Origin of the sequence: Paenibacillus sp. IHBB 3054 (assembly GCF_051594305.1) — a bacterium.
Classification (GTDB): Bacteria; Bacillota; Bacilli; order Paenibacillales; family Paenibacillaceae; genus Paenibacillus_AQ.
Map to the genome: position 1 here is coordinate 1 of NZ_JBOFBG010000016.1, position 57,671 is coordinate 57,671.

The 57,671-nt window shown below is 51.5% G+C and carries 48 protein-coding genes and 2 other annotated features (1 of these 50 running past the window's edge); of the genes, 2 read left to right on the plus strand and 46 right to left on the minus strand.

Features of this window, described 5'->3' with window-relative positions:
* Window positions 1–293: 293 nt before the first annotated feature.
* The 46 genes from ACQ76X_RS17900 to ACQ76X_RS18125 all read right to left on the minus strand — a co-directional run bounded on the left by ACQ76X_RS17900 (window position 294) and on the right by ACQ76X_RS18125 (window position 52,430).
* Window positions 294–1,835 carry a LysM peptidoglycan-binding domain-containing protein gene (locus tag ACQ76X_RS17900; RefSeq protein ID WP_438495289.1) on the minus strand — a complete coding sequence of 514 codons (1,542 nt, stop codon included), beginning with the start codon at window positions 1,833–1,835 and terminating at the stop codon, window positions 294–296.
* 312 nt (window positions 1,836–2,147) lie between these two features.
* Window positions 2,148–3,029 carry a branched-chain-amino-acid transaminase gene (ilvE, locus tag ACQ76X_RS17905; protein WP_038595656.1) on the minus strand — a complete coding sequence of 294 codons (882 nt, stop codon included), beginning with the start codon at window positions 3,027–3,029 and terminating at the stop codon, window positions 2,148–2,150.
* A gap of 4 nt (window positions 3,030–3,033) precedes the next feature.
* Window positions 3,034–3,921 (minus strand): prephenate dehydratase, encoded by an 888-nt coding sequence (pheA, locus tag ACQ76X_RS17910; protein ID WP_438495290.1) that lies wholly within the window; start codon window positions 3,919–3,921, stop codon window positions 3,034–3,036.
* The gene (gene thrB, locus ACQ76X_RS17915) at window positions 3,918–4,898 is read right to left on the minus strand and encodes a homoserine kinase (protein WP_438495291.1); all 981 of its coding nucleotides are present in this window, start codon (window positions 4,896–4,898) and stop codon (window positions 3,918–3,920) included. Before thrB ends, pheA begins: the two co-directional genes overlap by 4 nt.
* A gap of 61 nt (window positions 4,899–4,959) precedes the next feature.
* Entirely contained in the window at window positions 4,960–6,246 is a 1,287-nt protein-coding gene (locus ACQ76X_RS17920; protein ID WP_038595664.1) for a homoserine dehydrogenase, read from the minus strand.
* 75 nt (window positions 6,247–6,321) lie between these two features.
* On the minus strand, window positions 6,322–6,759 hold the full coding sequence (locus tag ACQ76X_RS17925) for an ACT domain-containing protein (protein WP_038595667.1): 438 nt from the start codon (window positions 6,757–6,759) through the stop codon (window positions 6,322–6,324).
* Window positions 6,760–7,089: 330 nt separating this feature from the next.
* Window positions 7,090–8,400 carry a GTPase ObgE gene (obgE, locus tag ACQ76X_RS17930; protein ID WP_076114055.1) on the minus strand — a complete coding sequence of 437 codons (1,311 nt, stop codon included), beginning with the start codon at window positions 8,398–8,400 and terminating at the stop codon, window positions 7,090–7,092.
* Window positions 8,401–8,415: 15 nt separating this feature from the next.
* Entirely contained in the window at window positions 8,416–9,156 is a 741-nt protein-coding gene (locus tag ACQ76X_RS17935; protein WP_438495292.1) for a Spo0B domain-containing protein, read from the minus strand.
* A 210-nt stretch (window positions 9,157–9,366) separates the two neighbouring features.
* Window positions 9,367–9,678 carry a 50S ribosomal protein L27 gene (gene rpmA / locus ACQ76X_RS17940; RefSeq protein WP_019908993.1) on the minus strand — a complete coding sequence of 104 codons (312 nt, stop codon included), beginning with the start codon at window positions 9,676–9,678 and terminating at the stop codon, window positions 9,367–9,369.
* An 18-nt stretch (window positions 9,679–9,696) separates the two neighbouring features.
* Window positions 9,697–10,032 carry a ribosomal-processing cysteine protease Prp gene (locus ACQ76X_RS17945; RefSeq protein WP_038595672.1) on the minus strand — a complete coding sequence of 112 codons (336 nt, stop codon included), beginning with the start codon at window positions 10,030–10,032 and terminating at the stop codon, window positions 9,697–9,699.
* Window positions 10,033–10,044: 12 nt separating this feature from the next.
* Entirely contained in the window at window positions 10,045–10,356 is a 312-nt protein-coding gene (rplU, locus tag ACQ76X_RS17950; RefSeq protein ID WP_036698983.1) for a 50S ribosomal protein L21, read from the minus strand.
* Window positions 10,357–10,370: 14 nt separating this feature from the next.
* Window positions 10,371–10,457 (minus strand) — a sequence feature (ribosomal protein L21 leader region).
* Between the two features lie 110 nt (window positions 10,458–10,567).
* Complete coding sequence (locus ACQ76X_RS17955; protein ID WP_438495293.1) at window positions 10,568–11,809, minus strand: Rne/Rng family ribonuclease; 1,242 nt, start codon at window positions 11,807–11,809, stop codon at window positions 10,568–10,570.
* Between the two features lie 58 nt (window positions 11,810–11,867).
* A complete protein-coding gene (locus ACQ76X_RS17960) occupies window positions 11,868–12,710 on the minus strand; it encodes a M50 family metallopeptidase (protein WP_438495294.1) in 843 nt (280 codons plus the stop codon).
* A complete protein-coding gene (locus tag ACQ76X_RS17965) occupies window positions 12,703–13,560 on the minus strand; it encodes a peptidoglycan DD-metalloendopeptidase family protein (protein ID WP_438495295.1) in 858 nt (285 codons plus the stop codon). The genes ACQ76X_RS17960 and ACQ76X_RS17965 overlap by 8 nt, the downstream gene beginning before the upstream one ends.
* 251 nt (window positions 13,561–13,811) lie before the next feature.
* Window positions 13,812–14,606: a septum site-determining protein MinD gene (gene minD / locus ACQ76X_RS17970; protein WP_076114061.1), complete on the minus strand. Its 795-nt coding sequence runs from the start codon at window positions 14,604–14,606 to the stop codon at window positions 13,812–13,814.
* A 5-nt stretch (window positions 14,607–14,611) separates the two neighbouring features.
* Window positions 14,612–15,271: a septum site-determining protein MinC gene (gene minC / locus ACQ76X_RS17975; protein WP_076114062.1), complete on the minus strand. Its 660-nt coding sequence runs from the start codon at window positions 15,269–15,271 to the stop codon at window positions 14,612–14,614.
* A 79-nt stretch (window positions 15,272–15,350) separates the two neighbouring features.
* Window positions 15,351–15,881, minus strand: a complete 531-nt coding sequence (mreD, locus tag ACQ76X_RS17980) for a rod shape-determining protein MreD (RefSeq protein ID WP_038595689.1) — start codon at window positions 15,879–15,881, stop codon at window positions 15,351–15,353.
* Complete coding sequence (gene mreC, locus ACQ76X_RS17985) at window positions 15,881–16,759, minus strand: rod shape-determining protein MreC (protein ID WP_438495296.1); 879 nt, start codon at window positions 16,757–16,759, stop codon at window positions 15,881–15,883. The genes mreD and mreC overlap by 1 nt, the downstream gene beginning before the upstream one ends.
* A 60-nt stretch (window positions 16,760–16,819) precedes the next feature.
* Window positions 16,820–17,854 carry a rod shape-determining protein gene (locus tag ACQ76X_RS17990; RefSeq protein WP_038595693.1) on the minus strand — a complete coding sequence of 345 codons (1,035 nt, stop codon included), beginning with the start codon at window positions 17,852–17,854 and terminating at the stop codon, window positions 16,820–16,822.
* Between the two features lie 40 nt (window positions 17,855–17,894).
* A complete protein-coding gene (gene radC, locus ACQ76X_RS17995; RefSeq protein ID WP_038595695.1) occupies window positions 17,895–18,584 on the minus strand; it encodes a RadC family protein in 690 nt (229 codons plus the stop codon).
* A 20-nt stretch (window positions 18,585–18,604) separates the two neighbouring features.
* A complete protein-coding gene (locus ACQ76X_RS18000; RefSeq protein ID WP_438495297.1) occupies window positions 18,605–19,213 on the minus strand; it encodes a Maf family protein in 609 nt (202 codons plus the stop codon).
* A gap of 33 nt (window positions 19,214–19,246) precedes the next feature.
* Window positions 19,247–19,492, minus strand: a complete 246-nt coding sequence (locus ACQ76X_RS18005) for a DUF4321 domain-containing protein (protein ID WP_038595700.1) — start codon at window positions 19,490–19,492, stop codon at window positions 19,247–19,249.
* A 237-nt stretch (window positions 19,493–19,729) separates the two neighbouring features.
* The gene (locus tag ACQ76X_RS18010; RefSeq protein ID WP_438495298.1) at window positions 19,730–21,001 is read right to left on the minus strand and encodes an SPOR domain-containing protein; all 1,272 of its coding nucleotides are present in this window, start codon (window positions 20,999–21,001) and stop codon (window positions 19,730–19,732) included.
* Window positions 21,002–21,080: 79 nt separating this feature from the next.
* Complete coding sequence (locus ACQ76X_RS18015) at window positions 21,081–22,262, minus strand: glycosyltransferase (protein ID WP_438495299.1); 1,182 nt, start codon at window positions 22,260–22,262, stop codon at window positions 21,081–21,083.
* Between the two features lie 175 nt (window positions 22,263–22,437).
* Window positions 22,438–23,619 (minus strand): glycosyltransferase family 4 protein, encoded by a 1,182-nt coding sequence (locus ACQ76X_RS18020; protein WP_438495300.1) that lies wholly within the window; start codon window positions 23,617–23,619, stop codon window positions 22,438–22,440.
* A 168-nt stretch (window positions 23,620–23,787) separates the two neighbouring features.
* The gene (locus tag ACQ76X_RS18025; protein ID WP_438495301.1) at window positions 23,788–24,984 is read right to left on the minus strand and encodes a GGDEF domain-containing protein; all 1,197 of its coding nucleotides are present in this window, start codon (window positions 24,982–24,984) and stop codon (window positions 23,788–23,790) included.
* 58 nt (window positions 24,985–25,042) lie between these two features.
* Complete coding sequence (locus ACQ76X_RS18030; protein ID WP_438495302.1) at window positions 25,043–26,200, minus strand: GGDEF domain-containing protein; 1,158 nt, start codon at window positions 26,198–26,200, stop codon at window positions 25,043–25,045.
* Between the two features lie 198 nt (window positions 26,201–26,398).
* A complete protein-coding gene (gene murC, locus ACQ76X_RS18035; RefSeq protein WP_438495303.1) occupies window positions 26,399–27,778 on the minus strand; it encodes a UDP-N-acetylmuramate--L-alanine ligase in 1,380 nt (459 codons plus the stop codon).
* A 7-nt stretch (window positions 27,779–27,785) separates the two neighbouring features.
* Window positions 27,786–29,162: a bifunctional folylpolyglutamate synthase/dihydrofolate synthase gene (locus tag ACQ76X_RS18040; RefSeq protein WP_438495304.1), complete on the minus strand. Its 1,377-nt coding sequence runs from the start codon at window positions 29,160–29,162 to the stop codon at window positions 27,786–27,788.
* A 5-nt stretch (window positions 29,163–29,167) separates the two neighbouring features.
* Entirely contained in the window at window positions 29,168–31,804 is a 2,637-nt protein-coding gene (locus ACQ76X_RS18045) for a valine--tRNA ligase (RefSeq protein WP_438495376.1), read from the minus strand.
* Window positions 31,805–31,977: 173 nt separating this feature from the next.
* Window positions 31,978–32,261, minus strand: a binding site (T-box leader).
* Window positions 32,262–32,481: 220 nt separating this feature from the next.
* Entirely contained in the window at window positions 32,482–33,900 is a 1,419-nt protein-coding gene (locus ACQ76X_RS18050; protein ID WP_438495305.1) for a LysM peptidoglycan-binding domain-containing protein, read from the minus strand.
* Window positions 33,901–34,038: 138 nt separating this feature from the next.
* On the minus strand, window positions 34,039–35,460 hold the full coding sequence (locus tag ACQ76X_RS18055) for a glycosyltransferase family 4 protein (protein ID WP_438495306.1): 1,422 nt from the start codon (window positions 35,458–35,460) through the stop codon (window positions 34,039–34,041).
* Window positions 35,461–35,796: 336 nt separating this feature from the next.
* Window positions 35,797–36,654: a KPN_02809 family neutral zinc metallopeptidase gene (gene ypfJ, locus ACQ76X_RS18060; protein WP_438495307.1), complete on the minus strand. Its 858-nt coding sequence runs from the start codon at window positions 36,652–36,654 to the stop codon at window positions 35,797–35,799.
* A gap of 164 nt (window positions 36,655–36,818) precedes the next feature.
* Window positions 36,819–37,265: a hypothetical protein gene (locus ACQ76X_RS18065; protein ID WP_438495308.1), complete on the minus strand. Its 447-nt coding sequence runs from the start codon at window positions 37,263–37,265 to the stop codon at window positions 36,819–36,821.
* Window positions 37,266–37,791: 526 nt separating this feature from the next.
* Window positions 37,792–38,664, minus strand: coding sequence for an RluA family pseudouridine synthase (locus tag ACQ76X_RS18070; protein ID WP_438495377.1), 873 nt, complete (start codon window positions 38,662–38,664; stop codon window positions 37,792–37,794).
* 71 nt (window positions 38,665–38,735) lie between these two features.
* Window positions 38,736–40,037 carry a glutamate-1-semialdehyde 2,1-aminomutase gene (gene hemL, locus ACQ76X_RS18075; protein WP_038595727.1) on the minus strand — a complete coding sequence of 434 codons (1,302 nt, stop codon included), beginning with the start codon at window positions 40,035–40,037 and terminating at the stop codon, window positions 38,736–38,738.
* Window positions 40,038–40,069: 32 nt separating this feature from the next.
* Window positions 40,070–41,068 carry a porphobilinogen synthase gene (gene hemB, locus ACQ76X_RS18080; RefSeq protein ID WP_438495309.1) on the minus strand — a complete coding sequence of 333 codons (999 nt, stop codon included), beginning with the start codon at window positions 41,066–41,068 and terminating at the stop codon, window positions 40,070–40,072.
* A gap of 587 nt (window positions 41,069–41,655) precedes the next feature.
* The gene (cobA, locus tag ACQ76X_RS18085) at window positions 41,656–43,203 is read right to left on the minus strand and encodes a uroporphyrinogen-III C-methyltransferase (protein WP_438495378.1); all 1,548 of its coding nucleotides are present in this window, start codon (window positions 43,201–43,203) and stop codon (window positions 41,656–41,658) included.
* Window positions 43,204–43,208: 5 nt separating this feature from the next.
* Window positions 43,209–44,195 (minus strand): hydroxymethylbilane synthase, encoded by a 987-nt coding sequence (gene hemC, locus ACQ76X_RS18090; protein WP_438495310.1) that lies wholly within the window; start codon window positions 44,193–44,195, stop codon window positions 43,209–43,211.
* Window positions 44,196–44,508: 313 nt separating this feature from the next.
* Window positions 44,509–45,162, minus strand: coding sequence for a precorrin-2 dehydrogenase/sirohydrochlorin ferrochelatase family protein (locus ACQ76X_RS18095; RefSeq protein ID WP_438495311.1), 654 nt, complete (start codon window positions 45,160–45,162; stop codon window positions 44,509–44,511).
* Window positions 45,162–45,989 (minus strand): cytochrome c biogenesis protein CcsA, encoded by an 828-nt coding sequence (ccsA, locus tag ACQ76X_RS18100; RefSeq protein ID WP_340899736.1) that lies wholly within the window; start codon window positions 45,987–45,989, stop codon window positions 45,162–45,164. The genes ACQ76X_RS18095 and ccsA overlap by 1 nt, the downstream gene beginning before the upstream one ends.
* 5 nt (window positions 45,990–45,994) lie before the next feature.
* Complete coding sequence (gene hemA, locus ACQ76X_RS18105; RefSeq protein WP_038595736.1) at window positions 45,995–47,386, minus strand: glutamyl-tRNA reductase; 1,392 nt, start codon at window positions 47,384–47,386, stop codon at window positions 45,995–45,997.
* 424 nt (window positions 47,387–47,810) lie between these two features.
* Window positions 47,811–48,833, minus strand: coding sequence for a LacI family DNA-binding transcriptional regulator (locus ACQ76X_RS18110; protein WP_438495312.1), 1,023 nt, complete (start codon window positions 48,831–48,833; stop codon window positions 47,811–47,813).
* A 69-nt stretch (window positions 48,834–48,902) separates the two neighbouring features.
* A complete protein-coding gene (locus ACQ76X_RS18115) occupies window positions 48,903–50,483 on the minus strand; it encodes a DUF3502 domain-containing protein (RefSeq protein ID WP_438495313.1) in 1,581 nt (526 codons plus the stop codon).
* A 77-nt stretch (window positions 50,484–50,560) separates the two neighbouring features.
* Window positions 50,561–51,457: a carbohydrate ABC transporter permease gene (locus ACQ76X_RS18120; RefSeq protein WP_038595743.1), complete on the minus strand. Its 897-nt coding sequence runs from the start codon at window positions 51,455–51,457 to the stop codon at window positions 50,561–50,563.
* Between the two features lie 28 nt (window positions 51,458–51,485).
* Window positions 51,486–52,430 carry an ABC transporter permease gene (locus tag ACQ76X_RS18125; protein ID WP_306080849.1) on the minus strand — a complete coding sequence of 315 codons (945 nt, stop codon included), beginning with the start codon at window positions 52,428–52,430 and terminating at the stop codon, window positions 51,486–51,488.
* Between the two features lie 398 nt (window positions 52,431–52,828).
* Between ACQ76X_RS18125 and ACQ76X_RS18130 the strand changes: the two genes are divergently transcribed.
* Both ACQ76X_RS18130 and bglX read left to right on the plus strand, forming a co-directional pair.
* Complete coding sequence (locus tag ACQ76X_RS18130) at window positions 52,829–56,176, plus strand: GH36-type glycosyl hydrolase domain-containing protein (RefSeq protein WP_438495314.1); 3,348 nt, start codon at window positions 52,829–52,831, stop codon at window positions 56,174–56,176.
* Window positions 56,177–56,209: 33 nt separating this feature from the next.
* Window positions 56,210–57,671 carry the 5' portion of a beta-glucosidase BglX gene (bglX, locus tag ACQ76X_RS18135; protein ID WP_438495315.1) on the plus strand. The gene runs 698 nt beyond the window's last position, so the window shows 1,462 of its 2,160 coding nt (coding positions 1–1,462); its start codon is at window positions 56,210–56,212; the stop codon falls past the right edge of the window.

The following is a 57,671-nucleotide window of genomic DNA, read 5'->3' on the forward strand; positions in this document are numbered from 1 at the left end:
TGTTTTCCGATTCAATGCAACACTTATTTTTCATCATGTTAGCAATCTCAATCGTTCAACACGTTCCAATCATCCAAGCGTTCCTTCTGCTTGCGACTCGATTTATAATATAACATGTAACCTCTAACAAAAACAACCCACAGGATTTACCATTTTTATTTTAGTACTATTAGTATCGTTAGCTATACTATGCATGACACTCTTCCTAATGATGACTAAGCAAACACCAGAGGGCCTGCATCTGAAGATGCAGGCCCTCTGGTGCAATACGCAAATCTCAATTCAAGCCTATTTTAATTTGATATCCATGGATTTTTACTTTTCTTCGAAGTCCCCGTGCGGCCTGATTGCTTCGAACGTTGTTTAGGCGCAGTTTTATTTGATTTGTCAGCAGCTAGACCTGAGGTTTTAACTTTTGGTGTACCCGCTTTTCCCGAGCCGGCTTTGTTCTTAACTGCGGTTCCTTCACTGACGGCTTCTGCTGCTCGAGGAACATCCTGCGCAATAACCTCCGGCTCAAGAATTTCTGGCACACGGTTGTGATGAGCATAATTTTCCATCCCCGGATACATCGGATATCCAGGAATCCCATGTATTCCTAACGGTGCAACAGCGGCCTCATTCGGCATTGAGAAGGGTCCAGCTCCGTAAGGAGAAACCGCACCGGGCTGTGGCATATAGGGTGACATATTATTATATGCAGGCTGCTCATAAGTATAGGGCTGAATCGGCATTCCTCCACCACATCCGCAGGTAGGCCAAGGGAGGTTCATGGACTGACCGCCGTACTGCGGAACTGCGTACGCAGAATAATCAACAGGAGGATTATTCTCAGCCATAGCCGCATTTACATACTCGGGAGCTGCATTTGGATACCAAGCATTGGAATAGTCAGTTGCGGGATACATGTTACCCGGATAATCATACGGAGAAGCACAGTCCGGCATATACGCAGTCGGCTGGATAAAACCTGGGGCCGCATTCATACCCACCATTGGCATCGGCTGCTCATAATACGGATATGCCGGCGGGCAATCGAAATAATATGGATTTTCGTTTAATCCAGGATAACCTGCTGTTTTTTCGCATGGTCCGTCCTTATGGTCAGGCCAGGTTGCCGGCTGCACCTCAGATTTCTCCTTTTCTTTGGGCATCTCATAGGTTATGGCTTCCTGCTCAGGCACAGAAATTTGTACAAACAGACTTTGTGTTTCATGCACTACTTCCTGAATAGGAGCTACTTCAGGCGCTTTATTCGGAAGAGGTGCGGCAATCTGGACAGGAGCCGGTGCGGGATTCGGAGCCGGGGTTGAGACAGGGGAAATTGTCTGAACGGGCTCTTCCTTTGGTCCGGTATAGGTTTTTCCGCCAACCTTTGTTTTGTCTACCACCTCAGGCGATACAGCAAGCGGCTGAACCGGAGTAGCATTTGCATTGGCATTGGCATTAACATTGGATTGCATAGGTTGCATGGATTGAGCCTGGATTGGAGTCGGCTCATTCGCCTTTTTGGGAATATTGACAACTTCACCGGTCATGAGCGCATTAGGATTCTTGAGATGCGGATTGGCGTCAATGATCTCTTTCAAGGTAATTCCCCATGCTTTGGATAATTTCCACAACGTATCGCCTTGTTTAACGGTGTGCTTGTAGTAAAGCTCATTGTTTTCCGGAACAAGCATCGGAGCCGCAGGGATTTTAACTTTATCCCCAATAACAAGCACTTCAGGATTACTGATCTGCGGGTTAGCCTCAATAATCTTTTGGAGCGTTACTCCATACTTTTGTGATAATGCATACAGCGTATCGCCTTTTTTAACAATGTGTATTTTCACGCAGCATTTACCTCCTACAAATTTTGTGAGCCTATGCATCCAGATCAGCACGACACAGTCCTGACCTAGACGGCATATGCCAAAGTGTTGTGAAGCGATGCATTCTTTACAGCTATGCTGCAACCCCCGCTCTAGGCAATTCCGATTTCCCGGCTCTGCTCTCAAGCATCGTAAAATGCGGTACAGCCGCCTCCTTCGTTACTACATCTTATGCAGCCCATGGGCGATTGACATCATGTGAACAAAAAAAATCCTTTCATGACTGGCATGAAAGGATTTGCTTATGTTAAAACAATGAATTTAGTTGAATCACTATTCCCAGACTTTGTAGCCGTCTTTATCCACCGCATTACGGAATTCTTCAAGTAATTGCAGTGTAATCGGTCCGGCATGCCCTGCTCCAATAATCCGTCCATCGATTTCACGGGCCGCAATAACCTCGGCTGCCGTTCCGGTGAAAAAGACTTCGTCGGCAATATAGACATCATGCATGGTGAACGGCTCTTCCTTCAGCGGAAGTCCCAGTTTCTCACAGAGTTCGATAATGGCCAGACGAGTAATTCCTTCGAGTGCGCCAAGGTAGCAAGGCGGCGTGTACACCACACCTCTTTTGACGATGAAGATATTATCCCCCGAACCTTCCGTTACGTACCCTTGAGCGTTCATCATAATCGCTTCGTCAGCCTCAGCGAGATTGGACTGAATCTTGACGAGGATGTTATTGAGGTAGTTGAGTGATTTGATCTTCGGATTCAGTGCATCCGGGATATTGCGCCGCTGTGATACGGAAACTGCCCGCAAACCGTTAAGGTAAGCCTGCTCCGGATAAATAGCCAGCTGCTCCACAATGATAATCACGCTCGCCTTAGGGCAACGCCGTGGATCCAGCCCCAGATTTCCGGGACCCCGCGAAACGATCAGACGGATATAGCCGTTACGCATATCGTTCAAGCGAATCGTCTCAGCCATAGCCTCCAGCATTTCATCGTAAGTCAGCGGAATGTCCAGCATAATTGACTTGGCCGAATCATACAGCCTGTCCAGATGCTCTTTGCATTTGAAAATGTTGCCGTTATAAATGCGAATACCTTCGAAAATGCCGTCTCCATATAAGAATCCATGATCAAAAACGGATACCTTTGCATTTTCCTTTGTTACGTGTTGTCCATCCAGATAGATCCATTGCTCAGCCATGAACTTACTGCACCTCCGCTTTCTCTTCCTCATAGGTGTATGTGGGATAGGAGCCCAGAATCCGCACCTGACAGCCCAATGCTTTGATCTCCTCAATCGCCGCCGGGAGCAGGACCGATTCTATCGGTTCCAGCACATCAATGTAAAAATAATAAGTACCCAGTTTCTTCTTTGTAGGCCGTGATTCAATACGCGATAAATTCAGACGCCGCCATGCAAATGCAGACAGCACCTGATGCAAGGCTCCCGGAAAATCCTCCGGCAGGGTTACAAGAATACTTGTCTTGTCTCCAACACTCTTGCGGGGAAGCTTCAGCTTGTGCGGGCCTACAAGGACAAACCTTGTGTAATTATTATGGTGGTCTGTGATTTTCCGGTCAAGGATCTCCAGGCCATGCGTTGCGGCACCGAGTGCCGTGCCGATTGCTGCCCAACCTTTGCCCGGATTGTTCTTTACAATTTCCACTGCTTCGGAAGTGCTTCCGACCGACTCCAGCTCAGCCCAAGGGGCATGCTCGCGGATAAACTGCAGGCATTGCGCCATGGCGACAGAATGGGAAAGGATCTTTACGATCTTAGTATAATCCTTATTTCCACTGTCATCCTTGAACTCCTGCGGGTTGCTGATGAGATTCTGTATCGACGGAAAGATCCACTCCGCCTGCATCGGAAGATTCACTTCATTAATGAGCCAATCGATATGCAGACTGACCGAACCTTCAATCGTGTTCTCAATGGGAATGACGCTGTAATCAGTGGCACCGCCTGCCGTAGAGAGAAAAACGTCGGAAATCAGCTTATGATGTTCAAGCTTTACAGGCTCAGCACCAAACAAGTGCAGCAGCGCTTCGTGGGAGACGGTGCCCTGCGGCAATACCGCTATTGACTTCATGACTGTATTTCTCCTTTTATCATATCCAAAAATGATTGCTTTTGCATCCCGTTTCTTTCAAGCAGCTCAGTGGTAACCCCGGAAGTACATGGAGGCAGCCAGCGAGTGCGGGCCGGGATACCGTGCTGCTGCATCGTTTCTTTTAAAAATTGCTCAAGCTCCTGCTTCCTGCCCTCGCGCCGGTCGACCAGACAAAGAAGTGTAGGGCCCGCGCCACTAAGAGCAATCCCGAGCGCCCCATGTTGCGGGGCTTCGGCGAGCAGCTTCTCCATCCCCGGCACCAGCGGCGCACGGTATGGCTGATGCAGCCGGTCCTGCATGGCCCGGCTGATGAGATCAAGCCTGCCAGAGGCCAGTGCCGCCGTCAGCAGCGAAGTGCGGCTGATGTTAAAGACCGCATCGCCCACCGTGATTTCGGAGGGAATGACCCCACGCGCTTTGACCGTGGCTAGCTCAAATTCGGGGATCACAACAAGCACTTCCAGATCCTGCGGCGGCTCCAGACGGATATAGTCGGCATGCTCGCCATCCCAGACAGCCGTAATGATTCCCCCAAACAGGGACGCTCCAACATTGTCGGGATGCTTCTCCAGTGCAGTGGCCATATCAAACAGTCTGGCATTGTCCAGCGGTGAACCAATCATAGCATTAGCTGCTGCCATTCCGCCAATAATGGCTGAAGCGCTGCTGCCAAGCCCCCGTGTCAGCGGAATCTCGGAATACATGGAAATCGACAACTCAGGGATGGTAACCCCAGCTTCCGCAAAAACCATTTGGGCTACCTGGTAAAGCAAGTTATTCTTGTCCTGGGGCACACCCTTCATCTCATCACCATGTAGGTGAAACACGGTTTCCGCAGCTTCCTCCATCTCAATCCAGGCATACAGCGACAAGGCCATACCAAGTGTATCAAAACCCGGTCCAAGATTGGCGGTACTGGCAGGGACTTTAACTCTAGACCTTCCGTAAATACTCATGGCTGATGAAATCTCCTTCGTTATTTTTACGCGGTTTCTGATATCTGGAACTACTCCGTTGTCAGCCTTCCACACGATAGTGGCTCTTGATCCGGTGGATGACGGCAAGCTGCTCCAAATGCCGCATTACCTTATTCATACTCGCCTTGCTTGCATTGTGCGTCACAATTATGATCTCCGCATCAGGATTATTTGGGTTTGCTTGCTGCACAACGGAATCGAGGCTGACATCGTATTCGGCAAACACCTGGGTGATCTTCGCCAGCACACCCGCTTTATCATCTACATGCAGCAGCAGAAAGTTCTTGAAAAAGATGTCCTCGTCGCTCTTCAGCTTCTTTTGCTTATACGGGACAATCTGCTTGAGACCGTTAACGCCCAGTTTCAGGTTCTTGATAACCGCCACCAGATCGGCAACGATAGAGGTTGCTGTAGGCATCGCACCTGCTCCCGCACCATAAAACATAGTCTCTCCTACCGCTTGCCCGAATACATACACCGCATTATAGACACCATTGACGGAAGCGATCGGATGACTGGCCCGGATCATGGTCGGCTGAACACTAATGCTGAACGCCTCGTCTTCACATTCCGCGATTCCTAGCAGCTTCATTTCATAACCAAGACGTTTGGCAAACGCGATATCCTCTTTGCTCACTCCCGAGATGCCGCTCACACTGACATCGCTGAGTTCAACATTTGTACGGAAGCCAAGCGTACCGAGAATCGCCATCTTGCGTGCAGCATCGAGACCTTCAACGTCGGAGGTGGGGTCAGACTCAGCATATCCCAGTCCTTGCGCTTCCTTAAGAACATCATTGTAGGACGCGCCTTCCTGGCTCATTTTGCTCAGTATGTAATTGGTTGTTCCATTCACTATCCCCATAATCTTAATAATCTTATCTGATGAAAAGCCTTCGATCAGCGTGCGGATAATCGGAATCCCTCCGGCAACGCTTGCCTCATAAAACACATCGCACTGTTTCTCCTGCGCTTTGGCCAGAATTTCCGAGCCGTGCAGCGCCATCAAATCTTTATTGGCGGTTACAATATGTTTGCCGCGTTCCAGCGCTTCAAGGATATATTCCTTCGTTCCGGCAATGCCGCCCATCACTTCGACGATGACATCAATTTCAGGATCACGGATAACCTCCCATGGATCTGAAGTCACTTTTGAGGCATCCACTTCGATTTCACGGGGTTTATCCGTATTCTTCACAGCAATGCGCTCAATGAGAATCGGGGAGCCCACTTGACTGCTCAGATCCTCCTGATTTCCTTCTACGATACGGACCACGCCCGTACCTACTGTTCCCAGCCCCAATAAACCAACTTTAACCGGCTTCATTTGAATCCTCCTAAAAGTTATATGAAGCTATACTTCACAGAATAATGATCGCAATAAAACTGCTTCGTAAACATCTTAACCCTGGCCGATAATAAAAGCGCGCTTCACTCCAGCAATTTCCTTCAGGCCATCAAGCATGTCGCCCATTTCTTCATTCAAATGCGAGATCTCCACGGAGATCACAACATTGGCCCGCCCTTGGAGCGGAATACTCTGGTGGATCGTCAGCACGTTGGCTCCGTGAACCGCTACACAGCCGAGTACCTTGGACAGCATACCGGACTCATGTTCCAGATCAATGGAGATCGTGACAATGCGTTCGCGCTCCAGTTGATGAATCAGATGTATGCCGTCCTTATATTTATAAAAAGCGCTGCGGCTAAGTCCAACCCTCTCTACACCCTCGTGCACCGTCTTGGCATCTCCCGCCTCAAGCAGCTGTTTGACCTGCATCGTCTTCAGCACAGCATCAGGCAATATGTCCTCGCGGACCAAATAATAGCGTTCTTTCACGAACGTCCTCACCCCAAAGACTTTTGTGTTTTCTTAGTGGACATTATATAGGATTCAGCCCGAATAACGCAACATATTTTCACACGGGGGCCATGAATACAATGCAAGAATGAAGCTACCCACATCCTCTAAGCAGCAAACGGACAGATCATTTCTGTTCAAAGATTGCAGCCATACACCGTCTCTCACCACTTTAATGTATGCCAATTAACCTAATCCAAACAGAATATTACATAAAAAAACGCCGCCTCCGTCCTCCTTGTCAGGAAAAACGTAGTCGGCGTTTCTTCTATCTGCTTTGTAGCGTGCAGGCTGCAGCCTGCACCACTATTAATAGTAGCTGCTGTTCTCTACAAACTCGAATTCGAAATCGGCAATGCGGACAATCGTGCCTTCTACAGCCCCACGCTTACGCAGTTCCGCATCTACACCCATGTGGCGCAGGGTACGGGCCAGCTTCAGGATCGCATCATGCGTACTCAACTGCATACGCTTGATCATCCGCTCAATGCGCGGACTGCTGACAACAAACGCATCGTTGTCGCGGGTGATGGTGAAGGAGTTATCCTCTTCCGCCTCCAGCTTATATACCTTGCGTTCAGAGGTTTCTGCCACCTCTTCAACCACCGGAGCAACCGGAATACTGTCAAGGATATCCGTAGCGCGGTAGAGCAGCTCCTGCACCCCTTGGCGGGTAAGTGAGGAGATCGGCATAATCTCCAGATCCGGACGCAGCTCTGCAACCCGTTCACGGAAAGAACTGAGGTTCTCCTCCGATTCAGGCATATCCATTTTGTTCGCCGCGACAATCTGCGGACGGTCAATTAGACTTGCATTGTACTGCTTCAGCTCATCATTAATCATGACCCAATCCTCGAAGGGATCTCGCCCCTCGGAACCGGACATATCCACGACGTGGATAATAATGCGCGTGCGCTCGACATGGCGCAGGAATTCGTGACCCAGGCCGATGCCTTCGCTGGCCCCTTCAATCAGTCCCGGCAAATCCGCCATGACAAAGCTCCGGCCGTCGCCGACATCCACCACACCCAGGTTCGGAGTAATCGTCGTGAAGTGGTAGGCTCCGATCTTCGGTTGAGCTGCGGAGACTACCGACAGCAGCGTCGATTTCCCGACACTTGGGAATCCTACCAAGCCTACATCAGCCATTACCTTCAGTTCCATCACTACATAACGTTCCTGGCCTTCTTCCCCATTCTCAGCCAGTTCAGGCGCTGTATTGGCCGCAGTGGCAAACCGGGTATTCCCCCGTCCGCCGCGTCCGCCGCGCGCTACAACAACCTGCTGTCCGTGACGGGTCATATCGGCGATCACTTCCTGGGTGTCGTCGTCGATCAATACAGTTCCCGGAGGAATCCGTACGATCATATGCTCGGCATTGGCTCCGTGCTGACTCTTGTTGCGACCTTTTACACCACGTTCTGCTTTAAAATGGCGCTGATAACGAAAATCCATCAGCGTACGCAAACCTTCATCCACCCGGAAAATAACGTCGCCGCCGCGGCCGCCGTCACCGCCGGCAGGCCCGCCTTCCGGCACATACTTTTCACGCCGGAACGCTACCAGTCCATCGCCTCCGTCGCCGCCTTTAACATAAATCTTAGCCTTATCTACGAACATTCATGTTCACCTTCCTTACATCTCCAGCGGTAAACGCAGTTTCACATGAGCTCTGTCCTGCTCCAACTGCTCCGCCTTCATAATTTTTCCTTGGACTATATTATAAATTTGCCCCTGCAGCAGCTCGGGATTGCTATGCTCACCCTCGCCTTCGAAAGAGATCAGAATGTCTCCTCCATCCTGTATAAAGCTTAGGCGGAGTCTTTGGGTATCGCCCTGCGGAACAAGCCCGCTGTATTTGTATGCCCTTACTGTCTGCATAATCACCGAAGTAAGCTCGTCGCCTTTCTCCTGACTTAGCTTGTCCTCCAGCTGCAAGCCTTCCTCCACCTGCACTTCCAGCTCCAGATTGCTGCGGAATGTGCGGAAAGACTGCAAATAAAACACCAGCGAAGGGATTCCCAATTTGGCGATACGGCTATCAAGCGCTATACGTTCCTTTATTCTTTCCACACATTGCACGGATTTATCAGGCTTGCCCAGCTGGATATATCCGTAAAGCACCTGCAGATCATTCATCCAATCATGACGATGATGATTCAGTGTCCGGTTCGCCGCCTGCTGCAGAGTCTTCTCCTGTATGCGCAGTTCCTCTTCAAAATGACGCCGGTTGTAAATAAAGCTGAAAGCAAGCACCCCAGCTACCCATATTCCAAGCAGCAGGCATGTGAAAAGGGAGGTACGCCAATACACGAGACCTAAAGGAAGCACTACGGATAACATGACTGCCCAGATGAAACTTTTCCAGGATTTCATTCTTTCTCCCCGTCCCTCAGTTCGCAAAATTCATGTCTAATTCAATAATTCACATTGATGAAGCATATGCCATTTTCCAGTATAACACAGGCTTTCACGGCAATCATTAGCATTCAGAGAGCAAGTGAACTATATATCGCCTTTTTTCCTGCAAAAAAGCCCCCGGCACTCATGCCGGAGGCTTCTACATGTAAATAATGTTCGGAAAGCTTACGCTTCCAGTGCCGCTGCTACCGGAGCGACATCAACCGGGTACACGCTCACTTTTTTGCGATCGCGGCCCCAACGTTCGAACTTCACTACGCCATCCACCAATGCGAAGAGCGTATCATCTTTACCGATGCCTACGTTAGTGCCTGGGTGAATTTTAGTTCCGCGTTGACGAACCAGGATGTTGCCGCCGGTTACTGCTTGACCGTCAGCACGTTTCACGCCAAGACGTTTCGAGTGGGAATCACGTCCGTTTTTTGTGGAACCTACACCTTTTTTCGATGCGAAAAACTGAAGATCCAATTTCAACATGTTGGTCAACCTCCTTCTTTAAATAATAACTTGCTGTATCTTAATATACTTCCCGTATGATTCTGCGATATCACTGAGCATGACAACCATGGATTCCAGCAAAAGCTGGATCTTGGCAGAGTCTTCAGGATCACTCACCGGAACCAGGGTTCCGCTTAAAAATCCGTCATCCATTGAAGTATCCAGAACAACACCAGTCAGCTTCTCAATCGAATTCACCGTTCCAAATGTAACTGTGGAAACACCGGCGCAGACGATATCCCAGCCTTTCCTCGCGTATTCCGCATGCCCTTTAACGGCAAAACCGACAATCGTACCTTGAGCTGAAGCCCGTGTAATCCGCACGTTAATCATTAACGCACCTTCTTACGCTTGAATCTTCTCGATAGTTACTTTAGTGTACGGTTGACGATGGCCTTGTTTCTTGTGGTAGTTCTTCTTAGGTTTGTATTTGTAAACTACAACCTTATGACCCTTACCATGTTTCTCGACTTTAGCTGTTACAGACGCGCCGCTTACTAGCGGAGTTCCTGCAGTCAGACCACCTTCGTTAGAAACAGCCAATACACGGTCAAACGTTACGCTTGCGCCGTCTTCAGCTTCCAGCTTCTCAATGAACAATACATCGCCCTCTTGGACTTTGTACTGCTTACCGCCAGTTTCGATAATTGCATACATTGTACTTGCACCTCCTCATGTCTCAGACTCGCCTAGTCTAGGTGGCAAATCCCCGTAGAAATCTGCGCTTATGTACCCGATCGGAGCGGTTACAGCATGTGCAGGATTAGAACAATCAAACACATACTTGAAGATATTATCATACTTAATCCAGATAGTCAATGGTATAGAGAAGCGGATTAATGAAGCTGTTTGGATTTGCTGATTATTCTTATTCCAGCCAGGCTCCAACTTTTCCCGTCCCGCCACAGCATTGGCAGATCACAGGGGCAAAGCTAGCCGAATCATGCCGTGCCTTCTTACGGGTCATTTCCAACAGACCAAGATGTGTCCAGCCCAGAATATGCGTCTTGGTGCGGTCCCGGCTCGTCACACTCTCCAGCCGTTCCGTTACTAGCCTGCGGTGCTCCTCGCGCTCCATATCAATAAAATCAACAATGATGATGCCTCCGGTATCGCGTAGACGGATAAGCCTGCCAATTTCCTCTGCGGCCAGCAGATTTGTTCGCGTTACGGTCTCCTCAAGCGTGGTACTCCCGGTGTATTGAGCCGTATTGACATCAATGACGGTCAGCGCTTCTGTCTCGTCCCAAATCAGCGTTGCCCCGCCCTCCAGAATAATCTTCCGGTTGAAGCTTTTATGCAGCTGCTCCTGCACACCATATGCCGTAAAGATGGACTCTTGTCCACGGTACAATCCAACAGGCTTGTACCCTTCGGGAGCCATATCATCCAGGAATGCCTCCGCTTCCCTCACCGCATGAGCCGAATCAATCATCAGCTCATCAAGCTGCGGATTGAAGGCATCCCTGATAAATCGCTGAACGATGCTCAGATCGCAGTGCAGCAGGGCCGGAGCTACGGCCCCCTCGGCGCGGCGGACAATCATCTCCCACTGCGCACGCAGAAAGGACAGGTCGCCTTCGACGGCATCCGCCGGCTCATCCTCGGAGACTGTCCGCATGATCAGCCCCTCTTCACTGCGCCGCAGCCGCTCACCGATCGCTTTAAGCCGGCTCCGTTCGGATTCCCGGCTGATTTTTTTGGAAACTCCTACGTATTCTGCAAAAGGCATGTATACCATCCAGCGTCCCGGCAGTGTATAGTGGGTGGTCACACGTGCTCCTTTGCCGCCCCGCGGCTCTTTGCGGACCTGAACGACAAGCTCCTGGCCGGGCTGCAGCAATGTCTCAATGGAGGGCTTCACCGCCGGTTGCTTATCCAAATGGGGATGCAGCACATCGTCTACATATAAAAAAGCATTCTTCTTCTGTCCAATATCGACAAAAGCAGCCTGCATGCCTGGCAAAACATTCATAACCCGGCCCTTGTAATAACTGCCGACCAGACCTTGCTGCTGGTCGCGTTCGGCCGCGTATTCCACCAGCCTCCCGTTCTCCAGAAGAGCCATCCGGGTAACATGCTGTGTGCAGTGAACGATCATTTGTTTCATGGCTTCACCTCTGGGTTTCAATCAATCATTTATCGCCACCGGCCGCACGGAAGCTGTTCTACTTTCCAAAATAAGTAGAGATCAGGCGCTGCTCCGGTACAACCGCTACTATATTTCTATCATCCTTCATCACATAAATAAAATGATATTGATTACGTTTAAATAGACGCAATATATCATCTAAAGGTTTCGCGGAATCCGCAACAATCGGACGAGCTTCACTATTGGAACGCAAATGGCGCGCATACATTGCCTCTCTATTCATCAGAAATGCCATGAAGCGGTAGGGCAAATTCCGATGATCCGTCCTATTGGAATAGAGCAGAAATGCCCCGATCATCAGCAGATTCAGGCGGAGGCCGCCGCCTGTCCCAAGCGGCAGCAGCGCGTAGCCAATGACAAGCACACTTGCTCCGATGCTTATTCTGCCGCCCCACAGCAAAGTATAATAATACGGCAGAAACATACTTAGCGCAGCTTGAAGAACCTTGCCCCCGTCCAGGGGAAGAACCGGCAGGAGATTGAAGAGCGCGATAATCGCATTCGCCTGAATAAAATAAGCAAGAAAAGCCGTACTGCCGGCACCTGCCTGCTGGAGCATAACAGCCAGCAGGATCATGATTCCGTTCTGCAGCGGTCCAGCCAGCGCGATACCAATCTCCCGGCTCGCCGTAAGGCGCCCGTGATCCTCAATCACGGCCACTCCGCCGAAGGGGAGCAACTGAACGGATCTGACCGTAACCCCGGCCAGCAAAGCTGCGCAGACATGTCCCAATTCGTGGATAAGCACTATGGTAAAGAGCGTAAGCAGCTCCAGAAACTGTCCAGTTAACACGGAAAAGAGCAGAATCAGCACAAAGAGCGGATGCAGCGACAGTTCAATGCCAAATATCCTAATCAAACGATACCACTTCGGCAGGATCAATATAAGTCTTGTCTTTCATAATTGCAAAAAAAAGCAGCCCTGTTTCAGCGTCCTTCGTCTCCTGCATCCAGCCAACGGTGTCACCGCTCTGTATCCAGTCATCCACCGCAAGCTTTGTTCCGCTCAAATGACCGTATTCCGCCGTTACGCTGCCCGTATGGCGTACGGTAACCCGAATGCCGCCCTGTGCCTCATTGTTCACGGATAACACCCGTCCCGTGTCTACACTTTTCACCGTGATACTGCCCTTTGAATCCTCCGCAGGCATAATTTCCACACCTTTCAGCGTAGCCGCAAATGGACGGACAATACTGCCCTCGAGTGGAGCACTCAAGGCGTGGGCAGCCGTAACTTTTTGAGCCGGCTGTTCCTCGTCCCCGAAGATCGGGATGAACGAAGGCGCACCTTCAAAGTGCTCCTCATACCATACCTGGGCCGCAGCGAAGTCCATATCCTTGCTGAGGGCATCCGAAACAAAATCCTGCGCCTTCAGCGCCCAGGGCTGGTGCAGAAAAAATATGCCCCATACCGCTCCGAATACAAGGAGGCTTGCGACAGTCCGCCGGATAAATCCGGCAGAAAAATGTGATCTACCGCCGCCTCCCTGGTCCTCCCAGCCCCCGCGGCGTTCCTTCCACATGGCCTCGGGATCCGGCTCCGCTGACGGAGCCAGATCATTTTTAAGATCTGCTCCCCATTCCTTAAAGCTTGCTGTCTTCTCCGGCAAAGCAAAAAGCGGCGGCACTGCCACGGTATCCTGGTTATCCTCCAGCAGGTTGCGGATACGTTCTTTGCGGCGGCCTTTAACGCCTGATTTCTGTTCCATCTCGATCCCTCCGGGGGCTTGTTTTATATCCATTTTATGAAGTATGGAAGGTGCTTTAGAACAAGCCTTAACCAAGCGGAACATGGAATAATGCGATGAGCTTTCTTTTGGCGTCAAAACTTATTGGTATCTGCGGCTATAGCCCATAACCCTCTGGCAACCTATTTATCACAAAAAATCCCGCCGCAGATTTCTCTGCCGGCGGGATTTTTTATCTAAGGGATAACTTTATAGGATTGCTTGCAGCAGGTTCAAGCCATGCCGAAAAATTTCTTTAATTTCTTGAAAGCCCCCGGCTTGCGGTCCAGCTGCATCAGAGGCACTGCGTCCCCCAGAATCCGCCGGGCAATATTACGGTAGGCTATCGCTGCAGAAGAGTCGGGATTCATCACCGTTGGCTCCCCGCTGTTCGCCGCTTTAATGACCAGCTCATCATCCGGAACAATTCCGATCAGATCGATGTTCAGTACCTGAAGAATATCCTCAATGTCCAGCATGTCCCCCGACTTCACCAAGCCAGGCCGAATACGGTTAACGACCAGCTTTGGCGACTCCACATGAGACTGCTCCAGAAGACCGATAATCCGGTCTGCATCCCGCACTGCCGCATGCTCTGGCGTAGTGACTACAATCGCCTTGTCAGCACCCGCGATGGCGTTGCGGAAACCATGCTCGATCCCGGCAGGACAATCAATCAGAATATATTCATATTCCTTCTTGAGTTCAAGAATAATATCCTTCACCTGCTCCGGGGTCACGGAGGTCTTGTCTTTGGTCTGAGCCGCAGGCAGCATGTACAGCTCATCAAAACGCTTGTCCTTGACCAGTGCCTGATTCAACCGGCAGCGCCCTTCTGCCACATCCACCAGATCATAAACGATCCGGTTCTCCAGCCCCATGACTACATCCAAATTGCGCAGCCCAATATCGGTATCAACCAGACATACTTTTTTGCCCTGCAATGCAAGTGCGGTTCCAATATTGGCTGTTGTGGTCGTTTTGCCAACTCCGCCTTTGCCCGAGGTTACGACAATCGCTTCTCCCATGGAGGCTACACCCCTTTAAACACATTTAAACCCTGACGTAATCTGACTATATTATGAATTTTGTCGATCTGCATCGCTCCGCTTGATAAATAAGCAAATTCCATGGTGCTCTCCCGGGTCCCCCATTCATCCGGAGGCCGGCTGATAACGTCGGCGATCCTCAGCTGTGTCGGAGACAGCAGAGAAGCAGCAATAATCGCTTCCTGATTGCCGTCTACTCCAGCATGAGCCATACCTCTGAGCGCACCGAGGATATAAATATCACCCGAGCATGTAATTATTCCTCCCGGGTTCACATCGCCCAACAACAGCAAATTACCTTGATGATGCAACACCTGGCCGGAACGAACCATGCCGCTCATCAGAAACAATGCGTCGGTATCCTCAATGCCCGGCACTTCGAACGCTTCAATGGAACGAATCAGCAAATTGCCCTGACTTTTGAGAATCTCCAGCACAGCTGCCTTGTCATCCTCCGTCACAATTCGGCTGCCCAGCTTAATATCTACATGCACAATCGGTCCAGTCAGAATATTTTGATGGCTGTGCTCCAGCTTATAGCGAAGCTCGCTTAAGAGATCTTCAAAGGGACACTTGTCGTCTAGCAGGAATACCAGGCCGTCCTTGATGCCCTTAATCCTCACATGCTTGGATTTTACTGTCATATGCCTGTCCCCCTATCCTGAATCATTCGTGCCGGGCCGGGCAAATTCCTTCTTTCAGCCGAAAGAAATGCAGGCCGCTTCACGCCGTTTCCTCCTTACGGGTCTCCTTCTTCAACAGCTCGAGTTGACGCCGCAGTGGAATGTAGAGGAGCAGGGCCATAGCAAAATGAAACAGCATGGTAGGCAGCATATGATGCAGAAGCGCCCAATTATAAGGCTCCTGGTTCAAATTAAACACGCTGTAAATAGCAAACAGCACGCTGTCCTGAAGCAGACTGCCAAGCAGGACAACAGTCATCATCATCGGCAGCGGTGCGCGCGGAATCTGAAAAATGAGACCAATTAAATAGGCGGACAGCCCCATGGCAAAGGAATGAGCACCGAGAATTCTGCCGTAATAAATGACATCATGCAGCATGCCAAAAGACAATCCTAGTATAAGTGCAGTATGACGGTGATGGTATACCGTGACGAACAGAATCACGATAAATACAAGATTCGGAATAATCCGCATCTGCCAGGCGTCCGGAAGCAGCCAGGGCAGAATGGCGCCTTCCAAGATAAACAGGAGAAACAATAACAGAATAAGAACCGACCTGCGCATCTTCACTATTCGGCACGCTCCTCCTGAGATACAACAATCAGCTGTTTCCAGTCCTGAAATTCGGCACTGGGCTTGATGATTGCAGTCGAAGTTAATCCGAATTGTCCTTCCTCAACACTCATTACGGTTCCTATTGTCAACCCTTGTGGATATAATCTCCCGATGCCGGAGGTAACGATGGTATCCTTCACAGCAATAGGGTCGCCCTGCGGAATCTTGTTCATCTTGAGCATTCCGGTTTCCTGATCATAGCTTTCAATCATGCCGAAGGTCTTACCCTCTTTACCGATGGCTGTGGCCGCTATAGGCGGCTGGGAATTGGGATCATTCACATCCATCATAGTCATCAGCTTCACGGTAGAAGTGAAATTGCTCACCTTACTGATAACACCTACGAGCCCATCTACGGAAATCACAGACATATTCGGCTTCATGCCATCACTGGAGCCAAGGTCGATCACAAGCGTGCTGTTGCTGGGTTCCGTGGTCAGGCTGAGAACCTGGGCAGTAGTATAGTTATATTTATATAATTCCTTCTGCGCTTTAGTGAAATTAAGGTCCTTCTGCAGTTGCTCATTACGCGCCTTAACAAAATTGTAATTCGCTTTATCTATCGTATATTGGGCAGCTAGAATCTTCAGTCGTTTATTTTCCTCGGCCAGATCACGCAGATCCCCGATATCTTGGAACAAGCCCGCTACATATCCAGCGGGCTTGTAGAACAGATTCTGCACGAAACCGGTCGTATCACGGAGAAAATTCTCAGGCCAGGACAAGGATTTTCTTGTCCCCAGGCTGAACCCCATCACCACGATAAACATGACTAGTGTAATCAGCAGTATGAATAGACGTTTATTGTTAAACAGCTTAAACATTTTCAACACCCTCTAACAACCGTATTTCTCCCACAACAGGGGTTGACATGCAACAAACCAAGGCAAATTCTAACGCTTGGAGCGCAGGCTCGAACCGCTGCGGCTCTTGAAGAGATGGATATTCTCAAGCGCTTTGCCTGTTCCGATAGCTACACAGTCCAGCGGGTTATCAGCGACAATCACCGGCATTCCGGTCTCACGTGCCAGCAGCTTGTCTAAATTGCGCAGCAGCGCGCCTCCGCCTGTAAGGACAATACCGCGATCCATAATATCAGCAGCAAGCTCTGGCGGACATTTCTCCAGGGTCACTTTAACAGCTTCGACAATGGCATTGACCGTATCCGACAAAGCTTCGCAAATTTCATCGGAAGTAATCGTCAGTGTCTTCGGCAGTCCGGTCACCAGGTCGCGGCCACGGATTTCCATCGTTTCGGCTTTCTCCAGCGGCAGGGCAGAACCCACGTCCATCTTGAGCTGCTCCGAGGTGCGCTCACCGATCATCAGGTTGTACTGGCGCTTGATGTACTGGATGATCGACTCATCTGCCTCATCACCGGCTACACGAACTGAACGGCTGGTCACGATACCGCCAAGAGAGATGACAGCCACTTCGGTAGTACCGCCGCCGATATCAACGACCATACTGCCTGTCGGCTCCCATACCGGAAGATCCGCACCAATGGCAGCGGCAAACGGCTCTTCGATAATATAAGCCTCGCGGGCTCCCGCCTGCTTGGTAGCATCCTCAACGGCACGCTGCTCAACCGCAGTGATGCCGGACGGAACGCAGACCATTACATTCGGGTGGCGCTGGAACATCGAACGCTGCTTCTGGGCCTGACGGATAAAATATTTGATCATGGTTGCCGTCGTTTCGAAATCGGCAATAACTCCGTCCTTCATCGGACGAATGGCACGAATATTGCCCGGTGTACGACCGATCATTTTTTTGGCGGATTCGCCTACAGCTTCAATTGTCTTGGTATCGGTATTAATGGCCACCACGGAAGGTTCTCTTACAACAATCCCCTTGCCGCGTACGTAGACGAGCGTATTTGCTGTCCCCAGGTCAATCCCTAAATCTTTCGTAAAACCACCTAACATGCTTGTATTCTCCTTTTCCCAGTGAATCTGGACAATTATATTACATGTACCCTTTTTCTTTCAAACTTACAAATCTGCTGTCTCCGATAATCAGGTGATCCAGTACGTCAATTCCGACAATCTCGCCTGCCTGAAGAAGTCTGGAGGTCAGGGAGATATCCTCCGGACTTGGCGTAGGATCGCCGCTCGGATGATTATGTGCGCATATAATGGCTGCGCTGCTGCATTTCATGGCTGCCCGAAACACCTCACGGGGATGCACAATAGAGGCGTTGAGACTGCCCATGGACAATGTCTCCTGCGCTATAACGTGATTCTTCGTATTCAAAAAGAGACAGACAAAATGCTCCTTCTGCAAATAACGCAGCTGCTCGGTCAGAATCTCCGCCGCGTCCTGCGGACTTCGGATGGTAACCGGCTCGGTAAGCCTGGAGTTCGCCATCCGTCTTCCCAGCTCTATGCCAGCTTTCAGTTGCACGGCCTTGGCAGGGCCGATGCCTTTAATATTCGTCAGTTCGTCAATGCTCAGGTCAGCCAGTCCGCGGAGGCCACCAGCCCGTCCCAGCAATTGCTGGGCGATATGAATAGCTGATTCCCGGCGTGTGCCTGTACGCAGCAGTATAGCCAGAAGCTCCGCTTGACTTAATGATTCCGCCCCATAATGCATCATGCGCTCTCGTGGTCGTTCTTCATGGGGGAGGTCCCGCAGCATAAATGTTTGCGACTCCATCCCGATCCCTCTTTCCTCCGCTATCCTTGCCGGCCCAGCACCGAAATGCCAACCCGGGACAGCATACGCTCAAGCAGCGACAACGGCAGTCCAACCACATTAAAGTAACAGCCTTCAATCTTCTCCACCAGGGTGGCACCAAGTCCTTGTATCGCATAGGAACCGGCCTTGTCGGCAGGTTCTCCAGTCGCTATGTAGGCGGAGATTTCCTCTTCGCTTAATGCTCTCATAGTTACTGAGGTTACCCGGTGCTCTACCAGAATCTTGCCCTCTGGCAGCCCGATGCAGGCCACTCCGGTGTACACCTGGTGGGTCTTGCCTTGAAGCATTCCCAGCATAACCCTGCTGTCCTGCTCGTCCACAGGTTTACCAAGCACCTTATCATCCAGCACAACAATCGTGTCGCTGCCGACGATAACGGCATTACGCTTGCCGGCAGCAGGGACCACAGCCTCCGCTTTACGCAAAGCCAGACTGCGCACAATCATCTCCGGTGTGAATTCCGGCGGTGTACTCTCGTCCGCATCACTGGAAATCACCTCGAAAGGCAAACCCAGCAAAGACAGCAATTCCCGGCGGCGCGGCGAACCCGAAGCAAGAATAATGAGGCGTGAATTGTCAGATTCCACGTATAAACGCCCCTTCCCAATCAGCAGTGACCATTACAGCCTCCGGTACAGCCATACGGCAGTAATCATTCCGGCAAGACTGAGCAAGCACAATTTCAAATGAATAGTGATGTCATAGGTTATGATGTCCAAATCGGCTTGCGGGGACCACTTGAGTACCGTCGAGGTTGTAAGAAAAGACAAAGTTTTTACAGGCTCCAGCAGCTTCGCGATCCACGCTCCGGCCAGCCAGCCCAGAATGAGAAATAACAGCAGTGTTCCTACATTTTTTTTCTTCATCTAAGTCTTCCCTCGCCATTTTTTGACACCTTAATTATTATACGGTGAAACTGAGTTCAATACAAACGCAAAATCAGGTGCGGAAATGATTACCATACACGCAGTCACGAGGCAACTGTCTAGTGGAGCTAACTGGGGTTGCGGCTTATTTAACCTTACCTGAGTATAACCCTGCAAGCAACACATAAAATCCCCCATTCAGCAGACGCAGCCGGATGGGGGATTTTGTATTTACGCTTACACCAAAGTTGACACCAGGCCCTTCTGACCGGTCAGGAAGCTCAACATGGATTCCTGCACTTCCCAAAGCAGACCCGGTGCTTTGTTCTTCTCATATTCATTCAGGGCAGCCATTCCCCGGCTCATTGCTTTCTCAAGCCCGGCGCATATGCTCTGCCCTTCAGGGGTCAGACCCGGCTTCAGCGCTTTGAGCGCCTCGGTCCACTCCATATGAAAATTGCTGACTGCCGATTTGTCCAACGTCTGGACTTCCCCGCTTAACAAGGATGCAGACAGGCTGCTCAGCTCATTAAGCAGTTGTCCGCTGGCCGTGAAATAACCCTCCACAGCTTGCGGCGTTCCGGCATAAGCAACCTGCTCTGCAGCCGGCAGCTCCACTCCTCTTACATAAAGCTCAATCCCCTGATTCTTCAGGCCGCTGCTCAGCAGCTTGGCCTGTTCGCGGTCAGGCGATATCCCGGCGTACACCCGGTTGCCGTCTGAAGGATCCAGCCCTGCGGCAAGTCCGGCGGTAAGCAGTTCCTGCTGAGCCTGCGCAGCTCCATCAGGTGTGCTGAACACCCCATATTGCAGCAGATAATAGCTTTGCGCCGCTACCGCTACCTGAATGCGGCCTACTTCACTGCCCGCTGGACCAGCATTCGGCAAACCAGTGTCTCCGGCTACCGGCTGGTTAGCTGTCCCGGCGTTCTGATTCTGCATGGCTGCAGCGCCTGGCTTGGCGTTCTCTCCAACCTGCGGACTCCCTCCGCTGATGAAAGACAATGCTGCGTATCCGAGCAGCAGTCCCGTACCAACGGCTCCAGCTATGGAAAGTGCAAACTTCCACCAGTAGGAGGGACGGCGGGTATGATAAGAGCCGCCATATCCGGCACTTGACAATGAAATGTCACCGAACCGCTCAGCGCTATCATTCCACTCCTCACCAGGATACTGCGGAACCCTCTCCCACACATCGGGGTCAGGATATGGGGCTAACAACGGTTGCTTGGACGGCTCGGCTTCCCATCTGGCTCCCTCCCACTCCTGACCGTGAGAATTATAAGGTTCCAGATCGTCATTTCCGATATCATCCGGAGGCTCTTCCCCTCCAATAGTAAAGCCGGTATCGTAGGGCCCTGTATGATACAGGGAAACCGGAGTGCGGTGAAGCTCCTTGTTCTCATAATCTCTTGCCGTCCCCAGCCCCGCGCTGGAACGCCGCTCCACCGGTTCAAGCTTGCCCTTGTCCTTATCGATATCAAACCGGAAAGTCATTCTTCCGTTCATCAAGCGTCACACCTCGCTATCGTCTAATCTATATGAGAATATATGATAGAGAAGAGAGGATTATGCTATTTTGATATGATTAGACCAAGCTGAGCACTTTAGCCCTAACATTGTCCGCTTCGTAATGCTTCTGCAGCGTCCGGTAGGCATGGTCCGCAATAATTGCACCCAGCTCCGGGGTCTGGAGCAGCTTCACCACATGGTCGGCTATCCCGCCGGTTGTGCCCGCCAGCAAAATATTCCGCCCCGGCTCACAGATCAATTCTTCCGAGCCCTTCAGGCTAGTAACTACCGGAGTCTTGAGCGCCCATGCCTCCAGAATCTTCGAATGCCCGCCGCAGCCTTCACGCAGTGTTGCAATAACGGCCCTCGCCCGGCGTATGTATTCCCCCTCCTGCTCGGGCTCTTCAACAATCACAACAGAGGGATCACTTTTGGCCAAAGCCAGGATTTCGGGATGTGTCTGACCACTGAAAATATAACATCTGCAGTCCGGTACTTTCGCCTTAATGAAAGGGTAAACCTTGCGATAGAATACCAATGCAGCATTTCTGCCCTGGTTCGTATGCATATTCCAGTGAAGGACAATGGAGTTGTCTTTAACGGGCGGTTCAGCAGCACAATAGTCGTTCAAATCGATAAATGGAGGGACTACGTGTACCTTGCCGGCATCTGCAAAGGATAAAGCCTTAAAGGACAGGGCATCCCACTCGGAGGCTGTCAGCAGCAGAGCTGTTTTATTCATTAATTTGCGTTCTTCCCGGCGGTACAATGCTGCATTCAATTGATGGTAACGTCTGCTTAAGCCCCTTTTGCCGGCAGCTTTTCCTTCCGACTGTCTGCTCTCCAAACGATGGGCATCCGTAATAATCATTGCGTCGGGTAACAGTGAAGAGATCATATCAATGCAGTTTCCAAGCAAGGGATGCGTTATAAACACATGGCTGTATGTATGCAAACGACTGAGCGCAGTGATCTCCGCACGCAAGTCTTTGTTGGCATCGGCCAAAATAGTGCGGCTGCGCAGCTTGTTCAAGGAACCGAGCAATGAGCTTCGCTGCCCGGGCACCCGTGTTACCCTGTGGACTTTAAGCGCCGGTCCAGCCGTATAGGGGGCCTCCCAGTCGCAGTGGCAATATTCCAACAGATCAATATCGAATCTCTCCAGCAATATGCCTAGATAATTCTCCGTTCTTACTTCTCTCTCAAAATCTTCCGGATAATGATGATGTGCGGATAGGAACAGCATTCTCTCTCTCATGACTATAGCTCCTTGGTTCTATGAAAATGATTGTTCTTCTAATAAGATTCAGAAAAAAAAGGCAGGAGAGGTAAGCGTCCTGCCACTTTTTATGAAACTTTAGTTGTAGATCAATAGTACCGCATTTTCAATCGAAAGATTGTCGATTTATGGGAGAAAAGATTATTTATTTAATTTAGACCAAACTGAGCAGCTTTTCCCTGACACTTTCAGCCTCATAATTTGCCATCAGTGTCTCATGCGCCCGGTCTGCGAGTACCAGGCCCTGTTCATGATCCAGGAGAAGTTTCACCACACTGTCTGCAAAAGTTACGGGATCATCAGCAATCAGAATATTCCGGGAATGCTCGTACAACAGGCCTTCAGCTCCCTTTGTACTAGACACAACAGGTGTCTTCAGCGCCCATGCCTCAAGGATCTTCAGGCGTGTTCCGCTGCCTTCCTGCAAGGGGGCGATAACTACCTGGGCCTTACGGACATAATCCGCTACGCTGTCCACATAGCCGGTAATCACAATGGAAGGATCTTTTTCACCCAGAGCAGCCACCTCAGGATGTACATCCCGTCCTACGATATACCATTTGATTTCTGGTACCCGGGCTTTCACAAGCGGATAAATATCACGGAAAAAGTAGGTCGCTGCATTCACATTTGGGAAATAGTTCATATTACCCGGAAGAATAATCCATTTTTCCTTAGGGGCATTAACAGTTGTACGGTAATCGCTGATACGGATGAAATTAGGGATAACATGCACTTTATTTGCATTCTTGACAGAGATCGACTTGAACGCTAAACCATCCTGTTCCGAAGTAGTCAGCAGCAGGTTGGTTTTGTCCATCAGCTTCAGCTCATCCCGTTTCGTCCAATGTGCATTCAGTGAGTAGAAAAGCTTAGCGAATCCGCTTTTCTTATGAGCCAGCTGGGCTGACAGGTTGCTCTCGAAATTATGGGCATCGGTGACAATGACAGCGTCCGGCAACTCGTCCCGTACAATATCAATGCAGCAGCCAAGCAAGCTGTGTGAAATAAACACATGGCTGTAGCGGTTCTGATTACACAGTCTCTTAATTGCATCCTTCATGTCCACATCGACATGGCTCATATAAGAACAGTTGCGCCATGTATAAAGTGAGCGCAGCATCGCCTTGCGGTAATTCATGGTTCGTTCCACTTCATGCACAGTAAGTGCGGGTATGGCCTCTTCTTTGTCAACCTGCCTCTGATTCCTGAAGGTCAGGAGATCCACATCATATTTGGTTAGCAGAATATTTAGAATATTTCCGGTTCTGAGCTTGCCTCCACTATCTTGCGGAAACGGATTCTCTGCGGATATGAACAGTAATTTCTCCCTCATATTTTTGTCTCCTAATCTCCATTTTTTTCTGTATGTTCTATAGCGATGTTATGTGTCTAGCATATATTACCCCAAAGTGTATCTTCTTTTTGTCGTTTTATGGATTTTCGAGAAAAAAATTTCAAAAAAGCCCGAATTTCTGGAATGTCAAGAACCTCGCCCCTCCCGTTAGGGCAGAGGCAAGGTTCTCGTTAGCCGGCTTCTGGAGACACAATTCCGGCCCTGCTGCTTCGCTTCGTACAAGGCGTTATCACTCAGCTTATACAGTGTATTCAGCGGAACCATTTCTGCCGAGGTGACGGTAATTACCCCGATGCTTATGGTATAGGGCATCGGTAGCCCTTCGACAACCGTATCAAGTACGGAAAGGCGCAGCCGTTCGGCGATTTCATCACTTGCTGCCTCATCCGCACGGTGCAGAAACACGGCGAATTCCTCGCCGCCGAACCTGCCGAACAGATCACCGTTAGCGAGCTGCCCTTCGATTTTACCTGCAAAATCCCGCAGCACCTTGTCCCCGGTATCATGGCCATAGGTATCATTTATACTCTTGAAATGATCCACGTCCAGCAGCAGGAACGAGAAAGGGGAAGCTTCATTGGCAGCAGCAGCAAGCAGGGGGCCGGCACGTTGCACAAACGCTCTGCGGTTAAGAATTCGAGTCAGCTCGTCATAGGTCGATACCCGCTCCAGCTCTGCATAGATCCGCTCCCGGGAAAGCAGCATAAAACCTGCTGTCCACAGGAACAACAACAGATAGACAGCAATATAAAAAAACGCTTGCAACAACCCCGAAGCCGCAGTGTCTGCTGCCTCGGTTCCTAAGAACGGCTCAACCGCCCGTCCCAGCAGCGACAACATCACGAGGCTGTAAAGCAGGCCCATAATTTTTTGCAGCGGAGTCTCTTTCAGCTTCACGCAGAGAATATACACCGGATAAGCCATCAGCCCCACAATGGACAGGGATGTCCAGACGATGACAATAGGCTGAACCCTCAAGGGAAACAGCATTTCTATCACCAGCAGTCCGGCCCCGGAGCAGCCTGCAAGCGTATAGTACCTTCTCATCACCCGGTCTGTGCTTGCTCCGAGCAGCTTCAGCAGAGCTAACATCTCTGCGGTTGCTCCCGCCAGGCAGCCCAGCGCAAGGATCAACCGAAGAAACTTAAAGGGTGTAGAATCCTCCAGCAGCAGCAAAATCAGGATCACCAGCTGAAGCAGCTTTGCAACAATAAATAATCTGGAGGTTCCATCCCTCGGGTAACGGGAATGGTAGGCCAATACCAGCAGCACCGTAAAAAGATCAGCGAAAAAAAGGCAAACGAGCAATGTCTTAAGATCAAAATGGACAGCTATAAATTTCACCTTCCTGCATCTATAACCATAGGCATATGTATTCTCCAATCCACCTGAGCATCTGCGCTTACCGGGAGATCACTACACAATTTCGGCCTTGCTGCTTCGCCTGGTATAATGCCCGGTCCGAGAGCTTATACAGCATATTGAAGAATGTCCGGGGAGTGGGCAGAACGGTAATCACACCGATGCTGACTGTATACCCGCAAGGCAGATTCAACTTTGGGGCATCCATCACAGCGGTGCGCAGCTGTTCCGCTTTGCGGCCGCTGTCCTCTTCGTTCAGCCCATAGAGCAGAACAGCAAACTCTTCGCCGCCCACTCTGCCGAACAGATCGTCGTTTCCAAGGCTGCTCTCAATCGTAAATGCAAAATCCTGCAAGACCTTGTCCCCTTTATCATGACCATAGGTGTCATTGACTTCCTTGAAGTGATCCAGATCCAGCAGTAGAAGGGAGTAATACTCCTGTTTTCTGACCGCAAGAGTCAGCTTCACTTCCGCCTCCAGAAGAAAAGCCCGGCGGCTCAAGATCCCTGTCAACGTGTCGTAGGTGGCCATTTTCTTCAGCTTTTTATAAGAATGCTCATTGGAGAGGAGAATAAAGGCTGCGGTACCTACAATCAGCAAAAAGAACATTCCCAGATAATATAGATATTGCGCGGTATTCGCAGACAAGGCGCCCATGCCGGGTTCCAGAAACAGGGCCGCGAACGCCCGTCCCAGCATTGACAAGCCAAACGCATAAAATACGAATCCCAGCATACTCTGAAGCGGTGTTCTCTCCTTGTTAGAGGTCAGAAGATACGCCGGCAAAATCACAAAAAACATCGACCACAGCGATGTAGACGCGACCCGAAAATTCGGACGGTTAAAAAACAGCGCGATCATGCAAAAGCTGATTATACTGCCCACGATCAGCACTAAATAGTACAGCTTCACCCTCTGCCCGAACATGCCCATCATCATTAGCAGCGCTGCAATCTCCATGAAGCCTCCGACAAGAATGAGCCCATTGCTCAGTGGAATTCCAATAAAGCGCGGGATAACATCCCACAGCAGGATTGAACTCCAATACAGGACCTGCACCCACTTCGCAGCAATAAATACGCATGAAGCAATGTCCTTCGGGAAGTGGAAGCGGTAAAAGGTGACGAGCAAGGCAATAAATAAATTCCCAAAGATAAACAAGTATAACAGCGTTGTAATATCAAGCTGGAAGTTCATGAATACACCACCATATACACGGAAATCAGTACTCTGTTGTCACAAAACTATAGCATTCCAAGACTCTGCCCGCAACATCATTTGCAGATTTAGGACTCTATAGCAAAAAGCGTATTTTGTCCGGCATAACGGACAAAATACGCTTTGGCTTCATGAGAATCAATTCTGCATTAACGGCTCACAGAAGTCATCCTATTCTTATTTTTCAAGTTCCCGCAAGTCATCAGCCAGTGCATACCCAACCTTCCAGATATCACCTGCACCCATCGTGATCACCAGATCACCGGGAGCGATACGGCCCCGCAGGTCAGCTAGCACGGCTTCTTTGGTAGGCAGATGCCTTGCACCGGCGTTGCTGTTCTGTATAATCAGCTCCACCAGCTTTGCGGAAGTGACACCTTCAATCTGCTTCTCTCCGGCCGGCGAATAGATATCCGTAATGATCACTTCATCAGCTTCGCTGAAGGCACGGCTGAACGCATCCAGCAGAAAGAAGGTACGGGTGTAGCGCTGCGGCTGGAACACGGCAATAATCCGTTTGCCGGTTGCTTTGGCTGCGCTGATCGTTGCCTGGATCTCCGTTGGATGATGGGCGTAATCGTCTATTACAAGAATATCATTGATTTCGCCAAGCACCTGGAACCGGCGCTTCGCTCCATGGAATTTCACGATAGCTGCAGCGATTTCTTCAAATGCAATCCCTGACTTCAGACAAGCAATGACCGCAGCCATTGAATTATACAGATTGTACTGTCCGGGAATGGAGAGCTCAATGCGCCCTAGCACTTGACCGCCGCTGTTCATTGTATACGCCACCTGCCGGTCGCCGAGCACGATGTCAGTGGCTATATAATGAGCGTTCTGATGAATACCGTAGGTAATCACCGAGCCCTTAACCTCAGGTAAAAGGGTGCTGACAGTCTCATCATCCGCACACACAATCGCGGTGCCGTCTTCGCGCAGCTGGTTCATAAACTGCACGTAAGCGGCCTTCAGGCGGCCGAAGTCACCGCCGTAATTCTCGAGATGATCCGCTTCAATATTCGTTACGATCCCCAGCCAAGGATGATACTGCAGGAACGAGCCGTCGCTTTCATCCGCTTCGGCCACAACAAACTCCCCTTGTCCTGCCTTGGCATTCGTACCGACATTCATAATCTCTCCACCGATAATATAGGTCGGGTCCACTCCGCAATCTTCCATGATCAGCGCGATCATCGAAGAGGTGGTAGTTTTGCCGTGCGCGCCGGCGACAGCTACCCCTTTGCGTTCATTCAGCAGCCGGGCCAGCATTTGCGAGCGGTGCAGAACCGGGATTTTGAGACGTTCTGCCTCTACCCATTCCACATTATCGCTTGCGAGTGCTGTAGAATAAACAACCAGATCTGCACCCTTAACCTGTTCCGCAGTATGTCCAATATAAACTTTGGCACCTTTGGCAATCAATTTCTCGGTTAATTCCTGAGCTGCCACATCGGAGCCCGTAACCGTATATCCCATTTCCAGCATCACCCGGGCAATCGCGCTCATTCCGTAGCCGCCGATCCCTATAAAATGCACACGTTCAGTAGTATCCAACAGTTCGTCACCAGCCTTTTTCAGAATCGGGTTGCTGCAAAAGCGTACTTCGTACATCAGAAATCAAATACAGCGTTCCGGACACGACAGCAAGGTCGTCTTCCGCTGTGATCGATTGCAGCAGTTGCAGCGCCTTACCCCAATTACGTTCTACTATGATTTTTAAGTTTTCTTTAGCATATTTCTCACGCAGACGTTCTGCGATGGCCTGCAGATCTTCCGCGTCCATTTTCTTCCGGAAATCCGGTTCGGTCAGGATGAGCGTATCCACTATAGGCAGTATATGCTTGAAGTATGACTCATGATGCTTATTTGCCAGCATCCCCATGAGCAAATTTAATTTACCGTATTTATAAAACTGCGGAAGGCTCTTGGCCAGGCTCTCCGCACCTTCGGGGTTGTGCGCCCCATCCAGTACAATGCGCGGAGAAGCACTTACCTCTTCCAGCCTTCCAGCCCAGAATGTGCTTCGGAAACCCTCCAGCACATCCTCATCCTCCAGCATAAAAGCCATATATTGCCGCAGAACCTCCAGCGCCATCATGGCCCCGGCCGCATTGCTGAGCTGATGCTCGCCTTTCATGGCAATGCCGATTTCAAGGGAGCGGAAAGGACCCTTAAAGTTAAAGCTCTGCACGCCGTCTTTGATTCCGGCTAGCTCATAGCTGAAATCTTCTCCGGCCAGATAGAGGGTAGAGCGGCTGTCTGCCGCTTTGGCCTTAAGCACCGCTATCACTTCCGGCTGGCTCACACAGCTGACTGCAGGAACACCCGGTTTGATAATTCCGGCCTTCTCACCGGCAATTTCCTCCAGCGTATCTCCCAGCACATCGGTATGATCATGTCCGACATTCGTAATCACGGACACAATAGGTGTCACGATGTTTGTTACATCCAGCCTTCCCCCAAGCCCCGTCTCCCATACGACTACATCCGGATAACAGACCTCCCCGAAGTAGAGAATAGCCAGCGCTGTAGCCACCTCGAACATCGTCGGTGAACCAAGCTCGCTGTCTGCAATTTCCTGTACCAGCGGGCGAAGCTTATTCGACAGCTCCAGCAAAGTATCTTCGGGAATATCCGTTCCATTGTACTGGAAACGGTTAGTGAACTTGGTGATATAGGGCGAAGTAAAGGTCCCTACACTGTAACCGCTCTGGATCAGCACACTGGTCAAAAAAGCGCAGGTCGAGCCCTTTCCGTTCGTCCCCGCCACGTGAATGAATTTCAGCTTGCGATGCGGACGGTCCAGCTTCTCCATCAGCAGCTCAATCCGCTCCAGACCCGGACGGATGCCGAAAGGAATCAAACTATTGATCCACTCTACCGCTTCTGTATAGGAACTTAAGGGAGCGGTACCGCCGCTCCCGATGATCTCTTCCATATCCCTTATCCTCTCAGCTCTGCGATGCGGGCGAGCACTTTCTCGCGTTTTGCGGAATAGTCCGCCTGCTTTGCACGTTCCTCTTCGATGACTTTTGCCGGCGCCTTGGCCACGAAGCCCTGATTGCCGAGCTTCTTCTCCACGCGCTCTACTTCGCTGTTCAGACTCTGAACTTCTTTTTCCAGACGGATAATTTCCTGCTCAATATCGATCAGCCCCGACAGCGGCAGAAGAAGCTCTGCGCCCGTAACTACTGCGGACATGACTTTATCCGGCGTCTGCGGATCAAGGCTTGCTTCGAACGAAGATGTGTTGCAGAAGCGTCCGATGTAATTGTCGTTGCGGGTAATGATGCTCAAGGTGTCTTCATTTCCGGCTTTGATGATCAGCTCAACCTTCTTGCTCATCGGCACATTCACCTCGGCGCGGATATTACGAACCGCACGAATGATGTCCATTAGCAGGGTCATTTCTGCCACTGCCTGCGGATTCTCAAGCGCCGCATCATATTTAGGCCATTCCGCCAGGGTGATCGTTTCGCCTTCATGCGGCAGATGCTGCCAAATTTCTTCGGTAATGAACGGCATGAACGGGTGAATCAGGCGCAGCGTACGGTCCAGCACATAGGCCAGCACCGATTGCGTCTTCGCTTTGGCAGCAGGGTCAGCTCCATAAAGCGACAGCTTCGCGAACTCGATATACCAGTCACATAAATCATCCCAAATGAAGTTATACAAGAGGCGGCCGGTCTCGCCGTACTCGTACGAGTCAATTAGACGCGTAATATCACGAGAAGTTTCGTTCAAGCGATGCAGAATCCAGCGGTCTGCCGTGCTAAGCTCACCTGTAATGTCAATATCTGCAAAGTTTACGCCTTCCAGATTCATCAGTGCAAAGCGCGAGGCATTCCAGATCTTGTTGGCAAAATTACGCGCCTGCTCTACCTTCTCCATGCGGAAACGCAGATCCTGTCCGGCTGTGCTGCCTGTCGAAATCATATAACGCATAGCATCTGCACCATATTGCTCGATAACATCCAGCGGATCAATCCCGTTGCCGAGCGATTTGGACATCTTGCGTCCTTCGGCATCCCGCACCAAGCCGTGCATAAATACATCGGAGAACGGCTTCTTGCCGGTGAACTCCAGCGCGGAGAAGATCATGCGCGCTACCCAGAAGTAGATAATGTCATAGCCGGTAACCAGGACATTGTTCGGATAAAACCGCTGATAGTCGCTGCTGCTTTCATCCGGCCAGCCCAGTGTAGCGAACGGCCACAGATTGGAGCTGAACCATGTATCGAGAACGTCCTCATCCTGCTTCAGATCATCAAGTCCGCTGATTTCGCGGGCTTCCTCTTCCGTATACGCTACAAACACTTCACCTGTAGATTCCGAGTACCAGGCCGGGATGCGGTGTCCCCACCACAATTGGCGGGAAATACACCAGTCACGCACATTTTCGATCCAGTTCAAATACGTTTTCTCAAAACGGTCCGGCACGAAGTTGACGCCGTCGCCGTTCTTCTGTGCCGTGATGGCAGCTTCAGCCAGCGGCTGCATCTTCACGAACCACTGGGTGGACAGATAAGGCTCAACCACTGCGCCGGAACGCTCGCTGTGTCCTACCTGATGCAGATGGTCCTCAATCGAAATCAGAACGCCCTGCTCTTTGAGATCAGCAACAATCGCTTTGCGGCATTCGCTGCGGTCCAGTCCCTGATAAGGACCGGCCTCCTCGTTCATCGTGCCGCCTTCGTCCATCACATTGATCTGCGGAAGGTTGTGGCGCAGGCCAACTTCAAAGTCATTCGGATCATGGGCCGGAGTGATCTTAACCGCGCCGCTGCCGAATTCTTTCTCTACATAGTCATCGGCGATAATCGGAATTTCCCGGCCGATGACCGGAAGGATCAACGTTTTGCCGATTAGATCCTGATAGCGTTCATCCTTCGGATGCACCGCTACCGCCGTATCGCCCAGCATCGTCTCCGGACGTGTCGTTGCTACGGTGATGAATCCGCTGCCGTCTTTAAGAGGATAGCGCAGGTGATACAGGTGGCCGTTAACCTCTTTGTACTCAACTTCAATATCGGATAAAGCGGTACGGGCTGCCGGATCCCAGTTGATAATGCGCTTGCCGCGGTAGATCAGTCCTTTACGGTATAACTCCACAAATACCTGGCGTACACCGCTGGACATCCCTTTATCCAGAGTGAACCGCTCGCGCGAATAGTCGAGGGACAGGCCCATCTTGGCCCACTGTTCATGAATGGTCTTGGCATACTGGTCCTTCCACTCCCATACCTGCTCCAGGAATTTCTCGCGGCCCAGATCATGCCGGGAAAGGCCCTGCTGGCGCAGCTTCTGCTCCACCTTGGTCTGGGTAGCAATACCAGCATGGTCCGTTCCCGGGAGCCAAAGGGTATCGAAGCCCTGCATCCGCTTGGTACGGATCAGGATATCCTGCAGCGTGAAATCGAGCGCATGCCCGATGTGCAGCATCCCGGTTACATTCGGCGGTGGAATTACAATGCTGTAAGGCTCTGCTTCAGGCCGCATTCCAGCCTTGAAGAACTCCTTCTCCATCCAGTAGGCATACCATTTCTGTTCAGCCGCCTTCGGATCATATGTAGTCGGCATATCGCTCTTTGCGCTATTGCCCTCAGCAGCATCCTGTGCCGGATCTTGCGGCTTCAGCAGCTCTGCCGCCGCTTTGTTGTGATCAGCCATTCTAAACCCTCCATTTAAGTAGCATTGGTAGATGTATCTCTGAAGCTGGACCTCTGAAAAAAAATACAAAAAGGCCCTTCGTCTCAAAGGACGAAAGGCCATTCTTTCGCGGTACCACCTTTGTTTCGCGCCAATAAAAAATAAACACCGTTCCGGTCCCATAGGTTCCGGAAACTTAGCGCGACACTCACGCAGATAACGGCTGCAACCGGCCACTTCCTAACCTGTGCTTCATGAATCTGAAGACAAGCTCAGAGGGGCAACTCCGGGGCGACTTCGGTGGCTGCATCCTGCGGAAACTCACAGCAATTTATAGTTCCGCTCTCTGAAGGGCTGACCGCCTACTCTTCCCGTTCCCAGTCTTTATTAAGAATTTACTTAATCCAATAATACATTTAGTACTATTCCTAGTCAACCAGCATACACACAAACTGAGGGACTTATACCGCCCATTTCTAAAATTAGCCTCCTTCGCCTGATTCGAACCCCTGATGTTCATCCTTAATCTCAGCTCAGAGGACAGAAATACAAAAAATCCCGATCTCATCCGATCGGGATTCTGACACCGATGCGCCTGCCGGCATCTCTTAAGGGATATACAAAACTTGGCCTTCCTCCACATTCTGACCGGAAAGACGGTTGTACATGACAAGCTCTCTTGCACTGAGCTGATATTTCTCCGCTATAGTATCGATTGTTTCTTCACGCTGGACAATGCAGAGACGCACTTTACGGAACAGATCCTTGCCGTTCAAGCCACCGATAAAGCGGCTTTTCCATTCCCCGTCACGGCCGGAGTCCGGAACAGGCGCCGCCACAGATGTATCCTCGGCGATAAGCTCTTCCTGTTCCTTGCGGGAGCGGCTGGAGCTGAGCAGGGAAGAGAAGGTGAGATGCTCCTTCGCGGGAATATCTTCTTCTCTCTTGCTTCCCAGGGCAACCTTCAGATCCGGCTTCTCCTCCTGCGGAGGTGCTGCTTCCTTAGAGATCACGCCTTCGCCCGCGTTCTCCTGATCAGCGTGAGATACGGAGCTATCCTGAGCAAAAAGTGCCGCATAGTCCCCATTTTCAGCAGAGAAATCCTCTTCTTCCTGATGGGACGCATGCGCCTCCGCGGCTGTATTCTCAGCGGCAGCATCCGAAATATCCTTTGCGCTGCCTGAACTTTCGGTGCCTGATACTTTGGCAATGTCAGAACTGTTAAAGGGATTTGTATAGCCAGCCTGATTTCCAGCGGCCGGAACGGCCTGTTCCGCTCTCCCTTGTGCCCCGAAAAAGTGACCCGAAACAGGTTCGTTGTTCGCAGTTCCGGCTGCTGATGTCCCCTGCGGGCTATCAAAGCTGTGTGTCCGCACCTTCACTTCCTTGTCCTTCTGCTGGGCCGGTGGGGATGCAGCGGGCTGGTGGGTGAACACGGTGCCTTCCAAAAACAGCGGATTCACTGCAGCTTCAGGACCACTGTGGGCAAACTCATGCTCCTCAGCGAAACTCTCTGCGGTGCCTTCGCCATAAGTCCACACTGAGTTTTCATACAAGGCATCGTTCTCATGCTCCCGGGCCTCTACCCTAACCCCCGGGGCCTGTTTTTCCTCGTCAGGTGAATAAGCTGCCGTGTACTCCTCCTGCTGCCAGGCGGGCTGCGTCTCCGCTCCCCCGATTCCCCGCAGCGAGAGTACACCAGTTATATTGACCGTACGCATCGTAAGCAGGTCGATATCGAAATTCTCGATCTCCACCCCTATGTCTTCAAGTGAGCTGACCCGGGTCAGCGGTACTGTGATTTCAACAGGAATGGCATGCTCCAGACGTTCCGTCCGGTCATTCTCACCCCGGTAGAGTCCGGTGAGCAGAAGCTGTCCGTACAACTCGGCCCGGTCCTCCCGCTGAATCACCTGGATTTCCGGAATCAGCTCCACCTCTTCCAGTTCAGCGATTCCCGGAAGTTCTTCCGAAAGGTGGATGCGTTCATAAATATCAAACCGCAAACCGTGGGACTGGTCAAACACGGGAAATGTCCTCCTTCTTGGCATAATCTAACCCCGAGACAAGCCCAGAGCATAAGCCCAAAATGTTACTCCTCTCATGTATATGCTTCAATCAGAAAGGCATGACAACTTTGGACACTTCATCAGAGCGGCCGTCTCTTATTGCTTGTCAAAACCAAGAATACGGGCATCGGGAACGGAATAATCCAGCGGCAGCCTGCTTCGCAGAACCGGCACCAGTGGATTGCCGGGGGTAATGCTGCCCAGCAAATCAGCCGGATGAAAAGCTCCCTGAATCGCTCCGGCTTCCTTTTCCACCGCCAGCATTTCGCCTCCGGTTCCCCCTCTACGCCAGGCTTGTTTTCCCACCGCTTTGCGGTACACCTTAAGCGTTCCTTCCGTCATGACATCCAGCGAGCGGCAGCGGACCGCCCATTTTCTCGCCTGGTTTCCTGTCCGCCCGCGCAGTTCATCATCGCCTAGCAGCAGAAGCAGCAGCTCCGCCAGCCCCCCTGAATCTTCCGCGGGAAAGATCCAGCCTGTTTCCCCGTGCTTAACCATTTCCGGCATTCCCGTTGTCCCAGCCACAATCGGTGCAATACCGGCAAGCTGGGCTTCTGTGACCGAGTAGGGCTGCGTATCCTGCAGGCTGGGCTGCACATAGATATCGGCCTGCTGCAACGTGGCTGGGATATTGTCCAAATTACCCACAAACACCAGATGTCCCTGAATCCCCAGCGCTGCCGCCTGTGATCTCAGCTCTTCCAGGAGACTACCGCTCCCGGCTAAGACGCAGACCCAGTCCTGACGGCTGCGATGCACCAGACCCAGTGCACCGATCAGCACATGCACGCCCTTGATGTACTCGAAACGGCCGGCGTACATAATCACCTTATGTCCCCCGCCAAGCTGTACCGGGGAAGGCAATGCAGCCTTGTCATTGTACTGCTCCAGGTTGATCCCGTAAGGCAGCGTATGAATCCGCTCCGGAATGACGCCGAGCTCATTCACCAGTTGACCGATCCATTTTGAAGAGACCAGGATCAGATCGGCGGCATGTGCGCCAAGCTGCTCAATCCGGCGGAAATAGCTCCAAATCGGCCGACTCTCGTATTTCTCCTTCGTAAGCTCCGGTTCAATCCCCTTATACTCGTAATACGACTCCCGGGCCAATGCCCCGTGAATGCTGGATACCAGCGGCACCCGATTTTTCATCACCCGCCGCAGCGCGTAAGTGGAGATGGAATCCTGGGCGTGGATGAGATCATAGTCCTCCAGGCCGAGCACAGCCGCTCCCGCCTCAAACACATAACGGCCAATTTCAAAACTGAAGATGCCATGCTCCAGGTACAGATGCGGAAACCGCTGAGGATCGAGATAAGGCAGCAGCGTGTTATAGTATGCATTTTTATCAAAATAGCTCTCCTGGTTCAGCAAATATAACGTATTGCTCTCTACATGGCTTCCCATCAGTGTAACAGAATGCCCCTGCTCGCTCAGCTTGTCTGAGAGCTGTTTCATATACGTCCAGATTCCGCCCATATTAGTGAGTCCCCAGTAGGTGACCAGCAGTATTTTCATGAACCCCTCTCCCCGGCTTGTAGAATTCATTCCATGAGGAGCAGCCTGCTCCGCGTTAACAAAGTATTATATGACCAGCGCTGGCTATAAGGCATGGGCAACAGTCTCTTTCTATGAAAAAAAGCACCTGCCCGTTAATAGAAGTAGGTCTGCCGACCAGCTGCTGGAATCCAAAAAGCCCGGAAGGAAACGGCTTTCCTCCAAAGAATAAAAGCCTGTAGACGAGGCCGTAACGGCTCTGTCTGCAGGCTTATTTATACTTGGCTTAGCTCGCTCCCGCACAGGGGGATGGATGGTTCTCCGGGTTGAACGGCTGACACTTTGCCCTCTCATATTCTATAGCTGGGCAGCGTTAAAAGTATCTCCGCCTTCAATGGTACCGGAGTTAAAACCTTTGTAGAACCAGCGTTTCCGCTGCTCCGAAGACCCGTGGGTGAAGCTGTCCGGCACCGCATATCCTTGTGCCTGCTTCTGGATCGTGTCATCGCCAACCGCACTCGCCGCCGTCAGAGCCTCCTCCAGATCGCCTTCTTCCAGCAGGTTCATGCCCTGGGCGTGATTGGCCCAGACTCCGGCCAGATAATCGGCCTGCAGCTCGAACCGGACCTGATATTTATTGAATTCCTTCTCGCTCAGACTCTGGCGAAGGGAATTCAGCTGCTCCGACGTGCCCAGCAGGGTCTGTACATGATGGCCCACCTCGTGGGCAATGACATAAGCCATCGCGAAGTCGCCCGGCGCCTGGAAGCGCTGCTGCAGCTCATCATAGAAGCTCAGATCAATATACAGCTTGGCGTCCCCGGGACAATAAAACGGCCCTACTGCCGAAGTGGCCGTTCCGCAGGCAGAATCCACACTGCCGCTGTACATTACAAGCGTCGGATCCTCATAGGTCATTCCCTGCTGCTTAAAAATCTCACCCCACACCTCCTCGGTGTCGGCAAGAACCACGGATACAAATTCGGAAAGCTCCTGCTCCTCAGCCGTCTGCTCATAAGGAGCTGAAGAATTGGTACCGCTGGATGTCAGGTTCCCTAATATATCCCCGGCATTGCCCCCGCTGAGCAGTGTTACAATCACTACAAGAATAATTCCGCCGATCCCGCCGCCAATGACCTTCCCGCCGCCCCCGCCTCTGCCTCTGCCTCTGCGGTCCTCCACATTCGAACTGCCTCTTCTTCCCTGCCATTTCATGGCTATGCCCCCAGTCGTAGGATCGTTAATGTGCCAAGCTGCATTTCGTAAGGGTATATATCTTATTAGTGTTATACCCAAAAACGGCAGATTGGCACTTCCACTTGCTGGGGGGCGGGAAATAAGGGGGGACACGAAAGTAGAAACACAGCGGCACTACTAATTTAGCTGCAATTTTCTTCAACACTTACATCATCATTTGTAATGATGACCTTGGAATGTCCCGATAAGGACTCGGTATACGAACATATCCCGACCGTTTTCGGCGAGTCCTCATCTCTTGGATCGGTATACTTAAGATAAATTCCGCCTTCGCCGGAAAGGCTTAGTTCAGGGCTGATTTTCACCTTTCTTCCACTGGGTATCCCTTGCTCGAAGCTTTCCTTGGAACTGCTCTCAATGATCTGGCCAGCGGAATCACTCGTAAGGACCCCAGTTTCTACGGAAAACAGATCGTAATCGGATTGATTGTCTACGGTCACAGTAAAACTGCCAAATTGCTGAATCAGTTTCACAACATCCGAACCGGCAGTAGCTGCAGTAATACTCCCGCCAATTATTAAAACCGCATCGAAGACGGCTATCGTTACAGAGATTCTGTTCCATTTCATCTGCTGTCCATCTCCTTTATTAGAAAGACGAACCGAGACGTAGAAATGTATCATCCCGCTAAATATTTAGCACGGCTGGTGCTTTAAAGGGGCGACACCCAGCTTTCCCACTATTCGCTCACCTTTCACCAATTCGGAGGTACTTGTACCTCTCATTCGCCAAATCGCTCACCATCTGCCTATTCGGATGTACTTGTGCCTCTCATTTCGCCAAATCGCTCACCTTTCACCAATTCGGAGGGACTTGTACCTCTCATTTCGCCAAATCGCTCACCTTCCGCCTATTCGGAGGTACTTGTGCCTCTCATTCGCGGATTCACATCTTCAAGTTTGCGACTTATTCACATTTGTGATTGTGGTTGTTAATTTTCCAACAACAAAAAAAGACGCCAAGGTGGGAGTCGGGACTGCATCCTGTCTCACAAACAGGTACAGCCCCTTCAGCCTCGGGTCTCTTTATAGTTGCATTATAAAATTTGATTGTCTTTAGATCATTTAGTCGCTAGGCAACTCCAACAGACTGATTTCAGCCTATTGTCCCGCCGTCCAGTTCCTCCCGCAGCCGCAGCATATCTTCCGGCCATGGATCGGCTATTTCCAGCCTTTCCTTGCTCCAGGGATGGCTGAAAGCCAGCACCTCACCGTGCAGAGCCTGACGGCTGCTGCCTGTCAAACCCCAGCGCGGCCCGCCATACAGCTCATCCCCGTACAGCGGATGCCCCATATGGCTGAGGTGAACGCGGATCTGATGCGTACGTCCGGTTTCCAGCTGCACCTTAAGCGAAGTGCCGCCTTGCAGCACCTCGCGTCCAAGGATTAACGTTACCGCGGATTGTCCTCCGGGCGACACACGCCTGCGCGCCGCATGATGGCGGTCGCGGCCAATTGGGGCGTCGATCACCTTGAGCGCAGGCGGGACGACGCCCTCCACAATCGCGGCGTACCGCCGCGATACCACCTTCTCGCGCATGTCTTCATCGAGTACAAGCTGCGCATATTCATTCTTCGCATAGAGCACAGGACCCGTGGTATCCTTGTCCAACCGGTGTATATGCCTCACAGCGACGCCTCCGCCGGAAGCAGCATAATGCGCTGCAACAACATGATCCAGCGTTGTATCTGACCCGCTGCCGTCCGGGTGAACCGCCATACCCGCAGGCTTATGGACAACAAGGCAAAAGTCGTCCTCATACAGCACTTCAAGCTCCTGCCACATTGGCTCAATGCCCGCTTCGCGGTAAGGAAAAAGCGCCAGCCGCAGCCGGTCGCCCTTCCACTGGATGCCGCCTTCGCGGCGCAGCCGGGCATGGAGCTTCACCGGCATCCCGGCCGTCTCCAGCAACCAGCGGTCTACCGCAGCCTGCGGATCAGCTGCTCCGGTAACGACCCGGCCGGGCATGGCCTCCAGCCATTCGCCGCGCCGGGTCCAGGCGCCGCCGCCCTGGACCAGCGCATTATCTGCTCCAGACGTCACAGTGACTTCAGGGCGTTCAAGTGAGCTTCGATAGTATCATCGATATCCTGCTCGCTGTGTACGGCGGATACGAACATTCCCTCGAACTGCGATGGCGGAACACTGATGCCCTGATCGAGCATCTTGGCGAAGTAGCTGCGGAACATATCCAGGTTACTGGTTTTGGCCGTTTCGAAGTTGATTACCGGACCTTCGGTAAAGAACGGGCAGACCATGGAGCCCACACGGTTAATTGTCAGCGGAATGCCGGTCTCGGCGCTATTCCGCTTAAGACCTGCTTCCAGACGTGCGCCGAGTGTCTCCAGGCGGTCGTACACCTCTGGCGTCAGCAGCTTCAGCGTGCTGAGACCGGAAGCCATCGCCAGCGGATTGCCGCTGAGCGTACCCGCTTGGTAGATCGGGCCGGATGGAGCGATCTGTTCCATAATCTCTCTTTTGCCGCCATAAGCGCCTACCGGGAGACCTCCGCCGATTACTTTGCCGAAGCAGGTCAGATCCGGTTCAATGCCGAACAGTCCCTGAGCGCAGCTGCGGTTCACGCGGAAGCCTGTCATGACCTCATCAAAAATCAGCAGTGCTCCGTAACCCGTCGTCACCTTGCGCAAGCCTTCAAGGAAGCCCGGAAGCGGAGGCACAACGCCCATATTCCCGGCAATCGGTTCTACAATAATCGCAGCAATCTCACTGCCATAGCGTTCAAAAGCGATTTTGACCCCTTCCAGGTCATTGTACGGCACAGTGATCGTGTTGACCGCTACGCCTTCAGGCACGCCAGGGCTATCCGGCAAACCAAGCGTGGCTACGCCGGAGCCGGCTTTGATCAGCAGGCTGTCCGCATGACCATGGTACGAACCCTCAAACTTGAGGATTTTGCTGCGTCCGGTAGTTCCCCGAGCCAACCGGATCGCACTCATAGTAGCTTCTGTACCGGAGTTGACCATCCGCACGATATCCACTGAAGGGACACGTTCCACCACTGTTTTGGCCATTTCCGTCTCCAGCAGCGTAGGCGCGCCAAAGCTTGTCCCTTTTACCGCCGTCTCCTGCAAGGCCTTTACGACCTCGGGATGGGCATGCCCCATAATGAGCGGTCCCCACGAGCAGACGTAGTCAATAAAGCTGTTGCCGTCGATATCGTAAATGCGCGAACCCGCGCCATGATCCACATAAACCGGTGTCAATCCTACGGATTTGAACGCCCGCACCGGGCTGTTCACCCCGCCGGGAATATACTGCTTCGCTTCTTCAAAAGCTGCACGGGAAGCTTCTTCCCGGCGCGCCAATGGCACATTACCCATGGTTCCTCACTCCTGTTCTATTCTTGATTAGCTTAGCCCTGCAGCCAGCGTGCCGCATCCTTGGCAAAATAGGTAATGATAATATCCGCTCCTGCACGCTTCATACCGGTCAGCATTTCCAGTACTACCGCCTGCTCGTCGATCCAGCCCTGCAGTGCTGCCGCTTTGACCATGGAGTATTCTCCGCTCACATTGTAGGCAACCAGCGGCAGATCGAACTGGTCGCGGATGGTCCGGATGACATCCAGATAAGCCAGCGCCGGTTTCACCATCAGCATATCTGCACCTTCCAGCACATCCGAATCCGCTTCACGGATCGCTTCCCGCAGATTGGCCGGGTCCATCTGGTAGGTTTTGCGGTTGCCGAACTGCGGAGCAGAGTCAGCGGCTTCACGGAACGGGCCGTAGAAGGCCGAAGCATATTTTACCGAATAGGACATAATCGGCACATGCTCGAAGCCATTCTCATCCAGTCCGATGCGGATCGCCTGCACGAAACCATCCATCATGTTGGAAGGTGCGATAATGTCCGCCCCGGCCTTGGCCTGCGATACCGCTGTACGGGTCAGCAGCTCAAGCGAAGCATCGTTGATGACATCGCCGTGTACAACACCGTCTACTGTATGGGTATGAACCATCCCGCAGTGGCCGTGATCGGTGAATTCACACAGGCAGGTATCGGCAACGACCAGCAGCTCAGGATACCACTGCTTGATCAGCCGCGTAGCTTCCTGCACGATGCCGTCATCGGCAAAACCAGAAGAACCAATCGCATCCTTGGTCTCAGGAATGCCAAACAGCAGCACAGCAGGAATGCCCAGTGCAGCAATCTCATCCACTTCGGCCTTCAGCATGTCGAGCGAAAAATGATACACACCCGGCATGGAGCCGATCTCATTCTTCACACCTGTTCCATAGGTTACAAAAATCGGCTGGATGAAATCCAGCGTATTTAATATCGTCTCACGCACCATTCCGCGAATTCCGGCTGTCCCGCGCAGACGGCGGTGCCGTGTAATTGGAAAACTCATTGGACATCCTCCTGTATAGTAGATATATAAACACATAAGTTAAGTGATCTATTGAAGAATAGCCCAGCTGTGAACTGAATGAGACCCGAAGAGGGGCACTCATGTAGTCACAGGCGAACTCGGTCGGACTGAGGTGAACTCTGAGTTACTCAGAAAAACACAGGCAAACAAAGGGCAAACCAGGCAAACCAGGCTAACTAAGCAAACTAAGCAACTAAGCAACTAAGCAAACTAAGCAAACTAAGCAAACTAAGCAAACCCAGCAAACTAAGCAAACCAAGCAACTAAGCAAACCAAGCAAACCAAGCAAACCAAGCAAACCAAGCAAACCAAGCAAACTCAGACAAACACAGGTAGATTGCGCTAACTGCATTCTCTGCAACTAAATTCACAATATGCCCGCTGTTTTGCCGCCTAAATGTACTTCATACAACTAAAATCACCGAAATAGCGAATTTTCGCTTAAATGGGCAAATTTAGCTGTACAGAATACAACTAACCATCCTTATGAGGGGTTTAAGCCTACTTTAGTTGTACAAAGTGCAGCTAAGTTAGATTTCCCTATTCGTCCGTCAGCCATTAAATGATTATCGCAGCCGCGTTCCTTCATTCCAGCGGCACAACTCCTGTACTAATCCCTCGATCGTCGCCTCGTCGGGGAGCAGCCCCGGGGTGAGACCGGCTTCTACGGCGGTCTTTTCGGTCACGGGGCCGATGCAGGCAATCTTCACGCCCGCCAGCAGCGGAAGCGGATCTTCAAGCCCCATCCGCTTCAGGATGCTGATGAAGTTGCGCACTGTCGAAGAGCTGGTGAAGGTAACCGCGTGAATCCGCTTCTCCTCCAGCAGCTTAAGCAGCTCGATGTCATCCTCGCCGGTGACCACCGTCTCGTAGGTGTCCACTTCGGTCACTTCCAGCCCCAGCTCCCTCAGCTTGTCCGGCAGCCACTCGCGCGCGAGGTCGCCGCGTGGCAGCAGCACCTTCTGCCCAGGCTGCAGCCTTGAGCCGAAGGCTTCGATCAGCCCCTCTGCCTGGAAGACTCCAGGCAGCTCCTCGGCCACCAGCCCGCGCTGGGCCAGCGCCGCGGCTGTGGCCGGTCCCACCGCGCCGATGCGCGCGCGGTGCAGGCCGCGGATGTCCACCTTGAGCTCCGCCAGGTGACGCCAAAAAAACTCCACGCCGTTCGCGCTCGTGAAGAAGACCCAGTCGTATGCGGATAACGCGCCGAGCGCTTCCACAATCTTGGCCTTCTTCTCTGCGCCTTCCGGCATGACCGTCTCAATGACCGGGAACTCGTACGGCTCGCCGCCGAGTTCCTCGATCCGGTCCACCAGCTCACTGGCCTGGCTGCGGGCCCGTGTAACCACAATGCGCTTGCCGAACAGCGGCAGCGCTTCTACCCACATCAGCTGCTGGCGCTGCAGCACCACGTCGCCGACGACGATGACGGCAGGCGGCTGGAAATCAGCCGCCTTTACCTTCGCCTCAATGTCGGCGAGTGTCCCGATCAGCGTCTCCTGATCGGCGCGTGTGCCCCAGCGGACAAGCGCGACCGGCGTTTCCGGCGGCCGCCCGTGTTTGATTAGCTGGGCGCTGATATAGCCGATTTTGGCAACGCCCATCAGAAACACCAGTGTTCCCGTAGCATTCGTCACCTTATCCCAATGAATGGAATGATCCAGCTTATCCGGACTTTCATGTCCGGTAATAATCGAGAGCGAGGAAGCATAATCCCGGTGAGTCACCGGAATGCCAGCATATGCCGGCACGCTGATCGCCGAGGTAATGCCCGGCACGATCTCATAATAAATGCCATGTCTGCGCAGCAGCTCCGCTTCTTCACCCACACGGCCAAAAATCGTCGGGTCTCCGCCCTTCAGCCGCACGACCGTCTTCCCCTCAAGCGCCAAATCGACGAGCAGCTGATTGATTTCCTCCTGCTTCATCGTATGGCGGTCAGGCAGCTTGCCTACGTATATTTTTTCTCCGCCGGACTTCATATGTTTCAACAACCTCGGGCTGGCCAGCCGGTCGTATACCAGCACATCCGCCTTCTGGATGCACTCCAGGCCTTTCACCGTAATCAGCTTGGCGTCCCCTGGACCTGCACCTACAAGATAGACTTTCCCCTTCATCTCCATCATCCCCTTACATCCGCCAAAATTTTCTCCGCTCCCCGGGCAATAAGCTTCCTGGCGACCTCTTCGCCAAGCTGAACCGGATCTTCCCCGGTGCAGGTTTCCTTCAGGATCACTGAGCCATCCGGCGTTCCCACCATGCCGGTCAATGTGATGACCCGGCGGGTAGAATCCGGTGCAGCAGAACCTGCTGATGCATTGGATTCAGTTCCACTGTCTTCTGCTCCCAGTACCGCAAAAGCGCCAATCGGCACCTGGCAGCCGCCGTTCAGTGCGCCAAGAAACGTCCGTTCCGCCGCCACTGTAAGGGCCGTATGCTCATCATTGTAAAGTGCCAGCAACTTCCGCAGCTCGGCATCATCCTCCCGGCATTCGATGCCGAGTGCTCCCTGCCCTACAGCAGGCAGACAGACCTCCGGCGGCAGATAGGCCGTTACCCGATCCTCCCAGCCCATGCGCGAGAGGCCCGCAGCCGCCAGCAGGATCGCGTCGAATTCGCCGCTCTCCAGCTTCTTCAGCCGTGAGTCAATGTTGCCGCGCACCGGCTGGATGTCCAGATCAGGCCGCAGTGCGGCTAGCTGGCTGGAACGGCGCAGGCTGCTGGTACCGACACGCGCACCCTGCGGCAGCTCATCCAGACTAGCGGATCCGGTGGCGATCAGGCAGTCGCGCGGATCGACCCGTCGCGGCACAGCCCCGTTAATCAGCCCTTCCGGCAGTTCAGAGGGCATATCCTTCATACTATGTACAGCCATATCGATCTCTTTGGCCAGCATGGCCTGCTCAATTTCCTTTACGAACAACCCTTTGCCGCCCACTTTGGACAAGGTGACGTCCAGAATCCGGTCGCCTTTGGTGACAATCCGGTGCACTTCAAAGGTGAAGCCGAAGCCGTGCTCCTCACTCAGACGCTCCAGATCGGCGATGACATGCCCCGTCTGTGTCAGCGCGAGCGCGCTTTGTCTGCTGCCTACAATAATCTTGCGCATATTTACATTCCTCCCGGTAACCTGCATGTGCCTTACTGCTCTCACAATCATACTACTCTTATACAATCAGCGGCATGCCTGCCGTTCCTTCAAATTCTCACATTTGCCCCCAAGATCAGCGGAACTTACCGTGAGCCGCTCTTTACAACCGCATCCGCAAGGCTTGGTTCAGCCGCATTCCGGTCATTTACCCGGCGTTTCCCCGGATTCGGCCACCAATTACTCCCGCAACATTCTGGCAGGTTTTTCACTTCTACCAGCAACTCGTGCCTTCTTCAGCAGTCAGCCCAACGTTCCCGGATCTTCAACGTACCTACGCCTCACGGTTAGCGGCAATCCAGACCTGAACCGTCTCCGGGCTCCAGTCTTTAAAAGTACCCTGTCTGATCTCATCCAACACGCCCAGATGGGCCAGCTTGCGCAGAAGCCGGGCACGGACCGCGGCTGAAGGCTCCTGCCGCTTGATCTCTACCCGCAGCGCATGCAAAAAATCCAGGTACGGCTCGTATTCCTCGCCCAGCATCTCCGCAACCTGCTCCGTAATCTTCGCAGCCACACCAGGACCAGCGCCCGAAGTCGATACGGCCACCGTCAGACGCCCCCGGCGAAGCACGCCGGGAGTAATGAAATTCCCCGCCTCGGCATGGCTGGCCACATTCACCGGAAGGCCCAAAGCCTTGGCCTCGCGTGCGGCTGCTTCATTAACCGCCGCATCACTGCTGGCGGCATAGACCAGAAAGGCCCCCTCAAGATCTCCGGGAGCATAAGGGCGGCTAATCCAGATTAGCATGCCCTTCTCTGCAAATTCGCTAAGCCTCTCCGTTAGCGAGAGGCTAACAACGGTCACTGTCGCTCCCGCTTCCAGCAGCGGACCTATTTTACGCTCGGCAACGGCCCCGCCGCCGATTACCACTACCCGTTGATCCTGCAAATCCAGCATGACCGGAATATAATTCACCATGTTCATCACTTCCCGCCCCAGCCGTGGAAATCAGACCATGAATTCAGCAGAAAATTCAGGATAATGAAGCCGTATCCCGAAATCGCCCAGCGGGCCATAACCGTCCCGCTTCTTCGGCCGGACCGCTTCAGCAAGATATAGGTTATGTAAATCCCAAGCCCGACAAGTGTAGTCAGCACCTTGGGATCCTGGAACAGCGGGGTCCGTCCCTCTGCGATAATGGACATGCCCGCCAGCACAAGCGATACGCTCAGCAGGGGAACCCCCGCGAGGATTGATGTATACGAATATTTGTCCATCGTTTCCAGACTAGGCAGACGCCGGACGCGGTCATCCCATTTCTTGCTCTTCAGCTTACTGTGCAGGAACAGATACATTATCGCAAATACCGCACCCAGTGTCAGTGCGCCAAAGCTCAAATTAGCTAAAATAATGTGCATTGCCAGCCATCCGTGCACCGCACTCCAGCTCTCCAGGCCATGATCCGCAGCCGTCAGCCATACCCGGTTCAGCAGGAACACACTGAAGCCCGCTCCACTGAGCAGCAGGATGGTGAATTCACCTCCGCGCGTGTACGCCACCGCAAGCGAAGTCAGCACGATACTGAATGAGAACCAGAACAGGAAATCATAAGGGGTGAATATAGGCAGTCCTCCCTCCTGGGAGAACCGGATCGCAAGCCCGGCAGACTGCAACAGTCCCACAACGACAAGAAGCCCCGTGCCTAGCCGCTTCCCGCCCGGATTACGCCGAAGGCAATCCGAGAAAATAAACAGCAGGCTCAGGGCATATAGCAGCAGAGCGGTATCATATATTCCGTTCAGCAGTTGCATGTTCTTCACCCGCCCAGCAGGCCTGCCGGAGCAAACACCGTCTTAGGCACGTTGAAGTCGATGCTTGAAGAACGTTCATTGTCAGTCCGCTCAACCGGTGCAGGGCTGCCGCCGTCCGGATCGGTTCCCAACTGCTCCTGAAGTGCAAAGATTTGCGTGAAATAATCAAGTGCCTCACTCCCCTGCTTGCCGCCGGACAGTTCCTTAATCACATTGATCGGATCATGCATCATCTGGTTCACAATACTTTTCGTCAGGCGGCGGATCACCTTGCGCTGGTGCTCGTCCAGCTCGGGCAGCTTGTTGAACAGACTATCCATAGTTTCTTCATAAATTCCGTTCGATTTGTCCTGAAGCGCACGGATGACCGGTCTGACGCCAAGCGTCTTCAGCCATACCTGGAATTCCTCCATCTCTTCTGCGATCATGACCTCGATCTTGGCCGCTTCACTGCGGCGCATCTCCAGATTGCTCTCGACGATGCCTTCCAGATCATCAATGTCATACAGGAACACATCCGGCACACTTGCCGCCGCCGGATCAATATCACGCGGAACGGCAATATCAATCATGAACAGCGGCCGCGAAGGACGGCGCTTCATACCGGCAGCCACCTGATCCGCTGTCAGTACAAAACCGTCAGCGCCAGTAGAGCTGATGACAATATCCACTTCATCGAGATGCTTCAAAGCCTCATCAATCGTGCTCGGCTTGCCCGAGAACTTCTCAGCCAGCTCTATCGCCCGCGACAACGTGCGGTTGGCAACAATAACCTCTGCCGCACCACTGCTGTACAGATGCTTCACCGTAAGCTCGCTCATTTTGCCGGCGCCGAGAATCAGCACTCTTTTGCCGGTGAACATGCCGAAAATCCGCTTGCCCAGCTCCACAGCCGCATAGCTGACCGAAACCGCGCTTTCGCCGATCGAAGTTTCACTATGCGCACGTTTGCCAAGCGTCACAGCCTGCTTGAACAGCTGGTTGAACCATGTGCCGGTCACGCCTTCTGCTTGGGCAGTCAAAAAAGAATTGCGCACCTGTCCCAGAATCTGCGTCTCACCAATCACCATGGAATCCAAACCGCAGGTCACACGGAACAAATGGGCAATTGCCTGTTCATCTTCATATATATACATATGCTGTGCAAATTGTTCACTCTTTACATTGAACCACTGCTCCATAAAGCTGCGGATGAAGTATCCGCACATATGAAGGCGGTCCACGACCACATAAATTTCCGTCCGGTTACAGGTGGCGACAACAACCCCCTCCAGAACGCTCTTGGTCTGCATCAGTTCATGGAGCGCCGCAGGCAGATCCTTCTCCGCAAAAGCGAACTGCTCTCTCACCTCTACGGGAGCCGTACGGTAATTTAGGCCAACGACGACAATATGCATCGCTTGTTCACCATCCTAGTCTCTAATCAGTGGTGTAGGCACTATCACTGTTTATCCATATTTAAAGGTATGTCATTCACAATATCCGAAATCGCTGTGTTAAGTATATCACAAGGAAATAGTGCTTTTTACAAAACCTTTGAACTATTTATGACATCCAGATAATAATTATTATAAATAAAAACCTGCAGAAGTGCTATCGTTTATGATGGGTTTTTTTCAGAATAATTATAACGTTTTTTTATAGCAAAAAGGAGCAGCGCTTTACCTGCTCCTTTAACAACAATCTTTGAGGTATTCCATATTCCGCATCAGACTTGCGGAATAACTGTGACAGCTTCTCCGCCGCGAACCAGAGTACCTATTCTTAATGTCTCGTGCATCTTAGGTCCACTCCATTAATGATTATAGTCAGCTCTTCACCCTAATAATCTTTGATCATCCTGCAAGAGCCGCGTTTGAGCAATACCGCATCGTAGACAATATGCTGGTTGTTTGACTGTCCCGAAATGAGGTCAAAGAGGACGCCCACGCTCGATAATGCCATTTCCGTACCCGGTTGGCTGATTGTATCCAGAGAGGGATGATAATATTCGGCCATCTCAATACCATCAAAGCCAAGGATCGAGATGTCTCCCGGAATAGACAATCCAGCGGTAAGCACAGCTTTGGCTGCACCAATCGCAATGGTATCGGAGGCTGCAAAAATAGCCGTAACTCCCTTATTCTTGTTGAACAGTCTTCGCGCGGCATTAAATCCGGAGCTGGGACTGTATTCACAATCCTCGACCAATTGGGCATCGTAGGGCAGATTATGCTCTTCCAGTGCTTTTTTGTAGCCCAAGTGCCGGCGGTTGCCTGTGGTTTCATCCAATAAAGGGGACTTAGCCAGAAACCCGATATTCGTATGCCCGAGTGAGATTAAATAATTGGTCGCCTTATAGGCTTCCTTCAATTCATCGATGATCACACTGGAAAAGATGGTTGGGTCCACCTTCTGGGTTGAGGTAATCGTCGTCAGCACAAAAGGAATCGTCAGCTGTTTGAACTTTTCTTCGGAATGATTATACGTTCCGCCCATAAAGATAATCCCGCAGAGATTCTTTTCCTTCACCAGTTGGATGGCCGCTTTGATTTCATCCGTCCCATCCTCCACCTGCTGAATGAGAAACGGGTAACCCCGCAAATTAACCTGCCGTTCGATTTCTTTGATCATATTGGAAAAGAAAGGATTGGTAATCCCCTTGACCATAAGTGCGATGTTCTTGGATTCCGTGGTTTTCAAATTCCGCGCGTTGGAATTGGGAACATAATTATATTCCCTGACCACACTTAGAACCTTCTCTCTTGTCGCCTTGCTCACCAGCCCTTTGTTGTTGATTACCCGCGAGACTGTTGAGATACCGACACCGGAAATCCGCGCGATATCCTTGATATTTACGTCCACTGTACTCCCCCATCTATGGGTAAAGGAGCTATAAGTAATTATAGCTCCCTTACGCCTTATAGCATTCCTTTAGTTGACAGGAACAAATTCTGCCAATTGTTTCTGTACTTCGGCAATGACCTTGTCAATTCCTGCTTTTTTCAACTGTTCGCGGTATTCTGCAACTGCCTTTTTAGGCTCCTGGCTAGTTTTGCCAAGCATCAGCTGGACACCGAGCTGTGAATTCACGTTGGAGATTGAAGCGATTTCTGTAGTCACATTCGATGGATCAAAGCTGAATCCGTTGTACGGATCATCGATCGCCACTTTATCCCATTCAGCGAACAAGGAGTTGCGGATAGGGTTTTCGGTATCACTCGGAACAACGAACTTGTCATTTCTGAGTGACCAGGCTGAGAAGCCGCCGGCATCCGTTTTTTCATTGTAGCCTGGAGGGAATTTCTTGATGCCGTCTTCAATGACATATTGCTTGCCTTCAATCCCGTATTGAATAAGGTTGTAATAGCTTTCATCGGTCATAAACTTCTCAATCACCATCAGTGCACGTTCCGGATTGGCCGAATTTGTGCTGATTACGGTCGAGTTGTCCACGCCCATCTTACGTTTGATTTTCTTGTTGGCTTCAGCGAAAGTGAAGAAGTAAGGATCTGATTCAGGTTGTGCCTTGATATCCGCTCCATACTGGCCGATCCAGTCTTGGGCATGAGTCAAATAACCTGCAGAGTTTCCCGCTCTAAAGTTCTCTTTCCCGCCCATGGTTGCGGACAGCACATCTTTACCCCAATACCCTTTATCCGCCCATTCACGCATTTTCACAGCCCAGTCTTCAAATTCCTGGGTGTAGGCCGGATGGAAGACGGTTTTGAAGTCCTCCGGACTCTTGGTCACCAGATTCAGTTCATTTAGAGAAATACCAGGGGCGTTAAGCCACATATCCGTGGTATCGACCAGCATTCTGAACATATTCTGCGCATCTTCAGCCTTGCCGTTGATCGGCGTGAAGGATTCGTTAGCAACAACATTATCCATATACTTCACCATATCATCTATTGAGCTGATTTTTTCCATTCCGTATTTATTCAGCAGATCAGAGCGATAAGCAAAACCGGTAGGTGTGTATTCACTGTAAAGACTCGGAACTCCATAAATTTTGCCTTTGTACTTCGTGTTCTCCCAGACAGTTGCAGGAATTTCCGCCTTCAGCTTAGGAGCAACCTTGTCCAGCATCTCCGTGATGTCCACGAGTGCGCCTTCACTGGCTAATGTAAAATAGGAAACTGGTGCTCCGGGAGAGGCGTGGGACATATCAAAATTTTCACCGGAAGCAAATAATAACGGGTACTTGGTAGCCGTATCCGGCCAGTCAATATACTTCACTTCAATGCTTGCATTCAGATCTGCCTTGAGCTTCTTGTTGATCTCGCCAAGGATCGCCTTGTTGTTAACCCCTTCACTGCCCCACAGGTAGTACGTCAGCTTGGCTTCCTTGGAAGTGTCCACTCCACCCGTATTTGCAGTAGTTTCCGACTTTCCGGAATCCGTTGGAGAAGCGCTTGACTCATTGTTGTTGTTCTTGGACGTACAGGCTGTCAATACCCCGGCAAGCATGAGGACTGCCATTAAAGAAGACGCGATTTTTTTACCTTTCATCAGGTAAGCCTCCCTTTTCTTGTCTGTTTATAAATCCTTCATTTATAATAAACGCCTCTCTTAAGAGAACACGTCCATTAACCCTTTACTGCCCCGACGGTAAGCCCTGTTACAAAATAACGCTGCACAAACGGGTAGAGGAGAATAATTGGCCCTGTGGCCAGAACAGCTGTAGCCATCTTGATAGATTGCGTCGGAAGATCGGCTGAATTAATCACTGCCCCCGAGTTGATCATAGTCCCAAGGTTGGTCTGATTAACCATTCGCTGCAAAAAGTATTGCAACGGATATTTAGTTGGGCTATCCATATACAACATTCCGTTGTACCACTCATTCCAAAAGCCCAGCGCCGAGAACAGTCCAATGGTGGCCAAGGATGGAACCGCCAAGGGAATAAAAATCCGCCAGTAGATACGGAAATCGCCGGCACCGTCAATGGTAGCGGATTCATATAAGGAATCCGGAATCGCCTTCATGAAATTGCGCATCAGGAAGATCGACCAGGCGCCGACCACAGCCGGCAGGATCATGGCGAACAAGTTATCCTTCATATGAAGATGCTTGACCATCAGGATATACGTTGGAATCAAGCCGCCGCTGAAGAGCGTCGTAAAGTAAATCAGGAAGGAGAAGAAATTGCGGTACTTGAAATCCTTGCGGTTGAGCACAAAGCCGGCCATCGACATCATAAACAGTCCCAGCACCGTACCCACTACAGTGATAAAAATAGTTACCTGATAAGCATTGATGAGATTTGTAGAGTTGTTAAGCAGCAACTCATAAGACTTGAAGGAAAATTCTTTGGGCAGCAGCTTGTAGCCTTCGCGGACAATTTCCTGCTCGTTCATAAATGAGGAAGTGATCATCAGCGCAAAAGGAAATAAACAAATCAGCGCAAAGATTGTGATGCACAAATAGCTGATGGCTTTAATGAAGATACTGCCGACATCTTGTTTGACTGCTTTCTTTTCCATTATCATCACCCCTGTTTCTTTCTGAATCTTAGAATAATGCGCTGTCAGGCTCGACCTTGCGCACAATAAAGTTCACCACAAGCACCAGAATCAGCCCGAACAAGGATTGGTAGAAGCCAACAGCGGCTCCCATGGAGAAGTTGAATTGCCCCACCAATGAGCGGAAGACATAAGTATCAATGATATCTGTCTGCGGATACAGCACGGAATTCGTCCCGATCAGATTATAGAATAGGTCAAAGGAGCCTTTGAGAATCCCGCCCATTCCGAACAGCAGAAGCAGAATAAAGGTTGGCTTCAGAATCGGCAAGGTCATGTAGCGGATCCGTTGCCAGGTAGTAGCGCCGTCCATATAAGCAGCTTCATACAAATCATGGTTGATCCCTGTTATGGCTGCCAGATAGATAATCATGCCGTATCCGGTACTGGCCCAGATTTTGAAGGCGACAATAATGTATTTCCAAATGCCTGCATCGGAGTAGAACTCGTGGCGGTCCAGCCCGGCGCCGGCCAACATCGTATTGATAAAACCCGAGTTGAAATTGAATAGGTTGTAAGCAAAAACCCCCACGATAACCATTGAAATAAAGTTCGGGAGGAGAATCACCGACTGGGAGATCTTCTTGAACCATTTGCCCGTTATCTCCGACAGCATAATGGCAAACACAATTTGAATGATATTCCCCAAGACAAGGAAAGCCACATTGTACAGCAGGGTATTTTTGGTGATATTCCAGAGATCACCATTTTGAACCAGGAATTCGAAGTTCTTCAGGCCGATAAAATGGCTTCCGAAGATCCCCTTGTTAAGTTTGTAATCCACAAATGCGACATAAGCTCCGGGCATTACCGCATAGTGGAAGATCAGGAAATACAGAAGCACGGGCAGCAGCATAAGGAAAAGAACTTTGTTCTTCATCAATTCCCGGCCGATATTTCCACCAGTTCGCATAATTCTTGCCAATAGGCCCACCTCCAATTTGAACGATGCATTCACACCAATGGAATAAATTCAGACGCCTCTCAATCACGATAAAAGGGTTGCTGAAAGGTATAGAAACGTTTCCATCATTTTTTTGAAACTCCCCTTGCGAAGAGCATACTCTTAAAATGTATGCGCTGTCAATTGAATTTTTTTTCGAATTTCAAGTACATTAATTATATATATGGTCCTAAATGTTTCGAAACAATAATTATTTCAAAGATTATTGACTTTTTATACCCGCGAGACTAATATCGAGGTATACCTAACATGGAAACGTTTCTATTATTTTTTTTGGTGAAAATGCATGCCCTTGATGACATTTGATTTGAACTCCCCTATCCGTTCAATTTCATGTCCTATCCATGTAGTGGAAAGCGAGGGTTCTTATGATTTTCAGACCACAATCCAACATGATTACCTTTACACTCGATGAATCCAAGTACACGTTCTTGCCAACAGGCGACATCTTTGAATTCTCCAATGGGCCATTCCTCATCAATCAGTTCCAGGGCAATGCTATGGATGGTTCGGCCAATAATATTTATCTTCGCGTGCATACAGCACAAGGCATTGAAAGCTATCCATTGCTGGGAATCCGCTCCCGATCCAAACTATTTTACAATCACGAAAGACTTATTTACCAAGGCCGGATAGAGGCTATTGATTACCGTGCTACATTCTCTCCTGCCGCTGATGGCATCTGGTTCTGGCATATCCAGCTCTCCGGAAACGGGGAAACGGTTGATGTCATTTATGGACAGGATCTCGGTGTCGCTGAAAAAGGCGGCGTGCTGTCCAATGAGCTGTATATGAGCCAGTACCTGGATCACAGCATTTGGGAGGGGCCTAACGGTTACGCTGTATGCTCGCGCCAAAACCAGCCTCAGGGCACAGCTTTCCCCTATCTGCAGCAAGGTGTGCTTCAGACCAAAGCCGTCGGCTATTCAACGGATGGCACGCAGTTTTTTGGCTTATCTTATAAAGCCCTGGATGTTCCTCAAGTACTGGAAAGCGGCCTTCCGAACCAGAATGTTCAATATGAGCTGGCTTATACCGGTCTGCAAACAGAGCAAATGAAGCTGGCTGGAACCGTTGATTTTGCCTTCTACGGCCTGTTCCGCCAGACTCATCCCGCCGCAGTAACGTCTCTTGAGTTTGGGTCCCGGCTGCAGGAAGCTTATGCCTCCATAGACTGGAACCTGAGCGACGCTGTACAAGAGGGAGAAACGGTCACGCTCAGTGCTGAAATCGGGGGTCCTTATGTCTCTCCGCAGTGGTCACAAGCCGAGATTGATGCCGCGTTCCCTGAGCGGAAGCTCGAGGAATACGAGGATGGTAAACTGTTGTCCTTCTTTACTAATGACCACGTCCATGTCGTGCTGCAGCCCAAGGAACTGCTCGTTGAACGCCCGCACGGACATATCATTACCACCCTGATGGATGACACACAGGTCAACAACAAGCTGATTACGTCCACCAATTACATGTACGGTATTTTCAACGGTCAGACGGTGGCGGGCAATACTTCTTTCCATAAGCTTCTCTCCACGCCGCGCGGCCTGCTCAATATTCTCAAGAACACAGGACAGCGCATTTATATCCGCCAGGACGGCGTCTACCGGATTCTTACGCTGCCGGCCGCTTATGAGATGGGTGTAAATTTTGCCAAATGGCATTACAAGCTGGAGGACGATACGTTAACGATCACCACCTTTGCTGCCGCCAATCAACCGGATATTGTGCTTCAGGTACAATCAAAGCTCGGAAAATCCTACGATTACCTGATTACTAACCAGCTGGTTATGGGCGAGCATGAATTCCAGCATCCGGTGAAAGTCAGCGCTGCAGACGGAATTATCCGTGTTCAACCAGATGAGGACGCTTGGCGGAACCATCCTTATCCCGGCCTGCATTATGACATTCAATTACCTGATACCGCTTTCAATTTCAGTGACGGCCGGATATTCTATGAAGACGGCAAGCCGCGCAACGGTACGCTGCTTACCCTTTCCGTAGAGCAGTCCTCAAGCTTCCAGCTAGTCATGCAAGGAAGGCTGGAGGACAAGGAAAGTTTGCCGCTGGCTCCTTACAGCTTTGAAGATGAAGTAACATTGTACAGAGAATTCTACGAAGCTTTCAGTTCCCGCTTCTGCTTGCAGATCGAGGGTGCCGAACAGGTGCAAATTGATAAATTGAACGAAACCGCATGGTGGTACACGCATAATGCAATGGTCCATTTTATTGTGCCGCACGGACTTGAACAGCCAGGCGGAGCCGCATGGGGCACGCGGGATGTATGTCAGGGGCCGATGGAATATTTCCTGATGACCCAGCATTATGAATTGGCCAGAAATGTTCTTTTGGAGATTTTTGCCCACCAGCTGTGGGAGAGCCGGGAGTGGCCGCAATGGTTTATGTTCGACCAGCACCCTGTCCAATCCCCTGAATGGCATGGCGATGTCGTGCTTTGGCCGCTTAAATGCATTGCCGACTATGTAATGGCTACCGGGGACAGCTCTATTTTCCAAGAAGAGGTAGTCTATCACTATCTGGCAGATGCCCTGCCTACCCGGGAGTTGGAATCCGTGCTGGAGCATGTCAAGGCAGCTGTGGACACAATCTGCAGGCGTTTCCTGCCTGGAACAGCCCTCATCTCCTATGCCGGCGGTGACTGGGATGATACCCTGCAGCCTGCCGATGAAGCGCTGAAGACCAAGCTGGTCAGCGCCTGGACCGTCGCCTTGGCATTCCAGGTCATCCGGAATCTGTCGCAGGTCACGGCATTCGACCCTGAGTTCTCAAAGTCGCTTGCTGAAATGGCAGAACGGATGAAGGTCTCTTTCCAGACGTTGCTCATTAAAGATGAGGTTATTGCCGGCTTCGCTTACTTCAAAGACGCCGAAACCATCGAATACATGCTGCATCCGCTGGACCAAAATACCGGAATACAGTATCGCCTGCTGCCGATGACACGCAGCATCATTGCTGAACTGGTGGACCCTGCACAAGCGGATATGAATCTGCGCCTGATTGATGAGCATCTCAAATGTCCGGATGGCGTACGCCTGATGGACCGCCCTGCCCGCTATGAAGGCGGCGTAAGCACCATTTTCCGGCGTGCCGAGCAGGCCGCCAATGTCGGCCGTGAAATCAGCCTGCAATACGTGCATGCCCATATTCGTTATCTTGAGGCGGCCGCTAAACTCGGAGATGCCGAGCGTGCCTGGGAAGGGCTGTTCCAAATCAATCCGATCAATATCCGCGAGAGCGTGCCCAATGCGAAAATCCGCCAGAGCAACATGTATTTCAGCAGCTCGGACGGAGATTTCCCGGACCGCTACAGCTATCACAAGAATTTCGATCAGCTGCGCACCGGCAGCGTCCAAGTGAAAGGCGGCTGGCGGCTATATTCCAGCGGACCCGGCATTTACCTGAATCAGCTCATCTCGGGCATTCTGGGAATCCGCTTCACGGCAGACAGCCTGATTATTGACCCGGTTCTTCCGGCCAGCCTGGACGGTCTGCGCTTCACTTATCAATGTTTCGGCCGCACCTTACAATTTGTTTATCATATCGGATCGGGTTCCACCCGCACACCGGAACTGCGTTCGGAGGGCAATGCCGTTGCCGGCCAAATCCTGTCCAATCCGTATCGCCCGGGTGCGTTAAGCATTCCTGCAAGCACTGTGCTTGCGCTGCCTGACGAAGCACTGCATATCTATTTATCCCAATAACTTTCAATGCGCTCGATGAAGAAGGAGTCTGCCATGACTAAACCGTTTATCCAAGAGCTTGTGAATGAAATGACACTGGACGAAAAACTGGCCCAATTAACCCAACTTGGCCCTTACTATTGGGGCCTGGACGATACCGTTGATTTGACGGGTCCGTTCAAGGAGCTCAAAATTAAGCCACATGCCATTGAGAATATCGGAAGCGTTCTGAACGGCGTTGGAGCCCGGAATGCCATCGAAATGCAGACCCGCCATATGCAAAAAAGCCGCCAGAAGATTCCGCTGCTCTTTATGGCGGATGTCATCCACGGCTACCGGACCATTCTGCCCATTCCTCTGGCGCTGGGCTGCAGCTTCGATCTGGAAGCCTGTGAACGCTTTGCCGAGCTCGCTGCCAAAGAAAGCGCAGCTGCCGGGATTCATGTCACTTTCTCGCCGATGACCGATCTCGTCCGCGATCCGCGCTGGGGCCGTGTCATGGAAACATCCGGCGAGGACCCTTATCTGAATGCCCGCGTCACCGAAAGTATGGTGCGCGGCTATCAGGGCAAAGACCTGAAGGAAAAAGGACGCATAGCCGCCTGTGTCAAGCATTTCGCTGGCTATGGTGCGCCTGAAGGCGGCCGGGAATACAATACGGTCGATATGTCCTCCGGTGTATTGCGTGAATTCTATCTGCCTGCCTACAAGGCCGCGGTCGATGCCGGTGTAGCTATGGTAATGGCCGCATTCAATACGGTAGACCGTATTCCGGCAACCGGAAATGAACAGCTTCTGCGCGGGATTCTGCGGGAAGAATGGGGATTCAATGGTGTTACCATCGCTGACTTCAATTCCGTCAATGAGCTGATCCCCCACGGGGCTGCAGTGGATGGCCGCGAAGCCGCAGAGAAAAGTCTGGCTGCCGGTCTTGATATTGAGATGATGTCCACCCACTATCTCCATCATGCCGCAGACCTGATTGAACAAGGCCGGCTTGATGTCGCTTTGATCGACGAAGCGGTTATCCGGGTACTGGAGCTTAAGGACGCACTGGGCTTGTTTGAAAATCCGTTTAAGGATGCGGATCCGCAAGTGGATGAGGCAGCCGAACCTAATGCGGAGCATCTGCAGACCGCACGCGAGCTTGGCGCAAGCTCGGTCGTGCTGCTGAAAAATGACAATGAAGCTTTGCCGCTCAAGCGGGGGATGAAAATCGGGCTTGCCGGTCCTTTCGCCACTTCCATACATGTGCTGGGCGGCTGGGCCGGAACGGAAAAGGATCCGGCGGTCTCGCTCTACACAGGACTTTCCCGGAAAACCTCAGCCGGGGATATCCTTACGGCAATGACCGGCGAGCTGGGGAGTATGCTGGAGGGTGTATTTGATGTAGAGGACGGGATAGAAGAAGCGTTTCACCGCTTGAAGGATTGCGATGTGATCCTTGCTGCAGTGGGCGAAAACCAGCAGGATACCGGAGAAGGCGGCAGCAAAACCAACCTGCGCCTGTCTCCTA

Excerpts from the sequence above, each read along its gene's own strand:
- ilvE (WP_038595656.1), bottom strand. The coding sequence starts at position 3,029 with ATGGCTGAGCAATGGATCTATCTGGATGGACAACACGTAACAAAGGAA.
- pheA (WP_438495290.1), bottom strand. The coding sequence starts at position 3,921 with ATGAAGTCAATAGCGGTATTGCCGCAGGGCACCGTCTCCCACGAAGCG.
- thrB (WP_438495291.1), bottom strand. The coding sequence starts at position 4,898 with ATGAGTATTTACGGAAGGTCTAGAGTTAAAGTCCCTGCCAGTACCGCC.
- ACQ76X_RS17920 (WP_038595664.1), bottom strand. The coding sequence starts at position 6,246 with ATGAAGCCGGTTAAAGTTGGTTTATTGGGGCTGGGAACAGTAGGTACG.
- obgE (WP_076114055.1), bottom strand. The coding sequence starts at position 8,400 with ATGTTCGTAGATAAGGCTAAGATTTATGTTAAAGGCGGCGACGGAGGC.
- ACQ76X_RS17935 (WP_438495292.1), bottom strand. The coding sequence starts at position 9,156 with ATGAAATCCTGGAAAAGTTTCATCTGGGCAGTCATGTTATCCGTAGTG.
- rpmA (WP_019908993.1), bottom strand. The coding sequence starts at position 9,678 with ATGTTGAAATTGGATCTTCAGTTTTTCGCATCGAAAAAAGGTGTAGGT.
- ACQ76X_RS17945 (WP_038595672.1), bottom strand. The coding sequence starts at position 10,032 with ATGATTAACGTGCGGATTACACGGGCTTCAGCTCAAGGTACGATTGTC.
- rplU (WP_036698983.1), bottom strand. The coding sequence starts at position 10,356 with ATGTATGCAATTATCGAAACTGGCGGTAAGCAGTACAAAGTCCAAGAG.
- ACQ76X_RS17955 (WP_438495293.1), bottom strand. The coding sequence starts at position 11,809 with ATGAAACAAATGATCGTTCACTGCACACAGCATGTTACCCGGATGGCT.
- ACQ76X_RS17965 (WP_438495295.1), bottom strand. The coding sequence starts at position 13,560 with ATGGAACAGAAATCAGGCGTTAAAGGCCGCCGCAAAGAACGTATCCGC.
- minD (WP_076114061.1), bottom strand. The coding sequence starts at position 14,606 with ATGGGAGAAGCGATTGTCGTAACCTCGGGCAAAGGCGGAGTTGGCAAA.
- minC (WP_076114062.1), bottom strand. The coding sequence starts at position 15,271 with ATGACAGTAAAATCCAAGCATGTGAGGATTAAGGGCATCAAGGACGGC.
- ACQ76X_RS17990 (WP_038595693.1), bottom strand. The coding sequence starts at position 17,854 with ATGTTAGGTGGTTTTACGAAAGATTTAGGGATTGACCTGGGGACAGCA.
- radC (WP_038595695.1), bottom strand. The coding sequence starts at position 18,584 with ATGGAGTCGCAAACATTTATGCTGCGGGACCTCCCCCATGAAGAACGA.
- ACQ76X_RS18005 (WP_038595700.1), bottom strand. The coding sequence starts at position 19,492 with ATGAAGAAAAAAAATGTAGGAACACTGCTGTTATTTCTCATTCTGGGC.
- ACQ76X_RS18010 (WP_438495298.1), bottom strand. The coding sequence starts at position 21,001 with ATGAACGGAAGAATGACTTTCCGGTTTGATATCGATAAGGACAAGGGC.
- ACQ76X_RS18015 (WP_438495299.1), bottom strand. The coding sequence starts at position 22,262 with ATGAGAGAGAGAATGCTGTTCCTATCCGCACATCATCATTATCCGGAA.
- ACQ76X_RS18020 (WP_438495300.1), bottom strand. The coding sequence starts at position 23,619 with ATGAGGGAGAAATTACTGTTCATATCCGCAGAGAATCCGTTTCCGCAA.
- ACQ76X_RS18030 (WP_438495302.1), bottom strand. The coding sequence starts at position 26,200 with ATGAACTTCCAGCTTGATATTACAACGCTGTTATACTTGTTTATCTTT.
- ACQ76X_RS18040 (WP_438495304.1), bottom strand. The coding sequence starts at position 29,162 with ATGGAAGAGATCATCGGGAGCGGCGGTACCGCTCCCTTAAGTTCCTAT.
- ACQ76X_RS18045 (WP_438495376.1), bottom strand. The coding sequence starts at position 31,804 with ATGCCGACTACATATGATCCGAAGGCGGCTGAACAGAAATGGTATGCC.
- ACQ76X_RS18055 (WP_438495306.1), bottom strand. The coding sequence starts at position 35,460 with ATGAAAATACTGCTGGTCACCTACTGGGGACTCACTAATATGGGCGGA.
- ypfJ (WP_438495307.1), bottom strand. The coding sequence starts at position 36,654 with ATGAAATGGCAGGGAAGAAGAGGCAGTTCGAATGTGGAGGACCGCAGA.
- ACQ76X_RS18065 (WP_438495308.1), bottom strand. The coding sequence starts at position 37,265 with ATGAAATGGAACAGAATCTCTGTAACGATAGCCGTCTTCGATGCGGTT.
- ACQ76X_RS18070 (WP_438495377.1), bottom strand. The coding sequence starts at position 38,664 with ATGCCCGGCCGGGTCGTTACCGGAGCAGCTGATCCGCAGGCTGCGGTA.
- hemL (WP_038595727.1), bottom strand. The coding sequence starts at position 40,037 with ATGGGTAATGTGCCATTGGCGCGCCGGGAAGAAGCTTCCCGTGCAGCT.
- hemB (WP_438495309.1), bottom strand. The coding sequence starts at position 41,068 with ATGAGTTTTCCAATTACACGGCACCGCCGTCTGCGCGGGACAGCCGGA.
- cobA (WP_438495378.1), bottom strand. The coding sequence starts at position 43,203 with ATGAAGGGGAAAGTCTATCTTGTAGGTGCAGGTCCAGGGGACGCCAAG.
- hemC (WP_438495310.1), bottom strand. The coding sequence starts at position 44,195 with ATGCGCAAGATTATTGTAGGCAGCAGACAAAGCGCGCTCGCGCTGACA.
- ACQ76X_RS18095 (WP_438495311.1), bottom strand. The coding sequence starts at position 45,162 with ATGAACATGGTGAATTATATTCCGGTCATGCTGGATTTGCAGGATCAA.
- ccsA (WP_340899736.1), bottom strand. The coding sequence starts at position 45,989 with ATGCAACTGCTGAACGGAATATATGATACCGCTCTGCTGCTATATGCC.
- hemA (WP_038595736.1), bottom strand. The coding sequence starts at position 47,386 with ATGCATATTGTCGTCGTTGGCCTAAATTACCGTACGGCTCCCGTAGAG.
- ACQ76X_RS18115 (WP_438495313.1), bottom strand. The coding sequence starts at position 50,483 with ATGAAAGGTAAAAAAATCGCGTCTTCTTTAATGGCAGTCCTCATGCTT.
- ACQ76X_RS18120 (WP_038595743.1), bottom strand. The coding sequence starts at position 51,457 with ATGGAAAAGAAAGCAGTCAAACAAGATGTCGGCAGTATCTTCATTAAA.
- ACQ76X_RS18130 (WP_438495314.1), top strand. The coding sequence starts at position 52,829 with ATGATTTTCAGACCACAATCCAACATGATTACCTTTACACTCGATGAA.